The sequence below is a fragment of the Acetobacter malorum genome (genome assembly GCF_001580615.1).
Lineage (GTDB): Bacteria > Pseudomonadota > Alphaproteobacteria > Acetobacterales > Acetobacteraceae > Acetobacter > Acetobacter malorum.
Map to the genome: position 1 here is coordinate 1 of NZ_LHZC01000051.1, position 57,671 is coordinate 57,671.

At 53.0% G+C, this 57,671-nt stretch carries 53 protein-coding genes, 2 tRNA genes and 2 pseudogenes (1 of these 57 running past the window's edge); 32 read left to right on the plus strand and 25 right to left on the minus strand.

The window, feature by feature from the left end:
• From AD930_RS09205 to AD930_RS18515, 4 genes and pseudogenes are all read left to right on the plus strand, one after another.
• Positions 1–1,138 (plus strand): xanthine dehydrogenase family protein molybdopterin-binding subunit (locus AD930_RS09205; RefSeq protein WP_156476964.1); only part of this gene is annotated, 1,138 nt, incomplete at its 5' end.
• A 263-nt stretch (positions 1,139–1,401) separates the two neighbouring features.
• Positions 1,402–3,894, plus strand: a complete 2,493-nt coding sequence (locus tag AD930_RS09210; RefSeq protein ID WP_156476965.1) for a TonB-dependent receptor domain-containing protein — start codon at positions 1,402–1,404, stop codon at positions 3,892–3,894.
• A gap of 167 nt (positions 3,895–4,061) precedes the next feature.
• Positions 4,062–4,645 (plus strand): annotated as a pseudogene (locus AD930_RS18510) (transposase); the annotation flags it as partial.
• A gap of 10 nt (positions 4,646–4,655) precedes the next feature.
• Positions 4,656–4,980 (plus strand): annotated as a pseudogene (locus AD930_RS18515) (hypothetical protein); the annotation flags it as partial.
• Between the two features lie 26 nt (positions 4,981–5,006).
• Here AD930_RS18515 and AD930_RS09220 read toward each other — a convergent pair.
• The 7 genes from AD930_RS09220 to AD930_RS09250 all read right to left on the minus strand — a co-directional run bounded on the left by AD930_RS09220 (position 5,007) and on the right by AD930_RS09250 (position 8,509).
• Entirely contained in the window at positions 5,007–5,261 is a 255-nt protein-coding gene (locus tag AD930_RS09220; protein WP_156476966.1) for a hypothetical protein, read from the minus strand.
• Positions 5,262–5,556: 295 nt separating this feature from the next.
• Positions 5,557–6,102, minus strand: a complete 546-nt coding sequence (locus tag AD930_RS09225) for a recombinase family protein (RefSeq protein ID WP_061506015.1) — start codon at positions 6,100–6,102, stop codon at positions 5,557–5,559.
• A gap of 211 nt (positions 6,103–6,313) precedes the next feature.
• The gene (locus tag AD930_RS09230) at positions 6,314–6,526 is read right to left on the minus strand and encodes a hypothetical protein (protein ID WP_208598594.1); all 213 of its coding nucleotides are present in this window, start codon (positions 6,524–6,526) and stop codon (positions 6,314–6,316) included.
• A 106-nt stretch (positions 6,527–6,632) separates the two neighbouring features.
• Positions 6,633–6,723 (minus strand) — tRNA-Ser (locus AD930_RS09235).
• 65 nt (positions 6,724–6,788) lie between these two features.
• Entirely contained in the window at positions 6,789–7,451 is a 663-nt protein-coding gene (locus tag AD930_RS09240; RefSeq protein WP_061506017.1) for a phosphoribosylanthranilate isomerase, read from the minus strand.
• A gap of 1 nt (position 7,452) precedes the next feature.
• Positions 7,453–8,157, minus strand: a complete 705-nt coding sequence (gene pyrF, locus AD930_RS09245; protein ID WP_043550819.1) for an orotidine-5'-phosphate decarboxylase — start codon at positions 8,155–8,157, stop codon at positions 7,453–7,455.
• Position 8,158: 1 nt separating this feature from the next.
• Positions 8,159–8,509: a lipopolysaccharide assembly protein LapA domain-containing protein gene (locus AD930_RS09250; protein ID WP_043550871.1), complete on the minus strand. Its 351-nt coding sequence runs from the start codon at positions 8,507–8,509 to the stop codon at positions 8,159–8,161.
• Between the two features lie 250 nt (positions 8,510–8,759).
• Here AD930_RS09250 and AD930_RS09255 point away from each other — a divergent pair, with 250 nt between their 5' ends.
• The 12 genes from AD930_RS09255 to AD930_RS09310 all read left to right on the plus strand — a co-directional run bounded on the left by AD930_RS09255 (position 8,760) and on the right by AD930_RS09310 (position 19,403).
• Positions 8,760–9,263, plus strand: coding sequence for a protein-export chaperone SecB (locus tag AD930_RS09255; RefSeq protein ID WP_082781805.1), 504 nt, complete (start codon positions 8,760–8,762; stop codon positions 9,261–9,263).
• Between the two features lie 50 nt (positions 9,264–9,313).
• Positions 9,314–9,976, plus strand: a complete 663-nt coding sequence (locus AD930_RS09260) for a hypothetical protein (protein WP_061506018.1) — start codon at positions 9,314–9,316, stop codon at positions 9,974–9,976.
• A gap of 93 nt (positions 9,977–10,069) precedes the next feature.
• Complete coding sequence (locus AD930_RS09265; RefSeq protein ID WP_061506019.1) at positions 10,070–11,467, plus strand: dipeptidase; 1,398 nt, start codon at positions 10,070–10,072, stop codon at positions 11,465–11,467.
• 23 nt (positions 11,468–11,490) lie between these two features.
• Entirely contained in the window at positions 11,491–12,462 is a 972-nt protein-coding gene (gene pdxA, locus AD930_RS09270; protein WP_061506020.1) for a 4-hydroxythreonine-4-phosphate dehydrogenase PdxA, read from the plus strand.
• The gene (locus AD930_RS09275; protein ID WP_061506021.1) at positions 12,459–13,193 is read left to right on the plus strand and encodes a pyridoxine 5'-phosphate synthase; all 735 of its coding nucleotides are present in this window, start codon (positions 12,459–12,461) and stop codon (positions 13,191–13,193) included. Before pdxA (AD930_RS09270) ends, AD930_RS09275 begins: the two co-directional genes overlap by 4 nt.
• Positions 13,194–13,215: 22 nt before the next feature.
• On the plus strand, positions 13,216–13,572 hold the full coding sequence (locus AD930_RS09280; protein WP_061506022.1) for a hypothetical protein: 357 nt from the start codon (positions 13,216–13,218) through the stop codon (positions 13,570–13,572).
• Positions 13,569–14,738, plus strand: a complete 1,170-nt coding sequence (locus tag AD930_RS09285) for an anhydro-N-acetylmuramic acid kinase (RefSeq protein WP_082781806.1) — start codon at positions 13,569–13,571, stop codon at positions 14,736–14,738. The genes AD930_RS09280 and AD930_RS09285 overlap by 4 nt, the downstream gene beginning before the upstream one ends.
• A gap of 93 nt (positions 14,739–14,831) precedes the next feature.
• Positions 14,832–15,311, plus strand: a complete 480-nt coding sequence (locus AD930_RS09290) for a hypothetical protein (RefSeq protein ID WP_061491595.1) — start codon at positions 14,832–14,834, stop codon at positions 15,309–15,311.
• 239 nt (positions 15,312–15,550) lie between these two features.
• The gene (locus AD930_RS09295) at positions 15,551–15,730 is read left to right on the plus strand and encodes a DUF3311 domain-containing protein (protein ID WP_043550811.1); all 180 of its coding nucleotides are present in this window, start codon (positions 15,551–15,553) and stop codon (positions 15,728–15,730) included.
• Positions 15,727–17,211 carry a sodium:solute symporter family protein gene (locus AD930_RS09300; protein ID WP_061500187.1) on the plus strand — a complete coding sequence of 495 codons (1,485 nt, stop codon included), beginning with the start codon at positions 15,727–15,729 and terminating at the stop codon, positions 17,209–17,211. Before AD930_RS09295 ends, AD930_RS09300 begins: the two co-directional genes overlap by 4 nt.
• Before the next feature lie 185 nt (positions 17,212–17,396).
• Positions 17,397–18,089: a DNA oxidative demethylase AlkB gene (gene alkB / locus AD930_RS09305; protein WP_244150551.1), complete on the plus strand. Its 693-nt coding sequence runs from the start codon at positions 17,397–17,399 to the stop codon at positions 18,087–18,089.
• Positions 18,090–18,227: 138 nt separating this feature from the next.
• A complete protein-coding gene (locus AD930_RS09310) occupies positions 18,228–19,403 on the plus strand; it encodes a serine hydrolase domain-containing protein (RefSeq protein ID WP_082781807.1) in 1,176 nt (391 codons plus the stop codon).
• A 7-nt stretch (positions 19,404–19,410) separates the two neighbouring features.
• Here AD930_RS09310 and AD930_RS09315 read toward each other — a convergent pair whose 3' ends face one another.
• From AD930_RS09315 to AD930_RS09325, 3 genes are all read right to left on the minus strand, one after another.
• Positions 19,411–20,058, minus strand: a complete 648-nt coding sequence (locus tag AD930_RS09315) for a YceI family protein (protein ID WP_244150552.1) — start codon at positions 20,056–20,058, stop codon at positions 19,411–19,413.
• 94 nt (positions 20,059–20,152) lie between these two features.
• On the minus strand, positions 20,153–20,560 hold the full coding sequence (locus tag AD930_RS09320; protein ID WP_061490278.1) for a helix-turn-helix domain-containing protein: 408 nt from the start codon (positions 20,558–20,560) through the stop codon (positions 20,153–20,155).
• A 347-nt stretch (positions 20,561–20,907) separates the two neighbouring features.
• Positions 20,908–23,256, minus strand: coding sequence for a TonB-dependent receptor (locus tag AD930_RS09325; protein ID WP_373320492.1), 2,349 nt, complete (start codon positions 23,254–23,256; stop codon positions 20,908–20,910).
• 200 nt (positions 23,257–23,456) lie between these two features.
• On the opposite strand from AD930_RS09325, the gene AD930_RS09330 reads away from it, so the two are divergent.
• Positions 23,457–23,532: transfer RNA gene (locus AD930_RS09330), tRNA-Glu, on the plus strand.
• 88 nt (positions 23,533–23,620) lie between these two features.
• On the plus strand, positions 23,621–24,712 hold the full coding sequence (locus tag AD930_RS09335; RefSeq protein ID WP_061506024.1) for an integrase: 1,092 nt from the start codon (positions 23,621–23,623) through the stop codon (positions 24,710–24,712).
• A gap of 39 nt (positions 24,713–24,751) precedes the next feature.
• Here AD930_RS09335 and AD930_RS09340 read toward each other — a convergent pair whose 3' ends face one another.
• The 4 genes from AD930_RS09340 to pdxA (AD930_RS09355) all read right to left on the minus strand — a co-directional run bounded on the left by AD930_RS09340 (position 24,752) and on the right by pdxA (AD930_RS09355) (position 27,490).
• Entirely contained in the window at positions 24,752–25,057 is a 306-nt protein-coding gene (locus AD930_RS09340) for a helix-turn-helix domain-containing protein (RefSeq protein WP_231558207.1), read from the minus strand.
• 418 nt (positions 25,058–25,475) lie between these two features.
• The gene (locus AD930_RS09345; RefSeq protein WP_061506025.1) at positions 25,476–25,838 is read right to left on the minus strand and encodes a cupin domain-containing protein; all 363 of its coding nucleotides are present in this window, start codon (positions 25,836–25,838) and stop codon (positions 25,476–25,478) included.
• A gap of 12 nt (positions 25,839–25,850) precedes the next feature.
• Positions 25,851–26,531 carry a beta/alpha barrel domain-containing protein gene (locus tag AD930_RS09350; RefSeq protein ID WP_061506026.1) on the minus strand — a complete coding sequence of 227 codons (681 nt, stop codon included), beginning with the start codon at positions 26,529–26,531 and terminating at the stop codon, positions 25,851–25,853.
• On the minus strand, positions 26,528–27,490 hold the full coding sequence (gene pdxA, locus AD930_RS09355) for a 4-hydroxythreonine-4-phosphate dehydrogenase PdxA (protein ID WP_244150553.1): 963 nt from the start codon (positions 27,488–27,490) through the stop codon (positions 26,528–26,530). Before pdxA (AD930_RS09355) ends, AD930_RS09350 begins: the two co-directional genes overlap by 4 nt.
• Positions 27,491–27,610: 120 nt before the next feature.
• Here pdxA (AD930_RS09355) and AD930_RS09360 point away from each other — a divergent pair, with 120 nt between their 5' ends.
• Complete coding sequence (locus AD930_RS09360) at positions 27,611–28,474, plus strand: LysR family transcriptional regulator (RefSeq protein ID WP_061506028.1); 864 nt, start codon at positions 27,611–27,613, stop codon at positions 28,472–28,474.
• Positions 28,475–28,672: 198 nt separating this feature from the next.
• Here AD930_RS09360 and AD930_RS09365 read toward each other — a convergent pair whose 3' ends face one another.
• From AD930_RS09365 to AD930_RS09385, 5 genes are all read right to left on the minus strand, one after another.
• Entirely contained in the window at positions 28,673–29,425 is a 753-nt protein-coding gene (locus tag AD930_RS09365) for an AraC family transcriptional regulator (protein ID WP_061506029.1), read from the minus strand.
• Complete coding sequence (locus AD930_RS09370) at positions 29,409–30,314, minus strand: alpha/beta hydrolase (RefSeq protein WP_061506030.1); 906 nt, start codon at positions 30,312–30,314, stop codon at positions 29,409–29,411. The genes AD930_RS09365 and AD930_RS09370 overlap by 17 nt, the downstream gene beginning before the upstream one ends.
• A gap of 298 nt (positions 30,315–30,612) precedes the next feature.
• The gene (locus AD930_RS09375) at positions 30,613–31,389 is read right to left on the minus strand and encodes a hypothetical protein (protein WP_043550789.1); all 777 of its coding nucleotides are present in this window, start codon (positions 31,387–31,389) and stop codon (positions 30,613–30,615) included.
• Positions 31,386–32,063: a nucleotide-binding protein gene (locus tag AD930_RS09380; RefSeq protein ID WP_043550788.1), complete on the minus strand. Its 678-nt coding sequence runs from the start codon at positions 32,061–32,063 to the stop codon at positions 31,386–31,388. Before AD930_RS09380 ends, AD930_RS09375 begins: the two co-directional genes overlap by 4 nt.
• Positions 32,064–32,078: 15 nt before the next feature.
• Positions 32,079–32,441 (minus strand): hypothetical protein, encoded by a 363-nt coding sequence (locus AD930_RS09385; protein ID WP_061506031.1) that lies wholly within the window; start codon positions 32,439–32,441, stop codon positions 32,079–32,081.
• Between the two features lie 330 nt (positions 32,442–32,771).
• Between AD930_RS09385 and AD930_RS09390 the strand changes: the two genes are divergently transcribed.
• From AD930_RS09390 to AD930_RS09400, 3 genes are all read left to right on the plus strand, one after another.
• Positions 32,772–33,092: a plasmid mobilization protein gene (locus tag AD930_RS09390; RefSeq protein WP_043550786.1), complete on the plus strand. Its 321-nt coding sequence runs from the start codon at positions 32,772–32,774 to the stop codon at positions 33,090–33,092.
• Positions 33,073–34,779, plus strand: coding sequence for a TraI/MobA(P) family conjugative relaxase (traI, locus tag AD930_RS09395; protein WP_061506032.1), 1,707 nt, complete (start codon positions 33,073–33,075; stop codon positions 34,777–34,779). Before AD930_RS09390 ends, traI begins: the two co-directional genes overlap by 20 nt.
• 465 nt (positions 34,780–35,244) lie before the next feature.
• The gene (locus tag AD930_RS09400; protein WP_061506033.1) at positions 35,245–36,507 is read left to right on the plus strand and encodes a glycosyltransferase; all 1,263 of its coding nucleotides are present in this window, start codon (positions 35,245–35,247) and stop codon (positions 36,505–36,507) included.
• Positions 36,508–36,614: 107 nt separating this feature from the next.
• Here AD930_RS09400 and AD930_RS09405 read toward each other — a convergent pair whose 3' ends face one another.
• Together AD930_RS09405 and AD930_RS09410 are read right to left on the minus strand one after the other, a co-directional pair.
• Positions 36,615–40,661 carry a non-ribosomal peptide synthetase gene (locus AD930_RS09405; RefSeq protein ID WP_061506034.1) on the minus strand — a complete coding sequence of 1,349 codons (4,047 nt, stop codon included), beginning with the start codon at positions 40,659–40,661 and terminating at the stop codon, positions 36,615–36,617.
• Positions 40,662–40,765: 104 nt separating this feature from the next.
• Positions 40,766–42,823: a Hint domain-containing protein gene (locus AD930_RS09410; RefSeq protein WP_082781808.1), complete on the minus strand. Its 2,058-nt coding sequence runs from the start codon at positions 42,821–42,823 to the stop codon at positions 40,766–40,768.
• 212 nt (positions 42,824–43,035) lie between these two features.
• On the opposite strand from AD930_RS09410, the gene AD930_RS09415 reads away from it, so the two are divergent.
• Both AD930_RS09415 and AD930_RS09420 read left to right on the plus strand, forming a co-directional pair.
• On the plus strand, positions 43,036–43,644 hold the full coding sequence (locus AD930_RS09415) for a recombinase family protein (RefSeq protein ID WP_052403797.1): 609 nt from the start codon (positions 43,036–43,038) through the stop codon (positions 43,642–43,644).
• Between the two features lie 112 nt (positions 43,645–43,756).
• On the plus strand, positions 43,757–44,929 hold the full coding sequence (locus AD930_RS09420) for a Fic family protein (RefSeq protein ID WP_061506090.1): 1,173 nt from the start codon (positions 43,757–43,759) through the stop codon (positions 44,927–44,929).
• A gap of 67 nt (positions 44,930–44,996) precedes the next feature.
• Here the strand turns inward: AD930_RS09420 and AD930_RS17820 are convergent, their stop codons facing one another.
• Positions 44,997–45,383 (minus strand): hypothetical protein, encoded by a 387-nt coding sequence (locus AD930_RS17820; RefSeq protein ID WP_156102496.1) that lies wholly within the window; start codon positions 45,381–45,383, stop codon positions 44,997–44,999.
• 36 nt (positions 45,384–45,419) lie between these two features.
• On the opposite strand from AD930_RS17820, the gene AD930_RS09425 reads away from it, so the two are divergent.
• The 5 genes from AD930_RS09425 to AD930_RS09445 all read left to right on the plus strand — a co-directional run bounded on the left by AD930_RS09425 (position 45,420) and on the right by AD930_RS09445 (position 50,233).
• On the plus strand, positions 45,420–47,060 hold the full coding sequence (locus tag AD930_RS09425) for a recombinase family protein (RefSeq protein WP_264820952.1): 1,641 nt from the start codon (positions 45,420–45,422) through the stop codon (positions 47,058–47,060).
• On the plus strand, positions 47,060–47,935 hold the full coding sequence (locus AD930_RS09430) for a plasmid partitioning protein RepB C-terminal domain-containing protein (RefSeq protein WP_043550782.1): 876 nt from the start codon (positions 47,060–47,062) through the stop codon (positions 47,933–47,935). Before AD930_RS09425 ends, AD930_RS09430 begins: the two co-directional genes overlap by 1 nt.
• Complete coding sequence (locus AD930_RS09435; RefSeq protein WP_061506035.1) at positions 47,932–48,816, plus strand: plasmid partitioning protein RepB C-terminal domain-containing protein; 885 nt, start codon at positions 47,932–47,934, stop codon at positions 48,814–48,816. The genes AD930_RS09430 and AD930_RS09435 overlap by 4 nt, the downstream gene beginning before the upstream one ends.
• A 467-nt stretch (positions 48,817–49,283) precedes the next feature.
• On the plus strand, positions 49,284–49,505 hold the full coding sequence (locus AD930_RS09440) for a hypothetical protein (RefSeq protein WP_043551550.1): 222 nt from the start codon (positions 49,284–49,286) through the stop codon (positions 49,503–49,505).
• Positions 49,506–49,609: 104 nt separating this feature from the next.
• Complete coding sequence (locus tag AD930_RS09445; protein ID WP_043551548.1) at positions 49,610–50,233, plus strand: hypothetical protein; 624 nt, start codon at positions 49,610–49,612, stop codon at positions 50,231–50,233.
• An 817-nt stretch (positions 50,234–51,050) separates the two neighbouring features.
• Here AD930_RS09445 and AD930_RS09450 read toward each other — a convergent pair.
• From AD930_RS09450 to AD930_RS09460, 3 genes are all read right to left on the minus strand, one after another.
• Entirely contained in the window at positions 51,051–51,446 is a 396-nt protein-coding gene (locus AD930_RS09450; protein ID WP_061506036.1) for a hypothetical protein, read from the minus strand.
• A 93-nt stretch (positions 51,447–51,539) separates the two neighbouring features.
• Positions 51,540–51,809, minus strand: coding sequence for a hypothetical protein (locus tag AD930_RS09455; protein WP_061506037.1), 270 nt, complete (start codon positions 51,807–51,809; stop codon positions 51,540–51,542).
• A gap of 86 nt (positions 51,810–51,895) precedes the next feature.
• Positions 51,896–52,333, minus strand: a complete 438-nt coding sequence (locus AD930_RS09460; RefSeq protein WP_208598595.1) for a hypothetical protein — start codon at positions 52,331–52,333, stop codon at positions 51,896–51,898.
• A gap of 379 nt (positions 52,334–52,712) precedes the next feature.
• Here AD930_RS09460 and AD930_RS09465 point away from each other — a divergent pair, with 379 nt between their 5' ends.
• The 3 genes from AD930_RS09465 to AD930_RS09475 all read left to right on the plus strand — a co-directional run.
• Complete coding sequence (locus AD930_RS09465) at positions 52,713–54,134, plus strand: hypothetical protein (RefSeq protein ID WP_156476967.1); 1,422 nt, start codon at positions 52,713–52,715, stop codon at positions 54,132–54,134.
• 484 nt (positions 54,135–54,618) lie between these two features.
• Positions 54,619–55,992, plus strand: a complete 1,374-nt coding sequence (locus AD930_RS09470) for a DUF6538 domain-containing protein (RefSeq protein ID WP_061506039.1) — start codon at positions 54,619–54,621, stop codon at positions 55,990–55,992.
• A 272-nt stretch (positions 55,993–56,264) separates the two neighbouring features.
• Positions 56,265–57,671 carry the 5' portion of a DUF6602 domain-containing protein gene (locus AD930_RS09475; RefSeq protein ID WP_156476968.1) on the plus strand. 12 nt of this gene lie beyond the right edge of the window, so 1,407 of the gene's 1,419 nt are visible here — the first part of the coding sequence; it begins with the start codon at positions 56,265–56,267; its stop codon lies off the right edge, out of view.

Consider the following 57,671-nt stretch of genomic DNA (forward strand, 5'->3'; position numbering starts at 1 on the left):
CCTGGCACACGCACCGATGGAACCTGCAAATACAACACTTCACGTGCGCGCTGATGGGTGCGATGTCTGGATGGGAACACAGGTGCCTACACGGGCACGCAAGGCAGTGGCAAAAATAACTGGCCTGCCAGAAGAGAAAATAGCCATACATAATTACATGATTGGCGGTAGTTTTGGACGCAGGCTGGCAACAGACTTTCTTGAACAAGCGACAAAATTTGCTTGCAAAATTTCTGCTCCGGTCAAATTTATCTGGAGCCGTGAAGAAGATATAAGGCAAGACCTGTTTCGCCCTGCTTATTATGATAGAATGCGTGCGTCGCTAGACGCTGATGGCTTACCGCTTGCCTGGTGCCATCATGTGAGCGGTCCATCAGTTGTAGACCGCTTTGCTCCCGGCGGCCTGCCTGCGGGTAAACTGGATTCCGATGCGGTCGAAGGCGCCGTTCAAACCCCTTATGAACTCCCGCTTATGCGCGTGATATGGACGCGCGTCCAAACACCCGTGCCTGTAAGCTGGTGGCGTGGAGTTGGGCCTGCACACAATGTGTATGTTGTTGAAAGCTTTATGGATGAGCTTGCCGCAGAAGCTCACACTGACCCCATTGAATACAGGCTTCGTCTTTTACAGAAAAACCCTCGCTCCGTGGCTGTTTTGAAACGTGTTAGGCAAGAAAGCCAATGGGGCACTGTATTGCCGGCTCGCACAGGGCGTGGTGTGGCATTACATAATGCGTTTGGTACACATTGCGCGGTGGTGGTAGAAGTTGCTTTACCGCAGGGCGGTCCGATCATGATAAAGAGGGTTACAGCCGTAGTTGATTGTGGCATTGCCATTAATCAAGATGCTCTTATTGCACAAATGGAAGGTGGATTACTTTTTGGATTTACTGCGGCTTTATATGGAGAAATTACTATAAAAAATGGCCAAGTAGAACAAACAAATTTTCATAACCATAGATTGATGAGAATAAACGAGACCCCTTTAATTGACGTCCATATTATCAATAGTGGAGAAGAGCCAGGGGGTATAGGAGAGGTAGGCACTACCTCAGCTTTTCCTGCACTTGGTAATGCTTTATACAATGCAACTGGTAAACGATTTAGATCTTATCCCTTTAACCAGATAGATTTATAATAAAATCCTCGTCTTATTTTGTGCTGAATTTTAGTATACAATTATGCAGCTTCCTACAAAAGCCATTCTTGTGATCCTTAAGCAACATCTAATATTTTACAGATTTTTTCCTGATATTATGAACTTGACTCTCTTAAATTTTTAACTGAACGTTACGATATCGTACCATAAAAGGAGGTTAAAAAGTAGAACAGGGGATCCTTCAAAACATCATGAACCAAACTAGGTGCTTTGGTTGCACCCTCCTTCCCGGAAGGAAGAATATGAAAGAGTTCCGTATTTCCTCTCTTTTTTTTCTGGAAATTCTTTTGGTCGGTACGACTGTCCTTTCCCCCGCGGACGCCAGAACCGTCTCTGTAGATAGAAAAAACAAGAGTAAAGTCACAAGTAGTGCTCATGAAATAAGTCCTTCTCATAAAAAAGCTGTAAGCGGTCATAAGGTTAAACATCAGTTAGGACCTGCAAAAGGCGGAGAAGAAAGTATTCTGGTGCAAAGAGCGCGCGTGCGCAGTCACGGTGCACAGGTGGGTGTTACACGCGCAGTGATGGATCAGTTTGTTTCTGGCACCAACCCTATGCAAATTCTGGCCCAGACAACGCCTGGCGTGAATTTTACATCATCGGATGCGTTCGGTTTGGACACATGGGCAAATAATTTCTATATGCGTGGTTTTACCCAAGACCAAATTGGCGCAACGTTGGATGGTATGCCTCTTGGGGGACAAGGTTACCTCAACTCCAGTGGTGTTGCCATTACACAGGCCATCATCCAGGATGATATTGGAGGCATGAGCATGTCTCAGGGTGCTGGGGCTCTTGATACATTTTCCGCCCAAAATCTTGGGGGAGCTATTTCGTATATGAGCAGCACCCCAAAAGACAAGGCTGGTGGGAAAATTAGTCAAACTTTTGGTAGTTATCAGGCTTTCCGCACATATGCGCGTGTTGATAGTGGCATTCTGAACAATACAGGCACAAAATTTTATGCCTCTTTCGCCAGAACAAATAGTAATCTCTGGAAAGGGGTAGGATACCAGAATGAATTACAGGCCGATGCAAAACTGGTCCAACCTGTCGGCGATCGTGGTAAGATAACTGCTTTTTTTGGTTACGGTAATTTTACACAGGCAAACTATATGCCTATGAACCTTAACACCTGGCGCAAAATGGGCCGTAATGCAACATTTCTCAAACCAGATTATGAAAAAGCAAAACTATGGGCATATTATGCACAGTATACAAATAATGTCCCTCCTGGTTATGAAGGTATACTGTCAAATGATGACATTGGTAACTACGTCTGGGATGGCTCCCAGATTCAGAGAACCTATCTTTCTTACGTTAATGGGAATTTTGATTTATTTAAAAACGTCCGTTCAGACACAACAGCTTATGCTGGTTTAACAAGCGGGACATCTGGCTATACTAATAACTTCGTAACTTCACCTAGTTATGGTGCCGTAAGCCTTAATGCAGATGGAACTGTTTCTGGTGTGCCTATGGCGCTTGGCATGCCCCATCTTTACGGTCAGCGCCTGGGCTTTACTCAAAAATTCTCTATAGATGCCCCCCACAATAATCATATCGATACTGGTATATGGTACGAAAACAACTATTGGAGCGATGACTACAGGCTTTATGAAGATAATCTAAATTCTGGACACAACTCGAATTCGGACTTCAAAAAAAGTCAGGCTCATACATGGTATGATGACTCATTTAACACTAATACGTTCCAGTTCTTCCTTCAGGATCGTTGGACAATTATTCCAGGCATGACCCTTTTGGCTGGGTTTAAATCGCTTACTCAAACGACGCATGGTGGGACAAAAGCTGATTATACTGCACAGTTAGAGGCTGAAGGCTGGAACCCTTATTACCGTCATGCCGTAAATGGCACCATGACAGCATCAGCAGCCTTTTTGCCACACTTTAGTTTTGACTATAATTTTCTCGATAATCATGAATTTTATTGGGATATTGCCGAAAACCTAAGAGCATACGACTTTAAAACCCAAACCAGTGGCGGTCCATGGGGTGGTTTGGGTAAAAACTCACCTGGCCAAATGGCACAAGATGTATTTGACGCCAATAAAGATAAACTCCGCCCTGAGCGGACATGGAACTATGTGGTTGGCTATCGTTATAACTCACGTTTTTTTTCTGGTTCTGTTGATTTTTATCATACCGATTACTACAATAGGCTTGCAACAATCACTCAGGGTGTAAGTAATAATGCTTACACAGCTTATATGAATGTTGGCAGGGAAACTGTAAATGGCGCTGATATTCAGGGTGTTATACGGCCTATCAAAGGCCTTTCCATTACCAACAGTTTTGGTTGGGCCGATGCACGCTATCAGTCCAGATCTGTCAACTATGGTGGGCAAGATTATGATATTAAAGGCAAGAGGCAGGTCTATTATCCAAAATTCATGTATAAAGCAGATCTGACTTACAACTGGCATAGAGCTACATTCAACTTTAATGTGAACTATCTTAGTTCCCGGCCTATTACATTCATGAATGACCAAAAGGTCCCAGCTTACTGGCTAGGAACACTTGGCCTAGCATACAATTTTGGAAAGATTGGTTTTACTCAAAACATTAAAACAAATTTCGGTGTGACGAACTTGTTTAACAAAAATTATATCGGTGGTATTACCGGTAGTGCTGGTATTAGTGGTGATGACAACTACAACCTTTTTATTGCCGCGCCACGTGAGTTTTACGGAACAGTCTCTGCAGAGTTTTAACAGACTTCGAGAAAGTGAACGTTTATTTTTTGAGCAGTCGGCTAATATAGCCGGCTGCCGGTTTTGTGAACACGATGATAATACAAATTGGAGGGTCTAAAAACCTCTTGGTTTTGAGGTCTGCACTGTGATCCCATTTTTCCGGTTCTGATTGAAGAAATGGTGAAATGGAACAGCCCGGTTTCTTTGATGTGGAAGAGGGGTCGCTCAGCCGAGGGGGCTTGGTGATCAGCTCGAAGCATTTTCCGTGACTGTGGATTATGAGGTGTTTCGACCCGATCTAGACAAGACCGTTGCGTATACGGATGGAAGCAAAGGCAGTCATCCGCACCTTTGGTGCGATCTGATGTTCAAAATCCTGATGATTCAGATGCTGAACATTTTTTCCGACAAGCGAACGGAATATCTGCTCAACGACTACCTGTCTTTTATACGTTTTCTTGCTCTGGACCTGTCGGACCGCCTGCCCGATGCCAAAACGATCAGGCTGTTTCGTGAACTCCTGACGCAGGCGGGCGAGATTGAAAGACTGTTCGAGCGTTTCAATGCCACACTGCGGAACGCTGGTTATCTACCGATGTCAGGCCAGATCCTGAACGCAACATTGGTGACGACCCCAAAGCAGCGTAATACCAATGGGGAGCAGGCGGATCTTCGCGCTGGACGCCCCCCTCAAGACTGGCAGGACAAACCGGCAAAGCTGCCCCGCAAGGATCGTCGTGCACGCCGGGCCTTGAAATTTGCAAAGGCAAAACAGCATATCAAAAGCCAATGAAGACTTCATGAAAAAACAGGGCTTTGTCTCAAAAATCCATCGCAGGAAGTCGCACCTCAAACCCATGTCCAAGCATATTCAGAAATCCAATCTCGGAAAGTCGGTCATCCGTTCTCGTCTCGAGCATTTTTTGCTGACCAGAAAGCACAGACGAGCTGTTTTTCCTTACTGCGGGTATTGCCCGAGCAACCATGAGGATTGGACCGGCAGGCTCTCAGCCACGTCCTGAGGCAGTCCTGTGGCCACACCCCTCAGGTGTTTCTGATCTGTGGTTGGTAGCTCGTCCATCACCTTACCACGCTCGTCTCTGACGATCACAGGCGTTATGCTGGCCTTTTCAATCTCCTTCAAGATGCGGTTTACCAATGGCCGCCCGCTTCTCATTAACCTGAAAACAGAGAGCTTCCAGTGCTGGCCCCCGCCTCTTCACAGCTTCCTGCTTGTCGTGGGTTTGGAGAGACTTCAGGAACTCCTGCCGGATGCCTGACTTCGTTCCATAAGCCTGTCCGACATCCTGCCAGCGATCACGGGGGATGGGGATGGAGAGCCGAGCGGACCACAGGCCACTGGCAGCACGTTTCAATCCAAACACTTCAGCGTCCTTCTTGGCCATAGAAGAACTACCGCTGGACCACTACCGACACGGTAGGTTGAGCTACCGGAGGTTGTCTGCAAGTCATTTTTTTCATTGGGAATTTCATCTCTGGCGGAGAGAGAGAGGGACTCTCACGCCATGAGCAATTTACCGCAGAAAACCGCCAAAAAACATGTCACTACAGCATTGTATGGCGTAGCTACTCACTACAGCTTGTTGTTAGAACTGCCTCATTCACTCCTTAACGCTAACAGTGCTTGCCTGTCCACGGCCCTCACAGGAGGCCACTGGCTCACGCCACAGCCCGAAGGCACCTGTTAACATGCTGGCGTGTGATGCCAAGCTGACGAGCGATAGCTGTTGCACCCAGCCCTTCCGCCTTCAGTTTTTTCACCTCTTCACGGTCAACCGTTGGCTTGCGGCCTTTGTAGACACCTTTCGCCTTTGCAAGCGCTATCCCTTCAAGCTGGCGTTCTTTCCGTAGGTTGGTTTCAAACTCAGCGAACACTCCCAGCATATCCAGAAAGGCTTTTCCTGTCGCTGTTGACGTGTCTACGGGCTGTTCTGTGCATTGCAGCGCAACGCCTTTGCTCTTTAGCATGCCAACAATTTTCTGAAGATCAGCAACCGAACGGGCAAGGCGGTCTATCCGCGTCACGACCAGCGTATCCCCCTCGCGCATGAATTGAAGGAGGGTTGTCAGTTCATCCCGCCCTTCCATCTTGGTGCCGGTCTTTTGCTCTGCTCTGACTTCATCACATCCAGCAGCTTCCAGCGCCTGCACCTGTGCTTCCGTGTTCTGGTCTATCGTTGAAACGCGGGCATATCCGTAACGCATTGCATGAGTGTCCTGCTGAGGTGGAACATTAGGCTTTAGACCTGATGATCTATTCGGAACATAAACCCAAAGTCAATCTAAATGTTCCGCACAATCGCCCCATCATGTTCTAGCACTCACAGGTATACCCCAATGTTCCATACGCACGGACACAAGTCCATTTCAAAGACTCACAGAAGCCCGCACAGAGTCCTGTCTGCATTCATGGCTGTCAGATAGCCAGAACAAGGCAGATAGCCTCAAGAGCCTTTGGACGCCTGCCCATCGCTTCTTTACGGTCTGTGGTGCCCAGAGTTTTCACCACATCAGCCTTATGGCCGCTCTTTGTTCCGTATGCCTTGCCTACGTCAAAACGCCTGTCACGAGGGACATGAAACCGGACGCTCCATGTCTGAGCACCGGTCCGCCGGAATATGCTGTGCATGTCTTCCATACCTGCCGATATGTAGCGCTGAGCATGTAACTGCACAATACAATCCTGTCGTTACAGATTGGCTTAAGTGCTTGTTTTTTCAGGAGAAATTACATTCTGGCGGAGAGAGAGGGATTCGAACCCTCGGTACGCTATTAACGTACACACGCTTTCCAAGCGTGCGCCTTAAGCCACTCGGCCATCTCTCCGGCGCGGGAGTGGTAATAGCAACTCTGACGGATCAGGCAAGAGGGAAAACGAGCGTTTTTGCTCGTCAGGCAGAAAAAGTGACTGATCGGGCATTTTGGATGAAGCGGGCAATGGCGTCCGGGCATTTGATACCGGGCGCACTTTCCACTCCAGATGACACATCCACCGCCGGAGCCCCTGTTATAGTCACAGCCTGCACCACATTGTCCGGGTTCAGGCCACCCGCCAGCATCCATGGGAAAGGCGGCGTCCAGCCGTCCATCAGCCCCCAGTCCAGTTGTTGAGCATTCCCTCCGGGGCGCGTGGCACTGGCGGGCGGCTTGGGTTCAATTAGCAGCCTTTCTACTCCAGTGGGGCAGCATGCTGGTAAATCAGCCCGTGCAGACACCGGCTGAGACAGCCAGACCGGCAACCCAAAGCGCTCATGCACCTCAGTAGCCCGCTCAAAAGAGGCATAGATCTGCAAAATATCCAGAGAGACACCCTCTAGCACACGGGCGAGGGTCTCATCATCAGGATGCACAAACAACCCGACACGCGCCGGACCTCCGCCATGCCGGGCAGAAAGCGCATGGGCCTGCGCGGGGGTGACGCAGCGGGGGGAGCGGTCAAAAAACACGAACCCCACCCAGTCCGCACCATGCGTGACGCAGGCATCAAACCCGGCCTCTTCCGTCAGCCCGCAAATTTTAACACCACGAGCACCAGAGACCGGATGATGTGCCATGTTACGCAGCCAGTTCCGCCGCAATGGCAGCCGCAGCCGCAGCTGGATCTGCTGCCTGCGTGATGGGACGACCAACCACAATCCAGTCAGCCCCGGCCTCACTGGCTTGCCGAGGGGTCATAATCCGCTTCTGGTCTCCCGCCTGACTGCCAGCGGGGCGGATTCCGGGCGTGACCAGCAAAGGTGCGTCACCCAGCGTATCCCGCAGGGGAGCAAGCTCATGCGCAGAGCAGACGAGCCCATCAATCCCGGCCTGCATGGCCAGCTTGCCCAACCGCAGAACCTGCGCCCGTGCGCCGTCCATCACGCCGGTTTCCGCCAGAGCGTGATCGTCTAGGCTAGTCAGCACTGTAACAGCCAGCAACGCAGGGCGCGCATCAGCCGGAAAAGCCTCATCACACGCTTTGCGGGCAGCTTCCATCATGGCCAGCCCACCAGAAGCGTGCAGCGTCAGCATTTTGGGACGCAGGGTGGACAGGGATTTAATGGCCGCAGCAACCGTATTGGGAATATCGTGCAGCTTAAGGTCCAGAAACAGCGGGGTTGTGCCCGCCACGTCGGCTACAGCCTGAAACCCAGCCGCATAGGCAAATTCCAGCCCCAGCTTTACCGCCCCGGCGGAAGGCGCCACGGCCTGTGCCCATGCCTGCGCAGTGGCTGCGTTTTGTGTATCGAGTGCCGCAATCAGGCCTGTCTTACGCTTCATGTCAGATACGATCTTCCTGCACGGGAGAAGGAGAGGCATGACCAGCCACGGATGATGCGGGAGCCACAACCTGCGGGGCAACAGCAGACGCCGCCTGCACCTGAGCCAACTGGGCTTCCAGCTCTTTAATGCGCTGTTCCGCTTTACGAGCGCGGCGGCGCTGCACCAGCTCGGCCGCCCACAGGCAGAACGCGCCCATGATGAAGGCCGCCGCCGCGACGATCAGGGCCAGCACCCCAGCTGAACATTTCCAGCTATAGGTGAGGAGCCACATATCCAGCGGGTCCTGATTACTGGCGCTGAAAATGACAAGAGCCAGCAGGAAAGGGATAACAACAGTGAGTCTGATCATGGATTTCTCGTAGCCTTCCAGTGTACGGAGAGCAAGGAAACAGATGAAAGAAAAGACGTGAAAGCCAACCTCCTCTCTATACGCCACATTTTTTGTTAAGGTTTGATATTTTAATACTGTTCCTCCGGAGCAATAAGAGGACTACCCCCTCGCACAGCAGGCACTAATCTGTTACTCATCCCGTACTTTGGCGCTTTATCTTCCTTACCCACCATAGATTGAAATTTGACGACAGGAGCCTTTGCAGACCATGGCTGACCAGAACGATTTTATGACAGATTCTATTGGCGGCGCTGCAAGTTCCTCCGCAAAACCCGGCGTTTTAATGGGAATCCAATACGTCAAGGCCGTCACATTTCAGGTTATTGGTGCCCCGACTGTTTATGCCCTTGCGCAGGAACGGCCGCAGATTGCCATTATGGTTGATGTCCGCGCCAATCAGATTGGCGAAAACATGCCGAATTTTGAGGTCGAGCTGGTCATGCACTGCCAGGGCCAGACGGCTCCGGGCCCCAATGGGGAAGAACCGGTGCGTCTGTTTGAAAGCAAAATGACCTATGCCGGGATTTTCACGCTCAATCATTCAACGGCGGAAACATTTGAGCCCCTCCTGCTGATTGAAGCCCCCCGGATGCTGTTCCCCGGCGCACGGAACCTGCTTGTCACGTTAAGTCGTGAAGCTGGCTTCCTGCCGATTGTGGTCCAGCAGATCGACTTTGCGGAACTCTGGCGCAACCGCCGCGCCCAGGGCTGATAACAACAAGCGCCCTGCTCTTCTCGTTCGTTTGAAGAAAGCCTGATGCGATGACCTCACTCCAGTTCCCTCCCCTGTGGAAAGCCTTTGACCCAGCGTGGTACCGGCAGGAATATAAAACTGTTCTGGGAGACGTCATCTCGCTTTCGGATGCGGACCTCAAGGCATGGTACGAGGATCAGGGCGCGTTTTCCGGCCATTCTCCCAACCGCTATTTTGATGAAGAATGGTATCGGCGGAACTGCTCGGAGGCACTGGCCGAGATTGCCGCCAACCGCTGCAGGTCCGGCTTTGAGCATTACTGCCGCAGTGGGTTCAAAACGCAGTCGCCCCACTATTTGTTCTCTGAGCGGTATTATACGTCCCGCTCCCCCGATATCAGTCTGGCCAACCTGGAGAAAAACGGGTTTGCCAACGGCTATGACCATTTCCTGCGGTCTGGCGATAAAGAGCATCGGTCCGGGCACCTGTATTTCAACCCGGAAATCTATATTCGCAACAGGCCGGAAAACCCGGAACTGGCGCATCTCTCCCCGTTCATCCATCTGCTGCATGCAGACAAGAGCATGCCGGACACGGTGCAGCTTTCCAGCCAGTTTGACCCCGCCTGGTATCGCATCACCCACCCGGAAGCCGTGCAGGCTGTAGAATACGGTTATACGCCAAACCTGTTGTATCAATTCCTGGCTGATTTCACCCCTGACGGTTTCTAACCTTTCCTCTGCCTCCAAATCGTGTGATTGCATGAGCATCACAGGCCGCTGAGCCTGACGTGTTTGAGGCCCTACGACGCAGAGGATAAGAAAATGACAGAACAGGCCGCTCTTGATCTGGCAGACAAAGGGCTGGATGACAGCCTGAAACGTCTTTTTGACCTGCTGCGTATTCCCAGCATTTCTACCCAGCCCGACCACGCGCCCGACTGCCGCAAGGCAGCGGAATGGCTGGTAAAGGAGTTGAGCGAGATTGGCTTTGACGCCAGCACGCGTGAAACCCCGGGCCACCCGATGGTTGTGGCGCACGCCAAAGGGCCGGAAGGCTCCCCGCATGTGCTGTTCTACGGCCATTATGACGTACAACCGGTTGACCCACTAAACCTGTGGACCTCCGCTCCGTTTGAACCGGTTCTGGTCAAAGGCCCGACCGGGGACATGGAAATTACGGCCCGCGGTGCTGCCGATGACAAAGGGCAGGTCATGACCTTTGTGGAAGCCTGCCGCGCCCTGCGGGCTGCTGATGGCACACTGCCGCTGAGCGTCACTATGCTGATTGAAGGCGAGGAAGAATCTGGTGGCGTTAATCTGTTGCCGTTTCTGGAAGCCAACCGGGATGAACTGAAAGCCGATGTTGCGCTGATTTGTGACACCGGCATGCTGGGCCGGGGCATGCCTGCCATCACCACCATGCTGCGTGGCATGGTGGGTGAGGAAGTGACCATTACCTGCGCGAACCGTGACCTGCATTCCGGCATGTATGGCAACGCGGCCCGCAATCCTATTCAGCTGCTGTGCGATATCCTGTCCGACCTGCGCGATGGCGCAACGGGCCGCGTTACGCTGCAAGGCTTTTATGAGGGCGTGCCCGTTATCCCGGAAGAAACCCGTGCCCTGTGGCGTAAGATCGGCCCAACTGATGAGGAAGGTCTGGCCCCGGTTGGCCTGAGCCTGCCTGCGGGTGAAATCGGCTATACCGCCCTTGAGCAGACATGGTGCCGCCCGAGCTGCGAGATTAACGGCATCAGCGGTGGGTATGAGGAAAAGGGCTTCAAGACCGTCCTGCCCTCCAAAGCCATGGCGAAAGTCTCCTTCCGTCTGGTCGGCCATCAGGACCCGGAAGCCATTCGTGCGGCCTTCCGCGCCCATGTTGAAACCCGCCTGCCCGCAGACTGTAAGGCCGAGTTCACGGCGCATGGCGGTTCCCGCGCCAGCATTGTCTCGGCCGACATGCCGTTCCTTCCCCCGGCCCTGAAGGCGCTGGAAGAAGAATGGCAGCATCCGGCAGCCGTTATCGGCTGTGGTGGCTCCATCCCTGTGGTGACGGAAGTGCAGGAAGCTCTGGGCATGGACTCCCTGCTGATTGGCTTTGGGCTGGAAGATGACCGCGTCCATTCCCCTAATGAGAAGTATGACCTGACGTGCTTCCACAAGGGCATGCGCTCATGGATCCGGGTGCTTTACGCACTGGCAGAACGGAAAACGCACTGACAACCACTGAGGGACTAACCACCATGCTGGTGCTGACACAAGGTGACCCGGCAGGCATAGGCCCGGAAATTACCGTGAAGGCCTGGCAGGCATTGCGGGCAAGCGGACCGGCCTTTGTGTTTCTGGGAGACCCGGCTCTTCTGGAAGCAGCGGCTCCTGTCCGTGTTCTTGAAAACATTCAGGAGGCTCGCTTGGTTTTCCGGGATGCCATTCCAGTTTTACCGTTGTCTCTGGCTGTGCCGGTCACACCCGGCACGCCGGATAGCCGGAACGCAGGCAGCGTGATCGACAGCATCACGCAGGCCGTGCGTCTGGTGCAGGCTGGTGAGGCCTCTGCGGTGGTCACCAACCCCATCAGCAAGGATGTGGTGAAGCAGGCCGGGTTCACGCATCCCGGTCACACGGGGTATCTGGCTGAACTTTGCGGCGTGCCCGGTCAGGATGTGATGATGCTGGCTGGCCCGTCCCTCAAGGTTGTGCCGGTGACGGTGCATGTGGCGTTGCGCAAGGCGATTGAGCAACTGACGCCGGAGCTGATTATCCGCACGGCCCGCACCACGGTGCAGGGATTGAAGCGCGATTTTGGTCTGACCGACCCGCGCGTAGCAGTAGCTGGCCTCAATCCGCATGCGGGTGAAGGTGGCCTGATGGGGCGGGAAGAGCTGGACTGCATTATCCCGGCCATCCGCACCTTGCAGGACGAAGGCATGACCATTTTCGGTCCCCTGCCGCCGGACACCATGTTCACGCCGGACGCGCGCGCGCGCTATGATGTGGCGTTGTGCATGTATCACGATCAGGGCCTTATCCCGCTCAAGACGCTGGATATGGCGGAAGGCGTGAATATCACGCTCGGCCTGCCGATTATTCGCACATCCCCTGACCACGGAACCGCTTTTGATATTGCAGGCACAGGCAAAGCTGACCCGAGCAGCCTGCTGGCCGCCCTCAGGCTGGCCGCAGAACTGGCCGAAAACCGAAGGAAGGCATCATGACGACCACATCCCGCCCCGCCATTCGGCTGGGAGTGAATATTGACCACGTCGCCACTGTTCGGAATGCGCGTGGTGGTGCCCACCCGGACCCGGTTGCCGCGGCCCTGCTGGCTGTGCAGTCTGGCGCGGATGGCATTACCGCGCATTTGCGGGAAGACCGTCGCCATATTCGGGATGCCGACCTCCAGCGCCTGCACGCAGAGGTTGAAGCGCCACTGAATATGGAAATGGCTGCCACGGATGAGATGGTCGCCCTCGCCTGCAAACTGCTGCCGCATGCGTGCTGCATTGTGCCGGAACGGCGGGAAGAACTGACCACGGAAGGCGGGCTGGACGTAGCCGGACAACTCGCCGTTTTAAAACCCCGTGTTCAGGCTTTGGCAGAAAAAGGCATTCGCGTTTCTCTGTTTATTGACCCGGCCCCCGCTCAGATTGAAGCCGCTGCTGCCGCAGGCGCGCAAGTGGTGGAGTTGCATACCGGCGCCTATGCCGAAGGCCGCGCAGGTGAGCTGGAGCGTTTGCGTGCCGCAGCAACCCAAGCGGCAGCAGCGGGACTAGAAGTGCACGCAGGCCATGGTCTGACTTATGAAAATGTCGGCCTCGTTGCAGCTCTTCCCGAAATCATGGAACTGAATATCGGGCATTTCCTGATCGGGCAGGCAATTTTTGATGGGTTACCGACGGTCATCCAAACCATGAAACGCCACATCCAGACCGCCTCGGCGCGCTGAGCAAAAGCAAGCAGGACAGACTATGGAACAAACGCCGGGCACGCCCAAAGCACTGATGGCAGCCGTCATCGGAATGGGCATTCTGATTGTGGTGGGCACCCTTGGGCTGGTGGGCGTGATTATCCACCGGATGGGGTCTCATACGCCCCCCACCAATGCCGCTCTTTCTGCCCCGGCGGTTCCCTTGCAGGATGCCCCCGCGCGTCCGGTTTTGCCTGCCGGCACTCATCTGATCAACATGGCACGGGTGCGGGATGACCTTCTGGCCCTGCATGTCTCTACCAATGGCGAGGAGCGCATTCTGCTCTGGCAGGTCAGCACGGGCCGCCTCTTACCCGGCCTTGACACTGCAGCACCCTCTGATGGCGCTACGCCATGACAGGGACTGACTCTTCAGCCGATCCTTCCCGTTCCGCACACGATGCACAGGAACATGCAATACGCGCGCCACTGACAGCCATTGGTCTGATGAGTGGCACCTCTCTGGACGGCGTGGATGCCGCGCTCATTACAACAGATGGTGTCAGGGTTTTTCATCATGGCCCATCTCTCACCGTCCCTTATGATGCCGCCCTCCGTGCCAGACTGCGCGATATTCTGGACCGCGCAGCCAGCCTTTCCGCGGACGATGCAGACCTGCTGGACGCGGAACAGGCGCTGACCGATGTACACACGCAGGCCGTGCAGGCTGTACGCGCCAAAGCAGGAAACACCCCTATCGATGTCATTGGCCTGCACGGGCAGACCATTCTGCATGCACCGGGCCGCACATGGCAGATTGGCAATGCCAGCCGCCTCTCTGCCGCGACTGATTTGCCCGTCATTCATGATTTCCGCACTGCTGACGTTCAGGCGGGTGGTGAAGGTGCACCGCTGGCTCCGCTTTACCATGCAGCCTGGCTGCACGGGCACGCCACACCCACCGCTGTGCTGAATATCGGCGGCGTGGCTAACCTCACACTCATGACCAAATCTGGTGACGTCCTGGCGTGTGATACCGGTCCGGGGAACGCCTTGCTGGATGACTGGATGTTTCGCCACACCGGCCAGCCCTGCGATTTCAGCGGTGCCTGTGCTGCGCAGGGAACGGTCGATACGGATCGTCTCTCTGCTCTTCTGGCCCATGACTTCTTCCGCAAGCCACCGCCGAAATCCCTCGACCGGCTGAGCTTTCATCAGGCGCTGGAACAGATTTCTGCTCTAAGCGTTGAGGATGGCGCTGCGACCCTCACCGCCTTCACGGCTGCGGCTATCGCCAGCACCCCGCTGCCAGAGCAGCCACTGCACTGGTTTGTCTGCGGCGGTGGGCGGCACAACCCGACACTAATGCGTATGCTGGCGGAAAGACTGCCCGGCACAGTGCAGCCTGTCGAAACTCTGGGGTGGGATGGTGATGCACTGGAAGCCGAATGTTTCGGGTTTCTGGCCGTGCGTAGTCTGCGCGGTCTGCCCCTTTCCCTACCCGCAACGACTGGCGTGCCATATCCGATGCCCGGCGGTCGGCTGACCTGTGGCGGCATCAGCCCCGCAGGCCGCAGGCTGTAACCCCGTCTAATCCCTTTGCCAGAACAGGGGGCGGAATTGATCTTCCTGTTCTGGCAAGGCACCATGCGCCCAGCATGCAAGAAGGACCTGACCATGAAACGTGCCCTTATTCTCTGCCTGAGCCTGCAAGGCCTGTCTCTGCTCCCCTCCGTGGGCGCAGCACATGCGCAGACGGTGGTTGATGGCAGTGACAAGAATGCAAGCCCGTTTGTAAAATCTACCCTGCACATGCTGAGCACACGCTTTGCAGAGGACCATCCGAAGTTCAGAAAAATCACCACCCATAGCTCGGGTGACAAACAGGTTGTCTGCGGTGAAATCAGCCTGCACGGCAGCAAGGTACCGGCAGCTGAAAATTTCATGCCGTTTGGGGCAACACAGGGGGAAGAAAACCCGCTGGTGTATGAACCGCACACCATTCCCGCAGCACTGGACTTCCGGGAAGTGAACACATGGATCAACCGTGGGGCAGATCTTGAGGATCTGGAAGAAATGGGCTGCGTGCCGGAAGGCAGCTACCGCCAGTACAGTGACCACCTCAATACTGTGCTACAACACAGAAAAACGAACTAACGCAGTCTTTCAATAAATGTGGTCTTTCAGGGCGTTATCCTGAAGGACCATTACCCAAAATGGGCCAGCCACCCCTTTTATGTTATGACAAGGCTGGCAAAAATGCCGCTTTTCTGCGGGAAAAAACACGATCCCGGCATCAATCCCCCCTGACTCCGCAACAAGCAATTGACACCTCTGCGCCTGCGTGCATGACTAATCGGGTCCAAATAAAAAATAACAAACCCGGTCGTTTTAAAATGAAAATCCTGTATCTGCTGCTCCTGCTGCCCTTTCTCGGGCTGCTCTGGACGCCCCTGTACGACCGCTACACGCCCGTACTGTTCGGCTTCCCCTTTTTCTACTGGTACCAGCTTGCCTGGGTGCCGGTAACCTCCATCCTCATCTGGATTGTCTGGAAAAAGGGGCATGACGCATGACCGGCATTAACCCCTGGGCGCTGGGCGTCTTTATCCTCTTTTTTGCTGCAACCATCATCATCGGCAGTTCCATCCAGTGGCTCCGCGGCCTGTTTGGCGGCGGGAAAAGTGCGACTGTTACGTCTGACGAGGAATGGTCCCTCGGCGGCCGCCAGTTTGGCGCGTGGGTCACGTGGTTTCTGGTCGGCGGCGATTTCTATACCGCCTATACCGTCATCGCTGTGCCCGCACTGGTCTATGCGGCGGGCGGATACGGCTTTTTTGCGCTGCCTTATACCATCATCGTGTACCCCTTCATTTTTCTGGTCATGCCGCGGCTATGGAAGCTGGCGCATGCCGGAGGCCATGCCACGGCAGCGGACCTTGTGCGGGCCCGCTTTAACAGCCGCCCGCTGGAAATTGTTGTCGCCATCACCGGGCTGGTGGCGGTCATGCCCTATATCGCTCTCCAGCTGATCGGCATCCGCACGGTCATTCAGGCGCTGGGGCTGCCGGGCGATATCCCGCTGATCATCGCCTTTGTCTCACTGGCCGCCTACACATGGCTGGGCGGTCTGCATGCCCCTGCGCTGACGGCGTTCATCAAGGACATCATGATCTACATCGCCGTTCTGGTGGCAGTTACGGTCATTCCACTGCACATGGGGGGCTATGCCGCGCTGTTTGCCGGGGCTGATACCAGCCAGCCGGTGCTGCATGCCGGTCAGGGCCTGCCTTATGCCACGCTGGCGCTCTCTTCCGCTCTGGCAGCCTTCCTGTATCCGCATACACTCACCGGTATTCTGGCGGCAAAGTCTGCGGACACCATTCGCCAGAATGCCGTGTTCCTGCCCATCTACACCGTTGTGCTGGGGCTGATTGCCATGCTGGGGCTGATGGCGCACACCGCTGGCATCAAGACGGACAATGCCACCATGGTTGTGCCGCTGCTGTTCCAGCAGATCTTTCCGGCATGGTTCAGCGGCTTCTGCTTTGCGGCCATTGCAGTGGGTGCGCTGGTTCCGGCGGCTGTCATGGCCATTGGAGCAGCCAACCTTGTGACCAACAACCTGCTGCCTAAGCAGAAAGACCCGGTTCGCACCAGCCGCATCACGGCGCTGGCCGTCAAAGTGGGCGCGCTATTCTGCGTGCTGTTCCTGAACGCCAAGTTCGCCATTGATTTCCAGCTGCTGGGCGGGGTGATCATCCTCCAGACCTTCCCCGCACTCATCCTTGGCCTGCTGCGTGTCCGCTTCTCCTCGGTCGCCATGTTGGCAGGCTGGGCTGTGGGCGGCATTTTCGGGCTGGGCCTGTGCTGGATGGACGGGCTGAAACCCATCCATATGGTCACACTTGGTCCGCTCTCCGGCATGATCTCAACCGGGCTGTTGTCTCTGGTGGTCAATCTGGTGGTGGTCGGGCTGGTCACACTGGTCAAACCGGCTACCGAAGCCCCGAATATGTCGGGCGTTGAGCCGCAGAAGCGCACGCTGGTTTCCTGATTAACAAAACCAGCAGACATTTTCCGGCTTTACCGTGCCCCGCAGAGACAGTTTTGCCTCTGCGGGGCATTTGTCTTTTTAGCCCCCCCCCCCCTGAGCGCAAACCCCTGCGGAAATAATTTTCATTGCTCCGGCCACTCGGGTTCGGCACCCTTTTGGTCTCATTCTGCCAGAAGGGTCATCTCATGCCAGACATTACGCCGCCCCAGAGGGGCTTTGGCCAGATGGATCTCGGGCTGACAGACACCCGGCCAAAGCGCGTTACCCTCAGCCCCGGCGCTACGCTGCTGCGTGGTTTTGCGCTGGATCAGGCAGAAGAGCTGTGGCGCGCCCTCACCCCGGTTCTGCACGTAGCGCCCCTCCGCCGAATGCTGACACCCGGAGGCCGGCAAATGTCTGTTGCTATAACAAGCTGCGGCACATGGGGCTGGATTACGGATCAGACTGGCTACCGCTATACGCGCACAGACCCGACCACACAGGCACCATGGCCCACCATGCCGCCCCTGCTCTTTCAGCTTGCCAGCCGGAGTGCCGCCGCTGCAGGTTTTGAAGGCTTTCAGCCCAATGCCTGCCTGATTAACCGCTATGAGGCCGGTACACGTATGACCGCACATCAGGACAAGGATGAAGGCGATATCACCCAACCGATCGTCTCTGTCTCACTCGGTTTGCCCATTCTGTTTTTATGGGGTGGCCTGCAACGCACCACCCGTCCACACCCCATTTTGCTGGAACATGGGGATGTTCTGGTGTGGGGTGGCAAGGCCCGGCTGCATTATCATGGGGTCAAACCACTGGAACAGGGTGGGCACCCGCTAACCGGCCCCACCCGCTTTAACCTGACATTCCGTTACGTCGCGCAGGCTGTCCCCTGACTGATGCTGTCTGGTCGCGCGCCAGACCTTTTCCGCTCTTTATCCACACAACCTCTCCCATCACGCTAGCGCAACAAGACACTTCTCTTTTACACTCTCGCCTCTGATGCCTGCTTCCTTTGCTCCGGACTCTTGCTCATGCCTGCTTCCTTCCGTCTCTCCCGCCGTATGGCTTTGAAAACCGGTACAGTTAGCGCCGGGCTTGGCCTGCTTGGCGTGAACGCCGCATGGGCGCAAAACGCACCCAACAGCCGCTTTTCTGTCCTTGATCAGATTTTCGAGAAAGCGGTTCAGGAGGGCAAAACCCCCGGTGCGGTCGCGGCCGTCGGACAGGCCGGACAAACGCTCTGGAAAGGTGTCTTTGGAAACCGCGCACTGGTTCCGCATAAAGAGCCGATGACGTGGAACACCCTGTTCGACATGGCGTCTCTGACGAAAGTTCTGATCACCGCCCCAGCTATTATGCAGCTGTATGAGCGAGGGCTTGTGAAGCTCGATGAGCCAGTCAGCACGTATCTTCCGGCCTTTGCCGCCAACGGAAAACAGGCCATTACCGTCCGGCTGCTGCTGACCCACTATTCCGGCCTGGCCCCGGACCTTGATCTGTCCACCCCATGGCACGGCAAGGAGGCTGCCGTTCAACGTGTGATGGACGCTCGCCCGATCAATCCGCCCGGTGAGCGGTTTGTTTACAGCGATATCAATTTCATCACGCTGGGGCTGATTGTTGAAAAACTTTCAGGCCTTCCTCTGGATGTTTATGCAACCCAAAATATCCTTCAGCCCCTTAGCCTCTCCCGCACCTTCTTTTTGCCGGACAGCGCCCTGCATGATGCCATAGCTCCCACCCAGTATGATGAGCAGAACCAACTGCTCCGTGGCGTGGTGCATGACCCCACCACCCGCCGCATGGATGGCGTTGCCGGGCATGCCGGCCTGTTCTCCTGCGCGGATGATATGCTGACCTACGCGCACGCGCTGCTGGCCCGTCGGGCCGGATTACCCTCCGCCTTCCCGCTGCAGCCGGAGACGCTTGTGCTAATGTCCACCCCTCAGCAACCTGCCGGAAAATCTGATCTGCGCGGGTTAGGGTGGGATATCGCAACGCATTATTCCTCACCACGTGGCGAGCATTTCCCGGCAACTTCCTTCGGGCACACCGGCTTTACCGGCACCTCTCTCTGGCTGGTGCCGGACAAGGAAACATTTGTCCTGATCCTGACCAACCGTGTCCATCCGGACGGGAAAGGCAATGTTGTCGGCTTACGCAAAGATGTGGCGACCGCTGCCGCCCTTGCGCTGCAAACGTCCTGATTCTGAATTACCGGAGAGTGTCTGACGGGCTTTTTTCAAAAACGCCCGTCAGAGTGAGTTTTACATCATCCCCCACAGCGGACATGGCGTTTCTGATCCCAAACGCGCTGCGCTGAATGGTTCCATGCGCTTCAAACCCGACAGTATAATCCTGATCCATCGGGTTTTTTCCTGCCCCGACAAAATGGACACGGAGCGTCACAGGTCGCGTCACCCCATGCAACGTCAGACGCCCTGCCACTCTGGCCTGTGACGGACCATCCGACACAACCTGTGTCGAAACAAACGTGGCATCAGGATATTTACGGACATCCAGCCAGCCCTCATCCCAGAGTGTTTGTGTGACGGAACCGGAAGTCGTCGTCAGGGAATGCAAAGGCAACTGCAAGGCGACATGGGACTGTTCAGGATGGGCAGAATCAAGCTGGAGAGAGCCCGATACGCCAGAAAACATGCCGTGATACCAGCTGACACTCAGGCAGGAGACTGAAAAAACCACCTGCGTGCGCAGGTCATCCACATGATACAGACCACCTTCCACAGCAGGGACTTCCGCCACAACCGGCGTCACACCAGATGCCCGCGCCAGCTCAGTACAGGTGAGCGTCAGCAACGTTCCTAACCCAACCATCGGAAAAAAGGCGGCACGTTTCATTGTGCTCTCCCTGTTTTATCATTCCTCCAATTGAGTGCTTAAGTGGATCAGCCGGGTACGAGTTCCCTCACAGAGTGGCGTTAATCACGATGTGTCAGAGGCTTTCTTCGCTTTTACGCCACATTCTGACCTGCCGTTCTATCCACTTCTGGGCAGAAACCTTACGAGAGGGGTCAAGCATGCGGTACAGCCGCAGGATATCATACTCATCCGGAGTGACTGTCAGAGCGATATCTTCCTGCACATAACCGGTGAGGAAAATTTCCGGCTCCACGCCAAACAAGGCGGCCAGTTTAGGGATATGCTTTCTCGCACTCCCTTCCCGCCCGGTCTCCCAAAACGCAATGGCAGGTCGGGATACGCCAAGCGCATCGGCAACCTGCTGCTGCGTCAGGCCGGCAGCTTTGCGCAGGATCTTCATCCTCTGCCCCAGGTCAGCCCCGGGAGAGGCAATATCCCGTTCTTCAGTGTCGTTTACATGGTCCTCAGACTGGTCAGACATACTGGGTATGTTCCGTCTTGATTGTACCATTTCGTGCTCTCCCAAACATCCGATACGGCTTCCCTATACGGACGTGGCTCTTACTCTGCCCTCAGCGTATTTACAATTAACAGGCTGTCATACCGCATCATACAGCTGACGTTCATACCGTGCTGTGCGCAAAATATTATCATATTGAACAGAGATTTCTCTATCACTCGCTCAGGGCAGTTAACAGAGATTTTTTACAAATTCCATTATAAAACCCCCAATCCGCAAAGGATTGAGGTTAAATTTCTTATATATAGAGCAAACAAAGTCAGAAAATATTTTACCATTACAGTAAATTATTTTCTGACACCTGATCTTTAAAAGCTCTGGCTAATCCCTGTCAGAATAGTCCGGCGCAAGCCATATTGCGGTGCCCCCACTCCAATACCGCTGCCATCACGCAGCAGATAGGCGCGGTCAAACAGGTTGGTTACGTCCAGCCGGATCTGCGTATTGCCAAGGAAGGAGTGCCCAAACAGGTTCTTGAACGTCTGCACCGCTGCAAAGTTGAATGTTGCATATTCCGGCACGACAGCCCCGTTCGGCACATCGCCATCAGCGCGGAGACCGCTGCCATAAACCATGGTGGCGGAGACCCGCAGCGGATGCCAGCTTTTGTGGAAGAAGCTGTAAGCCGCCCCGGCAGATGCCGTCCAGCGCTGGTCATGATCCAGATGGATCCACCGGTGCTGGATATAATTCAGGTCATCCTGCCCGAAGTTGAACTGCGCACTGGTGATATCTTTGCCGATAGCACGAGACCATGAGAAGTTCCCGTAGAGAGACAGCGGCCCCTTATCGTATGAGGTGCTGACCTCGTAGCCGTTGACCTGCCCTTTACGGTAGTTAAAGCCACTCAGCACGATCGGTGCGCCAAACTGCCCTTCATCAATCAGGTTATTGGCCAACTTATAATAGGCATCAAACGACACGCGCCAGCCCGGCAGGATCTGCTGCTGAATGCCTGCATCAAAATAATGGTCACGCTCTGCCTTAACGGTTGAGTTCTGCATAACCTCTGCCGCAGAACTCGTGTTTGCAAATTTATAAAGCGCAGAACTACTGACCACTTCAAACGGCGGCGGCGTGAAATAACGGGAATAGCCCGCGTGCAGCGTGGCCCCTCTCCAGGGTTTCCAAACAACATTCAGGCGCGGGCTAACCTGTTTCTCGCTGGTATATTCACTCACGCCGTCAAACCGCAGACCGTAGTTAACGGTCAGATTGCGCAGAGGTGTCCATTCATCCTGTGCATACAGACCGTAAACCGTGCCGGTCTTACCGCTGCCGTCATAGACTTTGACAGGCGTTGAATCGAAGGTTGGGTTGCCGTCGTCATCCACACCATTCGCCCCAAAGACTGTGGAATCTGTCTTGGAGATTGTGCGTTCCACAAAAACCTGGAAGCCAAAGCGCACAGTGTGATTTTTTGCGGCATGCCAGGTCACGTCATGCTGCGTACCGGTGGAGAAAATGGACCGCGCCGCCCGCTGGGCAATCCCGTTATAAACCAGATCCCCCAGTTCATCCGGTGAATAACGCAGGCTGCTATAGCGGGTGAAAACCGAGCTTTGCAGGCTGAAAGCGCCAATCTCTTTCTGGAGAGCCAGAATAGCGAAATCCGTAATCTGCTTCTGGTGTTCATTCAGGCTGGAGCTATCCACGCTGCCATCAAGCTTTTGCGCCAGATTGCTGCCCGTATAAGACGGCTCCGCAAACTGCGTTTGCTGACCGGGGTTATTCGGCAGCTGATATTCCGCGTTGGAAACACCGGCAATAAAGCTGATCCGGGTATTTTCATCCGCTGTATACCGCAGATGGCCGAGGAAGTGATACTGATTGCTCAGATCATGCACGGCGTTGAAGGATTTGGTCGTGTTTTCAATCCCAACGCGATCATGCACAAAATCCGCAGTTGCAAAGTAGTCCCACTTCCCCTGATGGCCGCCATACTGAAGCGACGGGAAGAAGTAATCCCGCGCCCCACCGTAAATGGAAGCGTTGCCACCTGCATTGGTTGTACCGTTTTTGGTAGTAATATCCACAACAGCAGCCTGCAAAAATCCGAATTCGCTCGGCAGCGCGCCAGTGGTCAAAGACATGCTATCCGCAAAGCGCGTCATCAGCGCCTGACCGAACACATTCAGCCCTTCAGGAAGCTGCACACCATCCAGCCGGAACTGCACTTCATTATGGTCACCACGCACATGGATCTGACCATAACTATCCTGCGCTACACCCGGGGCCTGCAAAAGCACCTGATTCAGCGGTGTGTTATCCCCTCCTGGGATGGTTTCCAGCGCCTTACGATCAAAACGGTAAACCGTAGCGCCGGTATCGGGCTGGAGTTCTGATCTGGCCCGATCCAGATGAGCCGTGACCGTCACGCGCTCCGGTGTATTTGCCAGACCGGGCTTGATGGATACAGTTTCCTGCCCCGTGGGCTTTCCCTTCGCCGTATCGTCCTGCTGCACCGTACGCGCTGCGGCCTGTGCCGTCTTTTTTTCCTGAGCGGATTTTTTCTCAACTGTGGGCTGAATTGTTTGCGCAGTCTGCGCTGTACCAACAGGCAAAGTCTGAGCCTGAGCTTTTTCGATACAGAACAGAAATCCGGCTGTCGTGCAGACAGTTGAGCATGCCAGCAGAAAAGAGAGACGAGACACCAGCATAAGAGAGTGGCCTTTACGGGTTGGGAATGAACTAATTTCTGCCTCTTATACGTTATGATATAACGTATCAACGCAATTCTAAGGAAAGCCTTTACCTTCCCCTCCCCCTGTTACCTGCAAACCACACTCGGCTATCCTGCTTTTTCTCCGCTTGTGCTCACCCAGATTTTCTCGTAGTAATCCGCTCACCCCTCTATGTCCCGTTCGTCTAGAGGCCTAGGACACTGCCCTCTCACGGCGGCAACACGGGTTCGAATCCCGTACGGGACGCCAAGTTTTTCAAGGACTTGCAGCAGGTTAATCTGAAAATCGTTGATTTTTGAGCCAATCCCGAGCCAAACTGGGAGAGGATCGAATAACGATGACCAAATCACCAAAAGAGACCCTCAAGGACCCTGTAACAGGGAAGCCGTTGCCCAAAGGCGTCTGGTATCGCGGCCCCGGCCAGTATCAGGCCCGCAAGATGGTGAACGGCAAACGTCACCGCGAAACCTTTGCGTCAGCCAGCCTTGCCCGCCGCTGGCTTCAGGACGTACGGGCCAAGGCGCATGTGGGCCAACTTGAACCACCCGCACGCAAGAGAAACCAGATCACTTTTGGCGAGCTCTTTGAGCGCTTCGGTCGGGAGCGCATGATAGAACGCGATGCTGATCGTATGGGCCATCTTCCGGCCCTTCTTGGATCCGACATTGCCTCATTGAAAATCGACAAATGGACCAATGGGGATGTCCGGGACTTTCGTGACACCATGCTGGCTGCTGGACTGGCCAAGGGAACCGTCGTCAAACGCCTGAACATGATTGCGGCCATCGTCGAATACGCCAACTCGGAATGGGACACGACCATCCTCAATCATGCTTCCGCCAAACGGACCAAACGGCCCGAGGGAGCGGATCGCAAGAGAAACCGGAGATTAAAGGACGGCGAAGAAGACGAACTTCTGCGAGCTGCTTCTCGGCCCGACGGGGTTTTCAGGCATTACCCTGATGTGGTGTGGCTCATCAGGTGGTCAATCGAGCAAGGCTGCCGGCTGGGGGAATCCCTCAGTCTGCGCTGGCAGGACATCGACTTCCGTAAACAGACCATTTCCCTCGCCCGCGTGAAGAGCGACCGACACAGGGAAGAACTTGGTCCCGAGATCCGCCCCATGACCAAGGGCGCACAACGCGTCCTCATGGAAAAGCGGGCCACCATGGAAAAGGTGCCTGACCGAAAAGACATTGTCTTTTCGGTCGGAGAGAGAAAAATCTTTTCTGTCCTGTTCGGTCGCATGACCCGGCAGGCCGGAATTCAGGACCTGACCTTTCATGACTTGCGTCATGAGGCGACAACGCGGTTGGCGCGCTATCTGAACCCGATTGAACTGACCCGGGTCACGGGTCATCGCGACTTAAAATCATTAAATCGCTACTACCAGCCCGTGCCCGGAGATATTGCAGACAAGACACGATAGCTGCCAGTCAGGATGACCAGAAACAGCCAGACCGCGTTTTTACTGAAAGCTTACGACGCTGGTGAAGAGGAAGACTGCTAACGCCAGCGCCATCACGAAGAAGAGAAACAGATCAGGATACGGGCAGGTCAGCACCAGTGCACCCCGTCCGCGCTGACGGCGGCGACGCTTTTCAAACCGTTCGGTTTCAAAAAGCTTTTCTTCAATAAAGCGATCGAGATCTTCCTGGCGAAACAGCCGCATGCTGCCGATCTTGATGGACCGTGGGCCAATCCGTAGCGAGACCCAGTTGGCCAGCGTTCCCTTGGCGATCCCGAGATAATCCGCTGCCTCCTGATAGCGCATCAATCCCCGCCTTACATAGGCGGAGATACGTTGTGAGCCGGACGCCTGTTCCAAGCGAGCCGGTTGAGGCAAGCGTTTTGCATTTCGTGACATGATGCCCCTCTGACATGGCCAGATCCGTGACACCCACGAATCACTTTCTCCTTTAATGATACCTCACAATTCTGAAACCACCAGCGAGAGATAGAAACTGGCAGAGAATGATACCGCAATTTTCTGAGCCAAAAATGCTTACGTCGAGTGCAACCTCTCCTTCTGAAAAAAATCGTTCAGGAAAGGCAGCAATTGGGGGGATTGCAGTTCGTCAGCTTTTGGGCCATCTGGGGGGAGAAGCGGACATATGTCTGGCCCACTTCCCCCTCAAATAATCGTCAGTTTTTTGAGACAATACTGTGACGCTCAGTATTGAGAGTTCAGATTATATCCGCGACAGTGTGTGCACGGTCCGGTCGGTGGTCACATTGCCCGTGTTAAGCGTCGTATTCGGCTCCAGCAGAACAACATGACATTCGTCGCTTAAAGCCTCGGGACAATGCTCGACACCATGCGGAACAATGATGAATTCACCCGCCTCAATGTCGACGTTGCGATCCCGGAAATGCATGCGCAATGTTCCGGAAACGACCAGGAATAGTTCGTCCTCATGCTCGTGATGGTGCCAGTCGAACATTCCCTTGAATTTTGCCAGTTTGATCTGGGATGTGTTGATGTCACCCGCCACACGGGGGCTCCAGTAATCGGAAAATGCCGTGAAAGCCTGAGTCAGGTTTATTTTTTCCATTGGTTTCCTCCGTCAGAATTGTCGAATGATAGTCTGGACGTAGCCGATCTGTTGCGCCAGATCGGGTGATGCAGGAAAAGCGCCGTCGAGCAGAGCTGTGCCGACCGTAAAACCCGCAGCACCCGCAGAGGCAGTGGCGCGAATACGCGCCGCCCGATCGAGCGAACCCGCTACGATTACAGGCTTGTTCGGTACAGCGGCGCATACTCTCCGGATCAAATCCGGCACGTTTCCCTCGAACCGATAGGCAAGCAAATCCAGTCCATGAACACCGGGCCTCGAGGCGAGATCGACCGCACTGCGTATGATTTCTGTCTCGGTTCCTTCGAGAAGGCTCGGATGCCCACTGATCCGGCCAGGAAAGGGATAATAGCGGATCGTTGTACCTTTAAGCAGTCTTAACGCGTCATCAACATGCGTGCCACCCAGCAGATAATCGACACCGAGGGCTATCCCGGCCTGTATTGAGCGCAGTTCACTGTCGCGATCGAGTGAGACAACTTCCAGATAGATTTTCGCTCCGGCCCCGCGGATGACGCTGGCCAGCGTCTGAAGCCCCGTAAACGGCAGACCAATATCCTTGAAGCCGATATGCCGGACGCCTGCCTCACGGGCAGCTTCAACCAGATCGACTGCGTTCTCCACCGTACGGTCATGGCGGGTCAGCATGAAGATGAACTTGGGCGGGGTCATACTGAGACTCCATTGGTGAGGCGAAGAGCGTAATCGAATGCCGTTTCCAGGCTGGACGGATCGGCAATACCCCGTCCTGCAATATCGAACGCTGTGCCGTGATCAGGGCTTGTACGCGTGAAGGGCAGGCCGAGGGTAATGTTCACACCTTGCGCCAGCCCCATGTATTTGACGGGAATCAGTCCCTGGTCATGATACTGCGCGATGACGATATCGAACCGTCCCTCGCGCGCATGCATGAACACCATGTCACCGGCCCAGGGACCGGAGACATCAATGCCTTCATTGCGGGCCTGGGCGATGGCGGGGCCGATGATACGGGTCTCTTCGTCACCAAACAGGTCACCCTCTCCCGCATGAGGATTGAGGGCTGCTACGGCGATGCGCGGGTGATCGATACCCAGTGCGCGTGCCCCCGTGTAAGCCAGCCGGATTGCTGCCATCTGGGCAGGAAAATCAGCTCGCTGGATCGCGTCCCTGAGAGAACAGTGGATCGTCACCAGCACAACGCGGATGTCCTCATTCGCCAGCATCATGGCGACATCCAAGCCGCCAGCCTGCTCGGCAAGAATTTCCGTATGGCCAGGATAGTGCAGTCCGGCAGCGGCGAGCGCCTCCTTGTGGATCGGTGCAGTAACAATCGCTCGGATTGCTCCTGCCTTCGCCAAACGAGTTGCGGCCAGGACTGCCGCGTAAGCGGCGCGGCCACTCTCAGCGCTGACCTGACCCATGGGCGGCAATTCTGCGCATTCTGATGAGACCAGCACATTCAGCATTCCGTCTTCGAACCGGGCTTCGGCTGGTGTCTTGATCCGGTGCAGCCGTGCCAATGGGTCAAGTGTTATCAGCGCCTGATGCATCACCAGTGGATCACCCACGACGATCCAGTGCCGCTGCAGCGGTCGTTGCAGGAACATTCGTGCCACGATCTCTGGACCAATCCCGGCAGGATCTCCCATTGTGACACCTAGCGGCGAAGTGAGGCGAGAAGTTTTATTCATCATCCCAGTGAGAATAACGAAACGGTTTATAAGGAAAATCGATATAAACTGACCTTTTCTGGTGATAAAATCTAACCAATGAAGCGTTCTGACATTCCCTCACTTGATGATTTGCGTGCCTTCGCAACGGTTGTGCGCCTGGGCTCGGTGCGGGCGGCAGCCACGGAACTGGCTCTGACGCATGGAGCCGTCAGTCGTCGGGTGTCCAAGCTTGCTGATGATCTGAAACTCCAGCTTCTGGAGCCAGATGGGCGCGGGGTGCGACCGACCCAGGATGGGGCGCGTCTGGCACATGCGGCAACCGAGGCACTGAAAGGGATAGCAGGGGTATTGGCTGAGATTCGGTCATCATCCAATACCCAGCCGATTGTGTTGTCCTGCGAACGATCGCTGGCAATGCGCTGGCTGATCCCGCGCCTGTCCGACTTCCAGGACCGTCATTCGGGGATCGATGTGCATCTTTCGACCGGTGGGGGCCCGCTGGATTTCGCACGTGCCCGCGTTACGCTGGCAATCCGGCGTCTTGATTTCCCGCTTGCTCCCGATTGGGCTGTTACCACAATCGCGCGGGAGGCGGTCGGGCCGGTCATGCGCCCTGACATGGCACAACGCTTCGCCGACGGGAGCTATCTGGCACTTGGGTCGCGCACTCGGCCCGAGGCATGGAAGAACTGGGTGGCGTCCCGGCCCGACATGCCCACACCACGCGACGTCCGTCTGTACGACCATCATTTCATGATGCTGGAAGCCGCCGCCAATGGCCTGGGTGTTGCCCTGTCGCCCCATATCATTGCTATGGACGATATTGCGACCGGTCGGCTTGTGGCACCGGCCGGTTTCGACGCGGATGGAACATCTTACGGGCTGATCCGGCCAGGCGACATGGAAATAACAGACAGCGTCAGCGTCCTGGAAAAATGGATCATCAAACAGGTTCCATAACCCTCGATGGAGTGGATTTTTCCGCGGCTGTGCAGTGCGATATCACAGTTGTGAATAGCGGTTGGGCGACGGAACGTCCGCCTCGAAGTTACTCAAAGATATAAGCAGTCATAGATTTAGGTTAACCCATCTATTGATGACGTATTCTATGTTCGCTGTTGCGTTTATGGGCGCAGATATTCGTCTACTCAGAGAGCGCTAACGATAGTTACCAGGCGTTATTCCCACAATTCGCCTGAACATGGCCGTAAAAGCACTTGGCGTCTCATAGCCTAATGTTTCAGCGATCGAAGCCACCTGTTCGCCGGCAATGATTTTCGGGACAGCTATCAGAATGAGCGCCTGTTGCCGCCAGATCGAGAGGGAGCAGCCAAATTCGCTCTGGGCCATACGCGTAAGAGTTCTGATGGAAGTTCCAGCTTGCTTCGATAAAGCCTTCATGCCCGGATTGATGCTGGGAGTTGCGAGAATTTCGGCACAGGCCGATGCAAGGCGTCTGTCAACTGCCATCGCCAGAGACAAAAGATCAGGTGTGAGATGACAGAGTTCATCCAGCAGCACTGCAGCAAGCCGATGAAATCGTGGAGGATCTTCAATCACGTCCTGCGAGAGGCTCTTCAGAATGATTTCACGCAGGAATGGTGAGACCATGAAGCCACTCGGCTGTTCACCGAGAGAGAATGTTGCCCTGCTGGCGACAATATAGACCGTTCGAAGGGTAACCTTGCCCCGCGCTCTTAACGCATGCGCGGTGCGAGGCGGTATCCATAAACCGCGTTGCGGAGGCACAAGCCACAGACGCGTCGGGGTGCGGATCTCCATGACGCCTTCAGTCGCATGAATGAACTGACCATCTTTGTGGCAGTGTTCACCAACTGTCTCGCCATCCACGTAGTCCCGCGCAAGCGCCCGGATATCAGCGGGTTTAGAATTATCAATGTACGGCATCATCGATCAGATGTTCAATGAACCACTCTTGGGCGGCCTGGCTGGTCTCGTTAAAGCACCGTACATAAGGGTCGAAATGTCCACCGTGGATCATGTGTAGCTTTTTGGGGGGCAAAGCTGACTGGTAGCTTTCGAGGCAGATATCGGTCGCAGTCAGGATGTCCTGATCGGCGACGATCATCAGTAGAGGGGTGGGACTGATTCGAGCGATATGAATACCGGGTTCGTTCTCACGTGCCAGTTCGGCGCTGCGAAGGGTCAGTTCATTCCTCCATGTCGGTGCAAAACTCCGGGTGCCGTTGAAGAAATCATAGGCATCTGTTCCGCCCATGGCGCACGCTATTTCCGGCCTGCCGGAGACTGCCGGAAACATCGCAGGAGCTTTTCCCTGGAACCGTGCGGCACGGTCGGCGACAAAGCTGGAGAGAAGTGACGGCACAAGGTCGGAACGGATGCGACGCTGGGAAGAGCGATAACCACTGACTGTCGGAACCTGGCTCACAACGCATCGCACCCGACGGTCAAGAGCAGCGACTTCAAGCACATGACCTCCACTGTAACTCGTGCCCCACAAGCCAATCCGTTGCGGATCAATCCATGAAACCGTCTGGGCAAAACTGATGGCGTCACGGTAACCACGCCTTTGAAGCACGGGGTCGGCTTCCTGTCGGGGAATGCCGTCGCTTGCTCCAAAATTGGCGTGATCATACAGGATCACCCCAAACCCTGCCGTGACGAAAACTTCGGCATAGCGATCGAGATATTGCTCCTTAACGCCAGAAAGACCATGCGCCATCACGATTGCCGGGTATTCACCCTTGCCTCCTTCTGGCTGATAAAGCCAGCCACGGAGCGTTCTTCCCTCAGACAGAAATTCAATATCATTCCGCATTGCGACCTTCCTTCCACGATGCTTCCTGATAATGGTTTTACCGATTGGCCAACAGAACGCTTCCGGCCAGAAAAAGCGCCAGATCGGCCACGGATCACGAATGCCTTATCGTGCGATCAAAGGGACATCAGCCCGATCCCTCTTTAAGAGTGGTGAGGTATGTCCGCTTTCAGAATGAGCAAAAACTGACAACAATTTCCATTATGAAGCGTAAGCCGTAGGTCGGCTTATCGCCGAGCAAGCGTCCAAATAGCTCAATCCAGATGACCACAGAATTTCCATCTACACGCAACCATCGTCAAGGCAGCCTCCAACCATCATAAACAGCCCCACCCCCGCCATCTGTTGTCACTGAACTGAGACAATAGCCGTTCTGTACACGCCACCCACTCCCTGCACATTTAAGTATCTTGGCAAGGTCACCCGATTTGTAGAGCTTGTAGATCGGATCGATCAATCCGTGTTCATAGAGTTGTCGGGCTGTCTTCCCAGCCTCACCCGTCGCCCAGGACGTCATCGCCAGAGCATTCATGTCACGGGCATCCGCCATTCCTTTTTCGTAGCCGGTTTTCTGCCCAGCGTTAGACCCCGCGCTATACCCTGCTTTCTGTCCGTCCGCTGTTCCTTTGTTGTATCCTACATTATAACCAGCGTCATAATGGGCGTCATGAAACTGTGTTCTTCCGGTCCACAAGACCGTAACCAGACCTATACAGACAAGTGCAAACACCGTAATTGAAATTGCACTCCAAATCTGCATCTTTCGCTGCAGGACTGTAGACGCAACGACCTGCCCCGCCGCAGCGACAGCGGAATTCAAATCTGATTTTATCTTTGCCTCATATCTCTGCATTGCCTGACGTGAATTCTGATTGAACTCATCAGAGATGACTTCAATGGCCTGCGGAATATCCTGCAATGCTTTCGTATAATACTGAAAGGGTATCAGGATCAGCCACAATGCATCGTTATCCCTGATATCCAATGATTTCTTAATTCTGTAATGCTCCTGGATCTCGGCGTCCGTGGGATTTCGTCCATAAAATTCCTGGAAAACAGTCTGGAATTTTGTCATTCAATAACCTCCTCAAACATCTTTTTGACTTCACCACGCCATCTCAGAAGTTCAATCCGATTACCAATCGGAAAATCTTCCGCCGCCTTCTCGATCGTCATCCGCTTTATGTAAAAATCGTCCGCGACACGATCCGCAACTTCTGGAAAAACAAGTGACTTTCCACCGAGCTGCTCTATGTATTTTTTTGTCTGGGAATTATTATAAGTTACGAATTTCTCCTGATTACCAAAGTAAGTGTTCATGACAATGTTTGTTTTGGATTCAGGAATCTGATCCAGAAAATTTCGTAAAAGTTCTATACAATCACGCTGACGATTGATAACCCAGAACGTAATCAGTTTGCGTTTCAGAAGTGGCAATGCTTGTTGAAGCCGATCCCCATACATCTGTACTGCATGATCATTCCGGGCCGCCGAATTAATGACCACGACATGATTTCTATGGTTGTCACAGTGAGTGATGAGATCCATCCAGCCGTCAACATGATCAAGATTCAAGGCGACTGCAGTTGTCACGCCGCCATAACATTTCAAGACATCAGGATTTGAATTATCTGTCTCAACAAGTAAGACATTTTTATCCTCGTTCATCAGAAAATCAACGAGACTCATGCTTACCATTGATTTCCCAACGCCCCCTTTTACGCCAGCAACCAGATAAATATTTTCCATGACAGTTATCCTTTTTCACAACACATCACGATCTGGCGCGATCAGGAATTCAGCCTGATCTTTCACGATCTTTGTTGCCTGTTTTTTTTCTGCGTTCTGTAATGTACATCCCAGATCTTTCTGATTTTGAGTTATAGATTTTTTAATCTTTTTCGTATTTTTTTTGGGTAATTTTTCACGATCAAGCTTTGGCTCTCTGAGGTATGTCTTTAACGTCGAGGCCGTGATTTCAAAATCATTTTCTCGCAGAAAATCGACAATCTGCTGAAACTCATATCCACGTTTTCGCAATATGGCGATATCATCAGCCAAGATAGCAATACTTTCCTTATTGTTCAGCTGAATTTCATCTGCCTTTAGTTCCGGCAAGTCTGACATTTTCTTGCATATGTCATTTATCTTTGATCGTTTATGATATGCGCGCATTGCCGTCCTCACTTCAAATCAGTCAACTGATTCGCTGTTGTGATTTAATTATACAATATCAGCAATATTTTTGATGGCACTAAAATCGCAATTTTTGACATGCCAGAAATTTCATGCGGTCGTGGTAGACTATGACTGATTCGATTTACAGGATGGGGTTTGTCACACACATGCGCCGCATGGTGTGACAAACCACGCCAGACCGTTCGGCGCTCCGCGTCTCACAGGCTGGCTCCTTCCTGCTTCTTTTTCTTCTTTTCTTCAAAAAAAGGAGTCCATCTGATGCCTTTTGAAATCAGAGGTCGTTTCCCATTGGATGCAATCGTCAATGTGAGACTGACGACGGCTGAAAAAGACAGACTGAAAGAGGACGCTGACCTTGCTGGAATGAGTGTCTCAGAACTGGTCCGACGGCGTTATTTTGGTCGTCCGATCGTTGCCCACGCTGATATCGCCATGATCCGGGAGTTGCGTCGTCTGGGCGGACTCCTCAAACATCTCTATCTGTCAAGCAACGGTGAACATGCACAGGAAACACTGGCTACCCTGCACGCCCTGAAAGAGGCAATCGAGACGATCAGCCGTGATCATCAAAAAGGTTAAAAACCCAAAGAAATCGACGTCCAAGTCCGAGCGGATCAGACGGTTAATTCTCTACGTCGCAAGTCCGGAAAAAACAGACACGTCAGAAAAATGTACCTATTTCGGCGCACGGGGGTTTCTGACAGATCTCCTTGACAGTCAGATCGCGGAGATGATCGCACTTGCAACTGAAGCCGCGCGGTCTGCTGACACCGTGAACCACTACGTGCTTAGCTGGAAACGTGGAGAAAGTCCGACGACAGAACAGGTGGATGAGGCCGTCACACTCCTGCAAAAAGAAATGGGACTGGAACAGCATCAGATTGTCTACGGGCTACACGCAGACACCGGCAACCGCCACCTTCATGTTGTGGTCAACCGCGTTAATCCCGAGACACTCCGATGCACCGAAATCAATCGAGGATTTGACATTGAATCTGGTCACAAGGCCATCGCTTTAATCGAGCACCGTCAGGGATGGTCACGCGAAGAAAATGGTCTTTATCAAGTCGGCCCAGACGGAAAACTGGTTCGCTGCAACAGCCATAGAGATAAGCCTGCTCAAGCCAAAACCGATAGCAACAAAGTGGAGCGTAGAACAGGTAGACGTTCTGTACTGGATGTCGCCATTGAAGAGGCGGTTCCTGTCATTAAAGAAGCGACATGCTGGGCTGACGTTCATGAGGAGCTGGCACGGAAAGGCATGAGCTACCGCCGACATGGCAATGGCGCTGTCATCATGATTGGGGATTCAGCAGTCAAAGCCAGTCAGGCTGATCGGCAGATCAGCTTCATCAAGCTGCAACTCAGGTTGGGACCTTACGAAGAGCCTGATCAGGCTGCGGAAATACCCGCTGACGGCACTCTTACCATTCCTCTCCTGGTGAGACCGAATGATGTCGATTTGAATGACTATCATCTGGAGCGTAAAAATTACGAAACCACAAGAAGAAAAGCATTATCAGACGTTACCCGCCAGCATGCAGAGCAGAGGACCAGCTTGAAGGAAATGCAGCGCCGGGAACGCGAGACCGTTCTGAAGGGTCGATGGCGACGACGTGGCGTGGCTCTCAACGCCCTACGGCATGCGCTGGCTGAAGAACACAGGACAGCGCTCCGCCTTCTTCATGACCAGCAGAAGGAAGAACGCCTTGCCAACCGGGAAAGATTGCCTCCCTTCCCCACGATAGAGGAGTGGTTGAAAGCGAACAGGGATCCGTTTCTGGCGGGACTGTGGGCACATCCTAATTACTTCATGCGTCTGGAGGGGCATGGGACACGTTCCGGTAGCGAGAAGCGAGTTTACAGCATCCCGGGCTTCAGGTCGGTCGTGCGGGGAGCCTATGTCCATTACTGTAAGCTTACCGAGCCAGAACATATCGCCTTCTCCGATCGTGGCGACCGGATCGATGTCTGCGACACCACAAATCGGGAAATCATCCTGGCATCCTTGCGACTGGCGGCCAACAGGTGGGATGAGGTCAAAATTACCGGGACCGATGAGTTCAAGGCGCGCGTCGTGGACCTTGCCGTTGAACACGGCTTTCGGTTGAAGAACGAGGATCTCCGCCAGACCGTCGAAAAAAGACGGAAAGAAGCTGAAGAACTCAAAATCGTAGAGCAGAAGCAAGGAGAAGAAAAAGAAAGGCAGTCCTCCCCCATAAAACACTCACTCTCCCATAAACCTTCAGAATGGTTCGAGCGCTGAGCAGAAATGCTGTATCCTTTCATGTTTATCACGCCAGTTGAACAATGTCGTTACAAGCTGCCTATGCGGAAATATTACAAGGCGCGTTAGGATTGGTTGGCGGGTAGTATGGACGTGTCGCAGTCCGGTGAGGCCGTCTGAACGTAGGGCAGCAAGCTCTGGATGTGGTGGCTGCTATGGACACCCGTGAACTGGCCGAGTCCGCGCTAAGGCGCAGAGAGCGGCGCTCACAGACTTAGTCCATGGCAGGCAAGCCGCTGCTTCCATACCCATTTCCGGTGGAGGTTTCAAAGCCTGCAATTAGTCCTGCTTCAGACGTCAGTTAAGAGGCGTTCGAGCAGTACTTTGCGTTATGCTCAACTCAGTATTTTTTGGTTCCAAATTATGCGACCAGCTATACTGAGTAGAAAAATCAGACTATGAAAAACAATAAGAAACAGGAAACTTCGGGATATAATAAGAATTATGACAATTGTTATCATGACCGTTGGGACGGAAGGGGATGTACGTCCCCACATTGCCCTTGGTGAAGGGCTTCTGACCCGAGGGCACGCTGTAAGGCTGGCGGCAGACCCCGGTTTTGGAACCGCCATTACCAGAGCCGGACTGGAATTTTCTCCTCTGACCGCTGATTTTTCCGGAATGATGCGTCATAACCCGCAGGCGCTGGATGGCCGCAGCGGCATGGCGGCGGCCCGCGTGGTGGTGGCGGAAACACGCCGCATGGCGCAGAACTGGCCCGCACAGGGGCTGAAAGCGGCTGATGGTGCAACTTTGCTGATTGGGTCTGGCAATGTCTCGTTATTGGCAGCTAGTCTGGCAGAGCGGTTGCAGGTGCCGTTTGTGCAGACCCAGTTGCAACCGCTTGAAGCCAGCCATGCGCTGCCGCCCGTATGGTTCAGACCCCGCCTGTTGCCTGCGTCTGTCAATTTTGCGCTCCATCGCGCCCTGCGCCAGACAGCATGGTTGCTGATGCGGGACACGGCAAACTGCATGCGCCGCGCGCTGGATTTACCGCCCTATCCTTTAAAGGGGCCGTGGCATAACCCCAAGGCTACAGGCGGCCATATTCTGTTTGGGTTCAGCCAGCATGTGGTGCCCCGCCAGCCTGAATGGCCGGCACGCATTGCCATGCCAGGCTATTTTGTGTCTGCAAAAAATGCCGACTACACACCAGATGCTGATCTGGCCCGCTTTTTGCAGGCGGGAGACAAGGCAGCCTATATCGGCTTTGGCAGCATGGTGAGCGGAGAAGCCGAAGCACTGGCCGCCATCGTGCAGGCAGCCGTGGAGCGTGCGGGCCTGCGTGCCGTAGTGGGAAGTGGGTGGTCCAAGCTTGGGCAGTTTCTGCCAAATTCCGCGCGCATTCATGTGGTGGATCATGTGCCGCATGAATGGCTTTTTTCAAAAATGCGGCTGGCGGTTCACCATTGTGGCGCGGGCACCGCTGCTGCTGCCGTGCGCGCCGGGATACCCACCGTACCAGTGCCGTTTGTGGGAGACCAGTATTTCTGGGGGTGGCAGTTGCACCGCATTGGTGTTGCGACACCCACAGAGAGCCTGCGCACCTTAACCGCACAGGCACTGGGCGATGCCATGCTTCAGGCGACATCCCCGCATATGGTGGCCAATTCAGACCGGCTGGGCAGCTTGGTCCGGGCGGAAGATGGTGTGACAAATGCCATAACTCAGCTTGAACGCTGGGGGCTTCTGCACAGAAAAGCTTAAACGCCCAAGATTTCCAGCCGCGTAGTCACACGCTGAAAAGAGGCAGATTTCTTCTCGTAAGCTTAGTTCTGCACTTCACGCACCGCTCCGCTCCCCGATGTTTTTTTCTATTGCTGGTTGTTTACGCAGCCTTTGAGTGTGTCAGGTTTCCTGCGCTCAAATGCCATAAATTGGTCTGCAATAACGGGTGCATTTTCAGGGTCCAGCATTTCCATATGGGTGCAGTTGATATCTGTCACCATCAGCTTGCCCGTTATGTAATTCTGCCAGAAAGCGGGGTTATCCCCCACGTCTTCCTTGCCCCGCTGCGTGGCGCGCAGAAACAGCAGGTCTGCCTGCACGCGCTGCGGCTGCCAGTTACGCATCATTTCCAGATTATGGCTGACACCCTGCCGTATGGTCTGCAAAAGGGTTGAAAAGGCAGCTTCATCCTGCACAAAAGCCTGTGCTTCCGGCAGCATGATCTCTACAATCCGATCAGCCAGATCATCCAGTGTTTCTGGCATGTTTTCAGAAAAATCGATCCCCAGCATGGCAATGGCGTTTTTCACCAGCCAGGCATCACCCATTCTGGCCAAATCCTGACCAGCCTCCAGCGCTGCCGGATCATGCAGCGGGTATGTATCCAGCATGACCAGTGCGGAAAGAGGCTCGCCTTCCGCCATCAGACGGGCCGCCACAGCATGGGCCACCAACCCGCCCATGGACCAGCCGACAAAACTGTACGGCCCATGTGGCTGAAGCGCACGGATCTGCTCCAGATAAAGTTCTGCCAGTTGCTGAATGGTCTGCGGCCGGTGGGGGCCATGCAGCAGCCCCATATCCTGCAAACCATAAACAGGCCGTTCCGCCGGAAGATGCGGCAGTAGCGCCGTAAAACCGAGAGACACCCCCAGAATGGGCGGAAAACAGAAAATCGGCTGGCCTGAGCCCTCGGCGCGCAGGGGCACAACCGTTTCCTCAAACACATCCGGCACGGCATGCTGGTGCTGCAGCAGCGGGGCCAGCCGGGCAATGGTGGGCGCACCAAACAAGGAAGCCACCGGGAGTTCATAACCCTGTTCAGTCAGGGCTGTGGCAACCTGCACGGCGGCGAGGCTATCTCCGCCAAGATCAAAAAAATTCTCGTTTATGCCGAAATCCTTGCGCTCCAGAATATCAGACCACAGGGTAAATAGAAGCTGTTCCTGCGCTGTTTGCGGGCTTTCATGCTGGGGGATATGCTTGGCATCCTCCGGCTCTGGCAGTATTTTTCTATTCAGTTTGCCCGATGCCGTAAGCGGTAGGGCGGCCAGCACCACAAAACGGGAGGGCACCATCTGGGCTGGCAGAAGCTCCTGCAAATGGGCGCGGAACAACGCAAAATTCTGGGCTTCTTCCTCTGGCGTCATGGTCTCCGTCTGTGCGGCAGCAGCAGGCACCAGATACGCCACAAGAACCGGCCCCTGCGCCTTTGGCCACACCCGCACCGCAGCCTGTACAATGCCGGGCAGAGTAAGCAATGCAGCTTCAATTTCCGCCGGTTCTGCCCGCACGCCTTTTATCTTGATCTGCGCATCCGTGCGGCCAAGCACGGTGATGGTACCATCAGGCTGCCGGACGGCGCGATCTCCGGTAAGATACAGGCGCGCATGAGGTATTTTGCTGAATGGGTCTGGCCGGAAAACCGCCTGTGTCAGATCAGGGCGGTCCAGATAGCCCGTGGCAACGCCAGCGCCCGCAATAGCCAGTTGCCCCGGTGTACCCACGGGCAGCAGGCCACCTGCGGGGTCCAGAACATAACATTGAGTATTGGCCAATGGCCGCCCCGCCGGGATGGGCTGGCCGCGTGAACCATCTTCCGCAGTGACGGCATGGAAGGTGGACCAGATTGTGGTCTCGGTCGGGCCATAAACATTGTAGACAGCGCGCGCATGTTTCTGAAGCGTGCGCGCCAGAGGCGCTGGCAGGGGCTCCCCGCCAGAAAGCACGCGCACCTGCGCCAGACACCGGCCCTGCCCGGCCCCAACCAGCATCTGCCACAAGGTTGGCGTGGCCTGCATGAGGGTGACACCATAGTGTTGCACAATGGCGGACAACAGAGTGGGGTCTGTCACGGTCTCGCGTCTGGCAAGCACCAGATGCGCACCGGCCTGAAGCGGCAACAGCAATTCCAGAATGGAAATATCAAATGTGACAGACGTAACGGATAACCAGCATTCCTGCGCGCCCAACGCCAGTTTATCCTGCATGGTGCACAAAAGATTGGTCAGGGCGGACCATGGCACCACCACGCCTTTGGGTGTGCCGGTAGTGCCGGAAGTATAGATGATATAAGCCGTATCCTGCAGCACCACTGGCGCACGCTGGGTATCCGGGTTGGAAAATACTGTTGCGGGTGAGCCGTCTTCCGCAAGCCCCAGAACGGCCGAACCATCTGGCAGGCCAGTTGGCAGGGTATCTTCTGTCAGAAACAGGGCGGGCCGGGCATTGGCGATAATGGCGGCATTGCGCTCACGCGGGCCACATCTGTCCAGCGAGAGCCACGCCGCCCCGGCGGCCATGGTGGCCAACATGCCGATCACCTGCCGTCTGTCTCTGGGTAGCATCAGGCCGACAACATCACCGGGGCCGATGCCGCACGCCATCAGATGCTCCGCCAGACCTTGCGCTGCATAGAGAAGAGCCGCGTAGGACACAGGACCTCGCCCATCCGTCACCGCCGTTGCCGTGGGGGCGTAGGCGGCATGCCGCGCCAGATCAGCCACAAGAGCGCGAGGGCCCCAGTTGCAGGCGGTTGCGGTTTCATCCGCCAGCAAAGCCTTGCCTTCGGCATCGTCAAGAAGCGGATAAGCGCCGACGGGCTGGGCGGGATCTGCCAGAATGGCCTTCATCAAACGCATCACGTGGCGCAGATGGCGCTCCAGCGCCGGGCCATCATACAGGGTCGGGTTGGCGTAAAGGCACAATGCCAGCCCCTGCCCGTCCTGACGATCAAACACAAAAAATGTCAGATCTTCCATCACCCCATTGCTAAGATTCCGGTTCCGTGCCGGGCTACCACCGAAGGCGAGATGGTAATCAAACGGCTCTATATTAATGCCAATGCGTGAGAGGTGCTGCTGTGTATCATGAAAACCCAGAACGCGCCGCAGATCCTCATACCGGAAAGCCTGATGCCGGAGCGCCCCGTGCAGGGCGCGGCGCGCCTGAAGCAGGATTTCTGAAAAACTCATAGTATATGACATAGCAAAACGCAACACCACGGCGTTTGCCGCCATGCCGGGTACACGCCGCATCTCCCGGTCCGTGCGGCCAGTAACGGGCATGCCAAGCGTGAGGTCTTCCTGCCCTGTCATGCGGAAGATGTAGGTGCTCAACAGGGCCGTGAGCATTTGCGGCAGCGTAACGCCAGTCTGCTGTGCCAGACCCTGCATCTGCCCCACCATGGCGGGCGGCACAAGCACATTGCGTTCCACAAACCCCAACCGCTGCAAAGGTGCTTCCGGCACACTGGGCGGCAGAGGAGAGGCCAGTGTGACTGCCTCGGGCGGGGCGGCAAGCTGGTGTTGCCAGTAAGCCTGATCTTTCTCGCGCCGGGGGCTGGTGCGGTAAGCCGCTTCCTGCGCAACAAGCCGTTCAAGGGGCAGGAACATGCACGGTGCGGGTTCGCGCCCTTCCACCATGGCATTGTACAGTTCGGCCACACGCGCCACAATCAGGCCACCGGAAAAGCCATCAAGCGCGATATGGTGACAACAATGAAACCAGATGAAATTGTCAGCAGAAAGCTTGATCAGCGCACAGGTCCATAACGGATCTTCCGCCAGATCAACCGGCTGACTGATGCGCTCCATCATCCAGTGTTGCGCCTGCACTGCGGCATCGGGCCGAGTGGAGAAATCCACAAACGGCAAGGGGCAGCGCAATGTGAGCAGAATGACCTGATAGGGGCCATCCGCCCCCATACGGATGCTTACCCGCGTGGTTTCCGCCTCCTGCGCTACCTGAACCAGAGCCGCACGAAACAGGACGGAATCAACCGGGCCAAGAATTTCCACTGCTTCCGCAATGTTGAACGTCCCGCCCTGCGTGCGCAGCAGGGTCCCCATCCAGACGCCGCGCTGAGCTGTTGTGAGCGGCAGGTGTGTTTCCTGTAATGTTTTTCCGCTCATTTAAAAGCCATGACTATATTGAATTATTATAAAAAAAACGAAAAAAACCAGGCCCTTCTTGCAAAGAAGAGCCTGGCTCGCACCATTCGTTACAACCTGATAGTTCAGGCAGAGCGAACGGTTAGCGTCACTGTCTTTTTCTCGTTCTTAAGATAAGGCCCTGCAGCAAGAACGCTGACTGAGAGGATCCCCATCTTGCCGTGCTTCAGTAGATCTCCCAGCGGCAGAGTTGCATTACCGTCCGTCCAGACAGCTCCCTGCCACTCCATGTCAGAGTGCCAGCCTTGAGGCTTTTCCGTGGTCAGGTGTGATGTGATTTCAACAGGCCGTTTTGCGCTAAGCAAACGAACAGATCCAACTGCAACCCCCATATAACGGCGATCATCCACAAAGGGACCGATCACATCACTAGGACGACTGGCCCGTGAAACAATGTGGACAGACTGTGTGCCGGGCGGCAGCATGAAGCTGTACTCTTTGCTGGTACGACGCATGGGACGAATGACCGCACCTGTTTCAGTGACCAGATGCAGATCTGGATCATTGGTCAGTTCAGGAGCAGATGGTGCCTGTTCTTTTGAGACCTTATCTTCGCGCCATTCGATGGCACGGAACAGGGGCTCGACAAAAGAACGCTCAACGTCCAGCGGCGCACCAGCATCATCTTCCCAGTTTTTGACAGCGCCACGAAGGGTCGCAATCTTGCCTTCCTGCCGGAAAGAAGACCGGTTGCCAGTGTCCAAATAGCTTTCGGTCAACATACCATCGGCCGTGATAACGGAATGCTGCTCTGTTTCCACATGGTAGTAATCATAGGACGAAATGGATTTATCGTAGAAAATAGACACACCATTGACCAGCATCCGGACTGGTACAAAACGGTCTTTAAAGAAAAGGCAATGTTCGGCTGTAATCAGCATATCCTTATACGGAACGCCATTGTCAATCGCGTCTTTCAGGATACGAACAGGCCAGCCAGCCTCGTCATCCGGCAGGCCGTGGCGGACATTGACATGCGCTTTACCGACCCAGACAACAGGACGCACGACGTCTGTATTATTCCGCCAGTCAAAAGCGACCACTTCGTCTCCGATGCAGACATCTTCGACAGCGACATCACCATCTACAGTACGGATCATGCTTCCTGCCAAGAAACAGGCACCGATATAAGTATTGCCGTTCAAATACGTGATTTTCAGTGGGTTATTGGTTAAATCATTAACATTATACGTATCGTTATTAAGCGTAACACCATCAGCTGGTTTAACAGCATATTCGGCAACAGTATTTCCGGAAGAATCTTTAAGAACAATGACTTTCTGAGAGGAATCCAGTCCGAAAAGGCCACCGTTTTCTATAGTATAAGTCGCAATAGGATTAGTTGTATTCTGTAGTTCGATCGTGTCTTTTGATGGATCATAATTGTTAAATGTTGTTGCATTCAGCGAACCGCTAGCCAAAAGACTAATGAGTGTCCCGCCACCATTGATGATAACGGTACCGCCACCTGTTCCAAAATTGACAGTAGAGCCTTCCAGAACGCTTGCAAGAGCTGCCCCTGTATTTAATGTGCCGCCGTATTCGATATTAACAGTTGAACCATTCAAGGCTCCGACAAGAGCGCTCCCTCCTGTTCCGGTTAATGTCGCAGTTCCCCCAACCACATTAACTGTGGTGCCGGTTAAAAGATTAGCAAGTCCATCGATGGATGTGTCACCACCTATGTAGTACGTATTTGCAGTTAACCCACCAACACCTACCGTAAAGTCACCAGTAGATCCAGGAAGACTAACATAGTTGCCAATACTTGCAAGATTTATAAGAACTGCAGAATCGCTTGATCCCGCAATAACATCCCCGCTTGCGCCAATCTGAATGATGTTAAGGACGTTAATGCCACGATTAATATTTGTCTGATTTAAAAGAGATGTTCCGGAAGAATCTGTGATCTTTACGTCGTAACTTGTCCCGTATACCGCTCCACTCAACAATCCAGTATATTGGTTTGTTGTTACTGTATATGTCAAACCATTAGAAGTTACAATTGTCCGTGTGCTTGAGACGGTATTAAATGCGTCCAAACCATGATGTGTTGTTGTTGTTTGACCAGTTACATCACTTACAATTGTAACTGTGTTTTCTTGATCGGTTGCTTCAGACATTTGTGCATAACTCCCTGATTTACGCAAGTGAGGCAAGTTCCACCCGCTTCATGAAATTCTCCTTAGTTTTATTTCATAGAAAAATTGTTTGCACAACAAAAACATCAACTGAAACAGAAAAAACCTAACAGATATTTTTTGCGTAAATCAGGAATTACTCAAACAGACATCGTGCTAAGATGCCCCTTTCCTGCACGGAAAAGAGGTGAAGCATGGGGCAGAAAATAGGGTATGCGCGGGTCAGCACAGTTGGACAGACCCTTGATATACAAATAAAAACTTTAAAAGAATTTGGTTGCGTAAAAATTTATCGCGAAAAAGCAAGCGGTGCTGATGCCGAGCGGTCACAGCTCAAAAAGCTGATTGCCTCGTTGGGTGAAGGTGACATCGTGGTTGTCACGCGTATCGACAGACTCGCTCGCAGCACTTTCGATCTCTTTTCTATAGTTAAAGAGATTACGAATAAAAAGTCACAGTTTCATTCAATAGCTGAACCGTGGACCGATACGAGCACCAGCACAGGACGATTGATGCTTGCGGTCCTTGGGGGGCTCGCTGACGTCGAACGCGATCTGATCAGAACGAGAACATCCGAAGGGCGAGTCAGAGCCATCCAGCAGGGCAAGCAAATGGGCCGCCCGTCCAGACTGACTACCGTTCAGAAAAGGGAAATCAGGGCAAAAAGAAAAAATGGAACGGCTCTCAAGTCTTTGGCAACAACCTATGGACTCAGTGAAAGTGCTATCTCCCGAATTGCCCGGTCCCATGATACGAGGGAAACGACGACAGAATTTCCATCTGACACCCATTGTGACTCATGAAATAGTTTTCAATAAACTTAAATAAGACATACGACGATAGATCATAAATTAGGTTTATGCTATAAAACTTAAATACGGATCGAATTTTTGTCTCATGTTTAAGGTTTTTGCCGTGAACCGTCAGGACTTAACGGGAGGCGTCAGAGAGTGTCTGGTCCGCCTGCCTTCCCCTTATGAGAACCATTATGGCGTTGTCCCACCATCTCCACCTGAAAGTGGAGTGTATCTGGATGACATCACAGCCTTGCACTCTCAGGCAATGGCCACGCTGGGAGAAATTGCAGAATGGGCACGGACGTCAACCGATCCCTATCTCATCAGCAGAACCCTCCGCAGCAGGGAGGCCGTCAGCAGTTCCGCGATGGAAGGCACCCATAGCACTCTTGATGAACTCCTGATCGTTGACGAAGACGATGAACTGGCTACGCAGGAAACACGTCAGGTCAGGGACTATGCACTGGCGCTTGAAAAGTTCCTGCCCCTAGCCGCTACATCAGGCAGAACCGTTTTCACGCTCGACACCGTGCTGGCACTACATCGGGAAGTCATGAAGCATGACATATCCTATATCGGCACTCCCGGCGCATTACGGATGACCGTTGTCTGGATTGGTGGCAGCAGACATAACATCGCCTATTCCACCTACAACCCGCCCCCGCCTGATCGGGTGCCCCAGTGTCTTCAAAACACACTGGATTATATGGCGGCAGATGGCATGCAGATGATGACGCAATCACCCATCACGCGGGTTGCTATCGCCCATGCCCATTTTGAAGCTGTCCATCCATTTAGGGACGGCAATGGACGGGTAGGCAGGCTTTTGATCCCGATGATGCTGGCAGCAGAAAAAGAGCCATCTCTCTATCTCTCTTCCTATGTTGAAGCGTACAAACAGGACTATTACGACGCGCTGAAACAGGCTCAGCAGAAACTAAACTGGCTTCCCCTGATTGCCTTCATGTCACAGGCCATTATTGGGACTGTGCAGGAATTCAAAGCTGTCAGGAAGGCGATCGAAACGCTGAAAGTAGACTGGCTGAGCAGACGTTCATACAGAAAGAACTCCGCAGCGCTGAGAGCACTGGATGTTCTGGTTGATTGCCCGGTCATTACAGCGACACGACTGGGGAAAATTCTAGACATTTCTGCTCCTGCAACCAAGACTGCGCTGGAACAACTACAGGCCGCAGGCGTTTTAGTGGAACGCACCGGGTATACCAGAAACCGGATATTTTCTGCCCCCGAGGTGATGGCGATCATCAACAGACCATTCGGGGAACGATGACTTAAAATTCAAAAAAGCCGTTCTTTCATATAAAAGAACGGCTTCTATTAAATAAAATATTATATTTTTATTGTTTTGGAATATATTTCATAAACTCAATTACGGCTCGGTACAGTTCTTTCCTACTCTTTGTTTCCGACATTGCCCTCCACAAGCTAAAACGTGCTGATAATTTCAAGACGGCTATAGTGACCTCATCAGAATGGCGCATCAGAACAACAAGGCTGGCACCGCTAGGACCGTTGCGAGCACTTAACCAGTTTCCAACTGTTCGTACATTAGCTCCTGTTAGTCGAGCGATATGTTTTATGTGTGCTGGCGTGCTTCCAAAATCTCGTCGGAGTGCATCCGCAATAATGGTTGCAAAGGCCGCATCCGTATCAGCCGATGGATCCAGAGGAAATTTATTTCCTTTATCTGCGCGAAAATTTCGGTCCTTTTTTGTAAACGACATTCCACGTTCCTTTGCATTACAAAAACGATTGTCTGGATGCGATCGATTCAGATCGACCGCACCGTGATCGTGATGCAAAATGTGGGCGGGTTGCTTCTCCGTCTTGAAAGCATAGAGCTGGGGATGAGAGTGGAAGCAGTAGGAGCAACGATTCCGGTGCGGGCCGCCCAATATGTGCGGATGTCAACCGACCATCAAAAATACTCCACAGAAAATCAGGCGGAAATTATCGCTGCCTATGCTGGACGGAGGAATTTTCAGATTGTTCGCAATTATGCCGACGAAGGACGTAGCGGCCTCAATATTGCTGGACGTGACTCTCTAAAACGCTTGATTGAAGACGTCCGAAGTGGAGCCGCCGATTTCGAGGCAATTCTCGTCTACGATATCAGTCGTTGGGGGCGTTTTCAGGATGCCGATGAAAGCGCCTATTACGAGTTTATATGCCGCGAACGTGGGATTAACATCCATTATTGTGCTGAACAATTTGATAACGATGGAAGCCTGTCATCTAATGTCATGAAAAGTATCAAGCGCGTGATGGCTGGAGAATATAGCCGCGAGTTGTCCGGTAAGGTTTTCACCGGGCAATGTCGCCTGATTACGCTTGGTTATCGGCAGGGTGGCCCTGCTGGCTATGGCCTGAGGCGCTTTCTCGTAAACGAAAATAATGAGCCCAAGGCTCCCCTCGCCCGAGGGGAACACAAAAGTCTTCAAACTGATCGCGTTATCCTTGTTCCCGGACCGGATGAAGAAGTTGAGACGGTCAGCCGGATTTATAAGCTGTTTATTCTTGAGCACCGCTCAGAACGTGAAATTGCGACAATACTCAATGGCGAAGGTCGAACAACAGACCTAGGAAAACCCTGGACGCATGCAGTAATCCGTCAGATTTTAAGCAACGAGAAGTATATAGGGAACAATGTTTACAATCGTGTTTCTTTCAAACTGAAACAGAAACGCGTTGTGAATGATGCCGATATGTGGGTTCGTGGTGATGGCGTTTTTGAAGGAATTGTCAACCCTGCCCTATTTGAAGCAGCGCAAACAATTTTCGCGCAAAGAGCTCGTCGCTTTACTAATGAAGAGCTTTTGAAAATGCTGTCAGATCTTCTTGCCTGTCGCGGTGTTCTTTCGGGCATGATTATCAACGAAGTTGAGGAAATGCCGTCGAGTGCTGCTTACCGGCATCGTTTTGGCAGTCTTCTCCGTGCCTACGAACTCATTGGTTATCAGCCTGCACGCGATTACCGTTACGTCGAAACCAACCGTCAGCTTCGACTGATGCACCCCGAAGTGGTCGCTGAAACCATCGCAGGAATTGAAGCCATTGGTGGCAGTGTGACCTCTAACGCTCGCAATGACCTGCTTTTAGTGAATCATGAAGTAACGCTTGCGTTCGTTATTTCTCGTTGTCAGAGCACTGCTGCTGGCTCTCTTCGCTGGAAGGTTCGTCTGGATACCAGTTTGCGACCGGATGTGACTGTCGTTGTCAGACTCAACCCGGACAATAAAACTGTGAAAGATTATTACCTTCTGCCGTGGCTGGATATTGGTCACAAACCCAAGCTGGGAATGGCGGAAGATAACGGGATTAACCTGGACTCTTTCAGAACAGATGATTTGTCCCCTCTTTTTCACTTGCTGCGTCGTCATACGTTGGAAGGACCGCTGTAATGTCCAAAATCGTCATGATCCCCACGAATTCTATTGAGGTTTTGAACCCACGCGTTCGCAACAAGAAAATATTTGAAGAGTTGGTCGAGAGCATTCGCAAAGTTGGGTTGAAGCGTCCCATTACTGTCCGACATGCACCAAATGGTGAGCATTACGAACTCATCTGTGGTCAAGGACGACTGGAGGCCTTTCAAAAGCTTGGTCAAATAGAAATACCGGCCATGCTCATCGACGCAACGCGTGACGAATGCTTTGTGATGAGTTTGGTCGAAAATTTAGCACGAAGGAACCTCTCTCCTCTTGAGCTTATCCGTGAAGTTGGTTCTCTGCGTGAGCGAGGATATAGCAACGCTGAAATAGCGGAAAAGGTCGGATTTAGCGCTGATTATGTCTATTCCATTAATGGTCTTTTGGAAAAAGGCGAGGAACGATTACTTGATGCTGTAGAGCGCGGAATCATTCCTCACACAATCGCAGCAGAAATTGCGAGGGCAACAGATGCCGATGTTCAGAGAGCGCTTACGGAAGCTTATGAATCTGGAGAGCTTCCTGGAGGCCAGGTTCTGGCCATTCGTCGGATTGTTGGAGAACGCAACACCATTGGCAAAGGTATGCGATCAGCACGACCTAGTAACAGAGCCGGACAGCCGGCAACTGCTACGGCCTTGGTTCGAGCTTATCAAAAAGAAGTAGATCGGCAGAAAATGCTAGTGAAAAAAGCGCATCTTACCCAAGGTCGTCTTACTTTCGTTGTTGGGGCGATGGGGAAATTACTGACTGAAGATCATTTCGTGCAATTACTGAGAGCAGAAGGGTTAGCCACCTTGCCCCAACCGATTGCAGACCGACTTGGTATTGGGCAAGGTCGGTCATGAGTAAGCCTGTTCGCATTTCTTTTAAGCGGGAGGCGCACAAAGTGCCTCTTGATTCAATCCTTCCTCTCCGTCCTATGACCAAACGGATTACAGACTCAAAACGGTATGAACGGATTGCAACTTCTGTTGGTGCGGTTGGTGTGATTGAGCCTCTGGTCGTTGCCAAAGCTGGTCGAGATGGGCGACATATGCTTCTTGATGGCCATTTACGGCTACATGCCCTGCGAGAACAAAATATAGAAAGCACTCTTTGTATTATTTCTGACGATGATGAAGCCTTCACCTATAATAAGCGCGTTAACCGTCTGGCAACGGTGCAAGAACATTACATGATTTCCCGTGCCATTGATCGTGGCGTACCTCCAGCCATGATTGCCAAAGCTTTGGGCATTGATGAAAAAGTTGTTTTACATCGACGCAACCTGCTTGACGGCATTGCTCCAGGCGCAGTTGAGCTTCTGAAAGATCGACCGATTAACCCGCATATTTTTAATATTCTGCGGAAGATGAAGCCACTCAAACAAACCGAAACGGCCGAACTTATGGTGGCGATGAATAATTTTACGGCCACTTACGCTAAGGCAATTCTTGCGGCGTCGAAGCAAACGGATCTTGCGAAACCGGACCGGCCCAAGTCAGTTTCAGGTCTTACATCTGAGCAGATGGCTAGAATGGAGCGCGAGATGGAAAGTCTGACTAAAGATTATCAAGCTCTTGAAGCAACCTTTGGAGATGATGTTCTTCAGCTTGTTCTAGCATCTCGTTATCTCGGACGTCTTATACAAAATACCAATATTGTTGGGTATCTTGAAGCACGTTATCCAGAAATTATCGTTGAATTCAGAACCATTGTATCCGCAACATCTCTTGATCCGAACTAATTTTATAAATTCATCTTTTCTCAGAACAGTCTGAAGATTTTTTATATATTGACCGTTATTAACCTCTTTCCAAAATCACCCAAATACGGTTAGACTTTCCTCAAGGTGTTCCCAGATTGTTTAACCAATTCTAGGAACCAGAACACTAACCGGAAGACAGCACGTCGCATTTTTTTTGCTGTTTCAAGGGGTTAGAAAAGTGTCACTGCGGGTTGATGCAGGTTCGAGTCCCGCAGTTCGGATGGCTTCTTTTTATATTTAAAATCAGTAAATTATATTCTTAAAAAACTTATTATAATTATTAATAAATTTAGTTCTTATTTATATTAAATCTCATTTTTCCCTCGTCTTTTTGAGGTTTCTCACTCTCCATTCCCCAAAGGATTTTGGATTTCTTTCCTTCCTTCTGGTTTTTTCAATGAGTGAGACCTCGTTCTTCTTCCTTTTGAACGAGAGAAAAAATATCCATGTCACATCATGACTCTATAGCGTCTGCCGTCGAAGCAGATGTCTTCCAGATAGCAGCACTACATCACCTTCTGAGCTTCACTCTTGCCGAGTGTCTGGACGGAAATGTCTACGATACCTCTGTCCTTGAAGGGGCCGTGGTCCTTACGCGTGTGATCAACCAGAAATTCAATCGCGTGACGAAAGCCATTCTGGACGGACCATCTGTGCAGCAGGATTGATCCCGACAGACGTCCTCATCACACTTTTCATCTTCCCCCCCATCATGTGTCGCTATCGAACAGTCCGTTGCTGCACAGACATAAAGTTCTTCAGGACATCACCCATGACTTATGACCGCTTCAATAACCAGATGCCACACTGGCTGTCAGACCAGTTCTTCCGTCCGGCAGAGTTGGACGACTATGCGCGCATCTCCCGTGAACTGCTTGTTACTCCCACACCACAGATGCTTGAATTCTGTGATGGCGGCCAGGAAATCGTTTCCCGCTACAACACTGACAAGGCCCTCTGGCGCCTGTTTCGTCAGAAAGTCACTGAACGCCATCTGGATCTGCCTGTGTGGCAGCAGGAAGTGTGCATCAATGGCCACAAAATTAGCAGCATGGTCGAATTGGCCGTGTATCGCCGACTGCTTCTGGAGGCACCTGACACTTTGAATCTCAGAATACAGCCTTTTATTCGAGAACTGGACTACAAGGGGCAAGCTGATTTCAGTCTTTTCTGTAAAGGTCATCCTACTCTTTATATTGAAGTAGCGGGGACCGTGACCAGCCAGGGCAAATCAGTCTCCAAGGCGGCAGAAAGCTTCAGGCCAGGCATTGAAGAGCGCCTTTTTCGGTATGTCGGAGTTGCACCTGTCGAGGTGATTCATGTTGACGAGGTCTGTCATATTAAAGTGCAGACGGAACGCGTCAGGCACATCGTAAACCGGGCACGCTCAGTATGACTTCCAGCACTAAAAAATGCGTAAATCATGTAGGGGATACAGGTGCGTCATACGGTGCACCTCTCTCACCTCTGCCAACCTTCTTCTACGGGAAGGCCCTGCCATCCCCCATATATTTCTCTGCGAAATTTTTACCAGACCTTGCGGTTCCGGAGCCAATGAGCCAGAATTGAGCCAGTCTGGATGATGATCTCCAGTGATTTCGAATGAAGTGAAATGAACTGAAATAGCTTAATATCAATGATATAGAAGATTATCTGGCTGTTTCCTTGAACTATATAGCGCCCTCTCACGGCGGCAACACGGGTTCGAATCCCGTACGGGACGCCATTGATATGCCAAGGAATTTTGGTTTATCCACAGATGGCTTAGCGGTCCACATGGACCACAATGACAGCGTTCCTCAATCAAGAAAATCTTGTACCCCACCCCTAACCCGTACTATGCTCACGGGGCTGCGGCGGCGTGGATGGACACGCAATACGGGACAGTTCGGAGCTACGCTCCAAATCAGGCCACGGCCCCCATTGAACGGCGGGGAGTTCGTATCACGAGCCGGTATCAAGCCCGGCCCGCAACAACAGGTTTCAGTTGTCCGGAAACTCCGGACAACTGACGGGCGCCAGACCCGAACCGCTCTGCTTCGGCATCGGCATCGGTCTCTCTGGAAGTCGTCGGGTGCACACGGCGCAGAGGCGGAGTGGCCCTGAGGGTCTTACATACCGCCGCGACGGTGGAAGCCCGTCAACTATTTGGTATTTCCCAAGAGTTCTACCCGCCATAAGATGGCCGAGGCGCGATAACCAGCAGCACTCAGTTATTGCGCCACTCGCGGCCTTTTCTCACACGCCAGAACCAGAGACCGACACGCCGCATATGGCCCGGCCAGCGTAGCACTCGGCCCGGTGTATTCCACCTGAGACACAACCCCGGCGCGTATCCTTGCAACCATATGGCAAGTGCCATGGCCGCCAAGGTCCATTTCAAACGAGAGCGGAGTCTTGATCGTCAGCGGCCCCTGCACCTGCTGGTCCTGCCGCCATTCCAGCACCTCACCATCCGGCAGGGTCTCCCGGTTGTCCGGCACCCCGGCGCAGGCAATCAGGTCCGCCCGGCCCATGCCGATCAGGTCATGTTTGGCACGGGTTGGCAGGCTGGAGCAGGCGGAGAGAAGGATGGCGGCCAGCAGGCCGGCCTTATCCAAACGGATCATCGCGCCGCCTCCCCCACGACAGCAACGCCGCCAGCCCAGACCCCAGCACCAAAGTGCTGAGGCTCCCAAGGATCAGGCCGCATTCAAAGCCGCTCATTTTACCGCCAGAGTGGAGAGCGCCGTAGCCTCTGCCGTGCTGCTGACACTGGTCAGGCTGATGCCAAGCATGCCCTCGAATGCGTCGATCACGGTCAGCAGCGCATTGAAGGTGGTGATGGCCGTGTTCACCACGCTGCTGGTGACGGCCTGCTGCGCCGCGACCAGCCCGGCCCGTAGCGCTACAGCCGCATTGTTGAGGTCCACCAGCAGCGTATCAATCCGGGTTTTGGCGTCCGTGTTGTCGTAGCTGAGCCGCCGGGTCAAACGCCTGATTCCACCCCTCAAGGATCGTCAGAAGGCGGGAAGAATTGGCGTATTGAGACAGGACCGTTTTTGCATAGTCCTGCATATCATGTCACCGTAACGACAATGTTGGATGCGTCGAGTGTGGGGATCTGGTCGATTTGCATCTGCACCGTGAAGTCGGTCGGCTCGGCTGCGGTCCCTATCGTGATTTCGATGATCTGCACCCATGTCCCGAGCGCGGCTACTGCTGAATAATAGCGGCTCGCGAAGAGCTTCCCGCCGATGCGGGCCCGGCCGCCTCCATCCTGACCATTGAACGCCGCCAGAATAGCGGTCTGGATCTCCGTTGCTGCCGTAGACGGCACTGCGCTGGAGCTTTGCAGGCTCACGGATATATAGACCGGCGCTGGGGTGGCGCGCGTAAACTGGACGGTGTAGCTCGGCGCAGTGCTGTAGCCGCTGTTGGTATCTGTCACTGTGACGGATGTTGTGCCCGTATACCCACATCCCGGCGGCTTCTTGCGCAGGATGGCCTGAGCCACATCCTCATCCGTGCCACCGTTGACGCAAACGAATAGGCTAATTACATCTTCGTAAAGCGGACTATGCTTCGCCGTTTATCGCGTAGCAGTGGAACCTGAATAGGACGTTGGTCCGCATTCGGCGAGAAAATAGAAAAACCTTGCTCAGAGAATTTTTTGTCAATAATTTTATTCTTTGATGATTTAACTCATGACTTGAGGCTCACAGTTGGAAATAAATCTAGATATAATATCAATGTAATTATTATATTTATAACAACTACAGAAGGAGTATTTCGCCATTTCAGTAATCAAGAAAGCCACAGGCCTCACCTCAACCGAGCAATATCTTAGCAAAATTGCAGACGATACGTTTCTCGACCTCTGGTCTTGGCCAAACGTGTTTAGAAAACCCGGGAAAGAGTTATGCGATCTTTTCGTGGTTTGTGGTGATGACATAATAATATTCAGTGACAAGAATATCACATGGCCAGAATCAACCGATAATATCTCAGAATTAGCATGGAAGCGATGGTATAATCGCGCGATTGAGGAATCTGTTAAGAAAATCCGGAAAGCTGATACTTCTATAAGAAAAAATCCTCAGGCGATTTTTGCAGATGCAAAATGTGAGCATCGGATTCCGATTGAACTGCCGCCAATTGACCGTAGACGAGTCCATGGGATCTGCGTGACTACAGGAGGGGAGCAGGCGGCGTCGTCCTATTTTGACGATCCAGATGGGACATTCATGATTATGCCTTTTCTCCGCGGGAAAGATCATGTCGACTTTACTCGCCCACATCATATGCCGTTTTGCATTGGTGACGTCGATCCAGATGGTCCGTTTGTCCATGTATTCAATATGGCAACGCTCGATGTTGTCATGTCAGAATTCGATACAATAACCGATTTCACAAAATATCTTAACGCTAGAGCAGATATCATCCGATCAGGCAGATTATCATTTTCCCCAAGTGAAACAGAGATGGTGGCCAATTACCTGCAGACGATAGGGCCGGACGGAGAACATCGTTTCCCTATGACATCAGATGTGCGAGGTGCCAAATTCGACTCTGACATGGCCATCGCGTTTGTACAGGGCGAATATGCCTGTCTCGTCCACTCCCCCGAATATCAACGACGCGAGGCGGCAAACCGCACCTCATATGAGTGGGATCGGCTTATCGGCTTTTTCACCCATCACGTGTTAAACGGCACTCAATTTCGTATCCTCGATACAGATCCTACCGTTGAACTTGCAGAACGTGGGCTGCGTATCATGGCGAGAGAAGATCGAGTCCAACGGCGTGCGCTTGCAAGCGCAATAATTGGCGCACGCAAGGCGCTCGAAGAGCAGAAAGCGGGACGGCTCACCCGTATCGCAGTGACGCGTGATCGATCTACAAACGAAAAGGTCGCTTATGTCTTTCTGGTCCTCGCCGGTGCCAATTCAATGGAGCAAGAGAGCTACCGACGGGTCAGGGCAATGATTCTGGAGACGTATTGCCTTGCTACACTGCACGACGACTGTGATATCAAACTGTGCGTAGGGATCGCCGTTATGGCGATATCTGAAGAAGGCGAATCCGAGGATCTTATTGCCATTCCTCAGCAAAAATGGACACCTAAAGACATCGAAGAGTTAAGCGTGGCTCGCAAAAATTTTGATGTCCTGCAAAAGCCACTCAAACTAAAAACCATACCCTTTCATGTTCATGCGACCAGCTTTCCACCAGACCCTGCATTTGAAGGTATGAGTCGCCAGCAACGACGTGCGCTAGAACGTCAAAGAGCCAAACAACAAGGGCGAGTAAGGTAACAAATAAAGCGCAGCTCAACGTGAACAGATGTCTATTTATTGATATTTGTATCCGTAACCTGACATTCCGCTCTCCCCCAAATCTGACATCAAGAGGGGGTTCACGGGGGAGAGCAGTGCTCTCCCCCTGACCAGTTTGCAAACCATCGCGACACAACGTGTCCGCTGGTTTGCACGACTGGCTCTCCTCTTTTCTCTCCTCTTTTTTGACAAGTTAGCTTCACGCCATACATGGTTCCTTCTCTCTTTTGGCTTGACGCCACCAGAGTGTTTAACCAAAATCAGAAGTAGAAAATTCAACCAGAAGACCGCGTGTCATTATCCGCTGTCTTTTCAAGATGTTGCGAAGCTGACCTTGCGGGTCAGTGCGGGTTCGAGTCCCGCAGTTCGCACCACAGACACCTGAAATAGCACGATTTTTCGGCTGAATGAGGGGCAAAGGCTGTCTTTGCTCCATCGTCCTTCCCCACTGAGGGAAGATTTTATGCTCCGTGTCCGAGGCACTACCTACCACTTCCGCCGTATAGTTCCCCCTGCCCTGCGAACAGCCTTAAACCGGCGGGAAATCTGGGTTTCCCTGAAAACCGGCTATCAGAATGAAGCCCGCAAACGCGCTTCTCTGCTTCATGCCAGAACCACAGAACTGTTCATGCAAGCGCATTCCACACTGGCTGAGCCAGACGCCTTAAGCAGGCTTGAGGGACTGCTGGTTTCACTGCGGGATTTGCAGAGCGTGAACCTACCTTCATCTGCTCAGGAAACGGGGTCCGTGCCGGTGTCAGCACCGATGCCAAAACCCCAAACGGTGAAGAAACCAGCCAAAACACCCAAAGCTGCCCCCTTGATGCTGTCGGGTGCCTTAAAACGCTTCGTGCTGGACAATCCCCATGCCAGTGCTGACACCAAGAAAGCCACACAACGAGCTGTAGACCTCTTCCTGCAAGCTTTCGGAGATGCGCCTGTGTCCATTATTGGTGGCGAGAAGGCCGGAGTCTTCCGTGACCTGCTGTTTTCCCTGCCAGCCTCACTGGGTAAACGCAAAAGCAGCCTTACCCTTGAAGAAGAGGCTCAGAGGGCCAAAGAGGGAGGTCTGCCGACCCTGAGCGGGAAAAGCGTCAAGAACCACATGATGCGCCTCTCTGCGCTTTGGAACCAGTTACACCAGCGGGAACTGGTCGCACGCAACCCATGGACTGGCTGGAATTTCGAGAATGGACAGAAGACCGTCAGAAGAAGCTGGACGGTAAAAGAACTGGCTTTGCTGGCTTCTGCGTCATGGCATAGCAAGTCCGTGCCAGAACAGACCTTCCGACTGGTCACCCTTATTGCAGCCTATTCGGGCATGAGGCTGGGTGAAACCTGTACCCTGCGCAAAGAAGACCTCCAGACCGTTGACGGTATCCCCTGCTTTTTGGTCAGACCACATTCTGATGACGGATGGACACCAAAAACAGACGCCAGCACTCGCGTGGTGCCTGTCCACCCAAAACTGATTGAAGCGCGAGTTCTGGCCCTTAAGGATACCACTGACGGCCCTTACCTCATTCCCGGTCTGGAAACCTCGAAACAGGGTGTCAGGGGCGCAACACTGGGACGAGCTTTCTCGTTGCTCAAGACCCGTATCGGTCTCCCCGCTGAAATCACCTTCCATTCGTTCCGGCACACAGTCTCGACCCAGCTCAGAAACGCAGATGCCAATATCCGGGAGGTCTGGATTGACCGCCTGCTGGGTCATGAAGCCACCCATAAGAGCCAAGGGACAACCACCTATCTGACCGGAATCTCAACAGCCAATCTCAGGCAAACCATAGAGGCCATAAGCTACCCGGAAACAGCCTTCAAAAAGGGAACGTTTTAAAAGGGAGCCAGCAGTGCCCAATGGCTACCCATTGAGCATCTGGCAAGGGGGAATACTTCCCCCGTTGACCCCTTAAAGCGCAGAAAAATAAGGTTTCATTTAATGACCGCTTACGCTTTCAACCAAGCCATTGATGTGTGGGGCTGCCTATCACGAAAGCAGTCATTTAAGCGGTCCGCAAAAGAGGTAAATCGCTCAGAGAACGGAGCTTTACAACATCGTTGGGGCCGCTAATTTATCGGGAATTGATAAAGCATAAGAGGCAGTAAAGCGTGACTAGACGAGCAAAAAATACAAACGACGATTTTGAAACCCGCGAAGAGCGACTTCGGGAAAGCTTAAAAGAACAGACAGAACGCTCTATTGCACTGCGATCTAAAGATCGGGAATTTCACGGACTAGAGCGAGAATTCCGCTATCATCAGGAGCAGATGATTGTGGATTTTTCTAAGTCTAAAGACATTAAGCATCCTCGCGATGTCGGTAATGTTCGCGAGAAAATTCTGAGAAATTTTCTTACAACAAGTGGATTTCTACCAAAACGTTATACAGTTTCGAGCAGCAGCATTCGAGTGGCATCCCCTACAGGACATCTCAGCAACGAGATTGATATCGCTTTATATGATGCTGAAGATTCCCTGTCACTTATGAATCGAGAGGATATTTTTGAAGTTCTTCCTATCGAGAGTGTTTATGGCGTCATCCAGGTAAAATCACGTTTGAACCGGGAAGAGATTAGAAATGGCCTTGCCAACTTGGCATCGTTCAAACGGCTCGACCGGCAAATAGGCGACCAGGGAGGAAACATTTTGGGTGCGCCAAAAGAAAGGCGTGGTTTCGGGATTCTATTTGCCTATGACAGTGACCTAAAATGGCAAGAAATATATCAGGAAATTGAGAGCTTTGCGCAACTGCACCCTCAAACAGAGTGGGCAAATGCAATCTGCATTCTAAATCGGGGATGGTTCGTTCATGGGTCCAGCACGATGAGTTCCGCTCTAAATAGTCACATAGAGGCAATCGAAGAACTGCAGATACATGGTATGCCCGACCGGCAGGGCACCGCACTATACGCTTTTTATGATGTTTTACTCACCCTCCTGCGAAGTACTACAATATATCCGGCGGAATGGCGTCAATACTATCGACTGCCATTAACTGCCGGAAAATATTCCTATAGTTATTATATGATGCATTTCTCCGAGATGGGCAGATGCGAAAAACATGGTGATTACGCAAGAAAGATCGAGCCAGAAAAATTGGAGAAAGTGATTAATTGGTGTCAAACAACAACGCCAATTAATTGGATCAAGGCGCATAATATTGCGTATAATCAGCCAGAAGACGAGGCCGCGTATGCGCGTCAGCCGATGGACGTGCATATATATAATCCAGACAATCTTCCATTATCTGAGATATTGGTGCAGGACGATACATTGGATGGCCAACAGATTAAATCGCTAGCTTATGATTGGATAATCAGCGACAATATGAATATCTGGATACCATATCACTACACAATCTCCGAATTAATTGTATCAATTTGCCCGCAATGTTTGGTGGGTATTATGAAAAAAGCGGGACGTGATGCGCAGCCGAAAAAGGTCAGGATACGTCGAAAGAGCATTACTGGGAATACACAGACTGTGAAGAAAGAAGCTTCACCGAAAAAGGCATCA

Coding starts and splice junctions, on each gene's coding strand:
- pyrF (WP_043550819.1), bottom strand. CDS start 8,157: ATGAAGCGTAAGACAGGCCTGATTGCGGCACTCGATACACAAAACGCA.
- AD930_RS09345 (WP_061506025.1), bottom strand. CDS start 25,838: ATGGAAAAAATAAACCTGACTCAGGCTTTCACGGCATTTTCCGATTAC.
- AD930_RS09255 (WP_082781805.1), top strand. CDS start 8,760: ATGGCTGACCAGAACGATTTTATGACAGATTCTATTGGCGGCGCTGCA.
- AD930_RS09470 (WP_061506039.1), top strand. CDS start 54,619: ATGCTCCGTGTCCGAGGCACTACCTACCACTTCCGCCGTATAGTTCCC.
- AD930_RS09280 (WP_061506022.1), top strand. CDS start 13,216: ATGGAACAAACGCCGGGCACGCCCAAAGCACTGATGGCAGCCGTCATC.
- AD930_RS09260 (WP_061506018.1), top strand. CDS start 9,314: ATGACCTCACTCCAGTTCCCTCCCCTGTGGAAAGCCTTTGACCCAGCG.
- AD930_RS09340 (WP_231558207.1), bottom strand. CDS start 25,057: ATGCGCTATCAGGAGGCAGCGGATTATCTCGGGATCGCCAAGGGAACG.
- AD930_RS09375 (WP_043550789.1), bottom strand. CDS start 31,389: ATGACAAAATTCCAGACTGTTTTCCAGGAATTTTATGGACGAAATCCC.
- AD930_RS17820 (WP_156102496.1), bottom strand. CDS start 45,383: ATGTCGTTTACAAAAAAGGACCGAAATTTTCGCGCAGATAAAGGAAAT.
- AD930_RS09290 (WP_061491595.1), top strand. CDS start 14,832: ATGAAACGTGCCCTTATTCTCTGCCTGAGCCTGCAAGGCCTGTCTCTG.
- AD930_RS09300 (WP_061500187.1), top strand. CDS start 15,727: ATGACCGGCATTAACCCCTGGGCGCTGGGCGTCTTTATCCTCTTTTTT.
- alkB (WP_244150551.1), top strand. CDS start 17,397: ATGCCAGACATTACGCCGCCCCAGAGGGGCTTTGGCCAGATGGATCTC.
- AD930_RS09320 (WP_061490278.1), bottom strand. CDS start 20,560: ATGTCTGACCAGTCTGAGGACCATGTAAACGACACTGAAGAACGGGAT.
- AD930_RS09390 (WP_043550786.1), top strand. CDS start 32,772: ATGCCTTTTGAAATCAGAGGTCGTTTCCCATTGGATGCAATCGTCAAT.
- AD930_RS09250 (WP_043550871.1), bottom strand. CDS start 8,509: ATGATCAGACTCACTGTTGTTATCCCTTTCCTGCTGGCTCTTGTCATT.
- AD930_RS09415 (WP_052403797.1), top strand. CDS start 43,036: ATGGGGCAGAAAATAGGGTATGCGCGGGTCAGCACAGTTGGACAGACC.
- AD930_RS09265 (WP_061506019.1), top strand. CDS start 10,070: ATGACAGAACAGGCCGCTCTTGATCTGGCAGACAAAGGGCTGGATGAC.
- AD930_RS09230 (WP_208598594.1), bottom strand. CDS start 6,526: ATGCACAGCATATTCCGGCGGACCGGTGCTCAGACATGGAGCGTCCGG.
- AD930_RS09240 (WP_061506017.1), bottom strand. CDS start 7,451: ATGGCACATCATCCGGTCTCTGGTGCTCGTGGTGTTAAAATTTGCGGG.
- AD930_RS09410 (WP_082781808.1), bottom strand. CDS start 42,823: ATGTCTGAAGCAACCGATCAAGAAAACACAGTTACAATTGTAAGTGAT.
- AD930_RS09405 (WP_061506034.1), bottom strand. CDS start 40,661: ATGAGCGGAAAAACATTACAGGAAACACACCTGCCGCTCACAACAGCT.
- AD930_RS09210 (WP_156476965.1), top strand. CDS start 1,402: ATGAAAGAGTTCCGTATTTCCTCTCTTTTTTTTCTGGAAATTCTTTTG.
- AD930_RS09335 (WP_061506024.1), top strand. CDS start 23,621: ATGACCAAATCACCAAAAGAGACCCTCAAGGACCCTGTAACAGGGAAG.
- AD930_RS09450 (WP_061506036.1), bottom strand. CDS start 51,446: ATGATCCGTTTGGATAAGGCCGGCCTGCTGGCCGCCATCCTTCTCTCC.
- AD930_RS09425 (WP_264820952.1), top strand. CDS start 45,420: ATGCGATCGATTCAGATCGACCGCACCGTGATCGTGATGCAAAATGTG.
- AD930_RS09445 (WP_043551548.1), top strand. CDS start 49,610: ATGACTTATGACCGCTTCAATAACCAGATGCCACACTGGCTGTCAGAC.
- AD930_RS09315 (WP_244150552.1), bottom strand. CDS start 20,058: ATGAAACGTGCCGCCTTTTTTCCGATGGTTGGGTTAGGAACGTTGCTG.
- AD930_RS09295 (WP_043550811.1), top strand. CDS start 15,551: ATGAAAATCCTGTATCTGCTGCTCCTGCTGCCCTTTCTCGGGCTGCTC.
- AD930_RS09380 (WP_043550788.1), bottom strand. CDS start 32,063: ATGGAAAATATTTATCTGGTTGCTGGCGTAAAAGGGGGCGTTGGGAAA.
- pdxA (WP_244150553.1), bottom strand. CDS start 27,490: ATGGGAGATCCTGCCGGGATTGGTCCAGAGATCGTGGCACGAATGTTC.
- AD930_RS09350 (WP_061506026.1), bottom strand. CDS start 26,531: ATGACCCCGCCCAAGTTCATCTTCATGCTGACCCGCCATGACCGTACG.
- AD930_RS09310 (WP_082781807.1), top strand. CDS start 18,228: ATGCCTGCTTCCTTCCGTCTCTCCCGCCGTATGGCTTTGAAAACCGGT.
- AD930_RS09360 (WP_061506028.1), top strand. CDS start 27,611: ATGAAGCGTTCTGACATTCCCTCACTTGATGATTTGCGTGCCTTCGCA.
- AD930_RS09435 (WP_061506035.1), top strand. CDS start 47,932: ATGAGTAAGCCTGTTCGCATTTCTTTTAAGCGGGAGGCGCACAAAGTG.
- AD930_RS09430 (WP_043550782.1), top strand. CDS start 47,060: ATGTCCAAAATCGTCATGATCCCCACGAATTCTATTGAGGTTTTGAAC.
- AD930_RS09370 (WP_061506030.1), bottom strand. CDS start 30,314: ATGCGGAATGATATTGAATTTCTGTCTGAGGGAAGAACGCTCCGTGGC.
- AD930_RS09225 (WP_061506015.1), bottom strand. CDS start 6,102: ATGCGTTACGGATATGCCCGCGTTTCAACGATAGACCAGAACACGGAA.
- pdxA (WP_061506020.1), top strand. CDS start 11,491: ATGCTGGTGCTGACACAAGGTGACCCGGCAGGCATAGGCCCGGAAATT.
- AD930_RS09285 (WP_082781806.1), top strand. CDS start 13,569: ATGACAGGGACTGACTCTTCAGCCGATCCTTCCCGTTCCGCACACGAT.
- AD930_RS09275 (WP_061506021.1), top strand. CDS start 12,459: ATGACGACCACATCCCGCCCCGCCATTCGGCTGGGAGTGAATATTGAC.
- AD930_RS09400 (WP_061506033.1), top strand. CDS start 35,245: ATGACAATTGTTATCATGACCGTTGGGACGGAAGGGGATGTACGTCCC.
- AD930_RS09385 (WP_061506031.1), bottom strand. CDS start 32,441: ATGTCAGACTTGCCGGAACTAAAGGCAGATGAAATTCAGCTGAACAAT.
- AD930_RS09365 (WP_061506029.1), bottom strand. CDS start 29,425: ATGATGCCGTACATTGATAATTCTAAACCCGCTGATATCCGGGCGCTT.
- AD930_RS09440 (WP_043551550.1), top strand. CDS start 49,284: ATGTCACATCATGACTCTATAGCGTCTGCCGTCGAAGCAGATGTCTTC.